We start from the raw sequence: 57,098 nt of genomic DNA, 5'->3' as shown, positions 1-57,098 counted from the left end.
CACCTAAACCTGGTAATATAAAACCTCTATTATCTATTTCGGGATCAACAGAAATGGTGAAAATGTCAACAAAAGGAAATTCTTCCATTAGTCTTTTAAGACCATATTCAGATATTATTACTGATGCGATGTAAATTCTTTTAGGCTGGCTGTTTACTATAGATTTGATAGCTTTTCTCATCGTACTTCCAGTTGCTATCATAGGATCTGCAATTATTACTGTATCCTTATGAGATACCTGAGGTATTTTCATATAATACACGTCGACTGGAATATCTTCCGGATAACTTGCTTGAACTTCTTTTTCCTTTCTACTTGCGGCAATAACTCCTAGTCTAGCTGTAGGTAATGCCTTTAGTAAGCCTTCAACGAAGGGCGTTGCGGCTCTTAATATACTTATTATTAGAATATTTTCAAAATCGTATATGTATATACCTTTAGCTTTTGTTCCAAGAGGGGTTTCTACATCTATAGATTCATAATCTAATGTATTTACTATCTCATATCCAATTATTCTACCTAGTTTAACTAAGTTCTTTCTAAAGCTTATTTGATCTATATTTTTTGATCTAAGTTGTGTTAAAAAATGTAAAAGTATTGGCTTAGATAACACATATAATGTCATATATTTACCTCTTCGTACTTAACTTTCTTGCCTCTCTTTCAGTCTCTCTGAGAATTAGTATATCTCCAAGCCTTACAGGTCCTTTGACGTTTCTGGTCAAAATTCTTCCTTTGTCTCTTCCTTCAAGGACTCTTACTCTTACTTGTGTAACCTCGCCTGTAACTCCTGTTCTATCTAATATCTGTATTACTTCAGCTGGAAAACCAAATTCGTCTATCACTGAGGATGTGGTTGTTGAGGACTTTTCCTTTTCACTCATTTTAAACCATTTATATTTTCAGAGCCAATTCATTTAAATACTTCACTATTATAACTTCATAACATGGTCTCAACAAGGCAATGTAGTTTTTGCGGAAAAGATATCCTTCCTGGTACTGGTTTAATGTACGTTAGAAATGATGGAAGCTTACTTTGGTTCTGTTCAAGTAAATGTAGAAAATCTATGTTAAAATTACATAGAGATCCTAAAAAATTAAAATGGACTAAGTCATATTTGGGTGCTAAACCATGACGTTACAAAAAACATTTGTTATGATAAAACCAGACGGTGTAAGAAGAAGATTAGTAGGGGAAATAATTAGCAGATTCGAGAAAAGAGGATTTAATATCCTTGCATTAAAAATGGTCCATATGGACAGAGCCACTGCAGAAAGATTATATCAAGAGCATAAGGGAAAAGGATTCTTCAATGAATTAATTAATTATATCGTATCAGGTCCTGTAGTATGTATGATAATAGAAGGTGATGATGCTGTTAGTGTTGTGAGGAAAATGATAGGAGCTACAGACCCTAAGGAGGCTTCTCCTGGCACAATAAGAGGAGATTATGCATTAAGTAAGTCAGAAAATGTAATTCATGCTTCTGACAGTGAAGAAAAGGCTAAAACTGAGATGGGCATATTTTTCCAAGATGTTACTGAAATTGGAGCCCAAGCCCGTATGTAGCATCTTGAGTTCTTTTTATTTTTATAATCTCCTTTATTACTTCTATCATATCATCAGTGACTATATCCTTGTATTTTTCTATGAGTATCTGTAAATCTTCTTTAGGGACATCTGTGTATAATACCTCACCTTCTTCTACTTGTCTTCCGACCATGATATTTCCTTTTATAGATACGGCAACTTCCATACCTTTACTAGCTCTATCAACACTCTTCTTGTTATCTTGTATTTGTAAGACTTCTCCCACTCTTCTCCCATCTTTTTTAATTAATCCGTACTTAGGTCTAATTATACCACCTAAAACCTCTACTCCGACAATTACTGGGTCACTTCTTCTAAAAACATATCCAGGAATTATTTTGATCTTTCCAGGTAAAACAATAGTCTCTAACGTCTTTCTCTTCTCACTTTCCTTTATGTCTTCAATGTATTTTTCTATATTGTCCATCAGCTGGTAGATTATATCATCAGAAATTAATTTTATTTTTTCTGGAATCTCTATACCTGATAATGGTTTAACTCTAAAAGCTGCAATTATTCCATATTCTTTAGCTTTTTCAGCAACTATTTCTGCTTCTGTTATGTCCCTCTTACTTATTGGACCTATATCTGCAAGTCTTATTGGTATATTTCTTCGTTCCAGAGACGAGACTATCGCCTCTAAACTTCCTAAACTATCAGCCTTTACAATTATGCCATATACACTCGAATTGTAGTAACGTACAGCTGATACTTCTTCTTGAATTATTTTCTTATATTTTTCTACTTCCTCATTATTTTCAGCTACATAAACAGGAGATCCTGCAAGTGCGGTTTCAAGATTCTGTGCATATACTTTTACACCTGAGGCAGCATAAACTTCATCAATTTGGGCTAAATCAGACTTTGCTAGCTTTATATCTTGTAACGGCCTAGGCACTAAAATAGCTCTGACCTTAGTTACGATAGGACCATCAATGCCAGCTAACACTATAATATCATTTTTTCTCAATATTCCTTCATATATTACAACATCAGCTGTATATCCTAAACCTTGGAGTTCTTTAACTTCAAGAATTACTCCTTTTGCAGGTCCCTCAGCAAATTTTAGCTTATTTTTCATATAATTTTGAGTCAATCCTGCTAAAATTGCCAGAACCTCAGCTATACCTTCCCCTGTTTTTGCAGACACAGGAATAATCGCAACAGTCTTTGTGAAATCTCTAATTCTATCAAACCTTTCTGCATTGAATCCTTGCTCAGCTAATTGTATTACTAAATTGTATACTTGTTTATCTAAATTATCACGTACTCTCTGCTCTTGTTTGTTTATACTTTCAAGGAAGGAATATGTGTCTTGTGGTTTCCATCCATTTATCCTGTCGATTTTGTTAGCTGCTACTATGAAAGGAACTTTCCTTGATTTCAAAATTTCTATAGACTCTAAAGTTTGCTTTTGGATTCCTTCTACAATATCCACAACTAGTATTGCAATATCTGCAACACTACCTCCCCTCTTTCTCAGGTTACTAAATAATTCATGACCAGGTGTATCGATAAATAAGAGTCCTGGAATTTCCAGCTTTATAGGGAATGATTTTTTTAGTTGCTCTGAGATCTTCTCTATCACGCTTGTCGGTACAAAGCTTGCCCCTACTTCCTGCGTCATTTCACCTGGCTCTTTTTTAACCACTGCAGTGCCTCTAATTTTATCAAGTAATGTTGTTTTTCCATGATCTACATGTCCCAATACGACAACAATAGGCTGTCTTAGTCTTTTTGGTACTTGAGTCGTCATTTTTATTTACCTAAAACCTGTATTTGATAGCATGAATTAAATTTCTGACGGACTTGATTATTCTCGTTATATAATTGATATTCTTGCTATAAATCTAATCTTTTTCTATGTGTGTTAACGAAAAATAGAAATTCATGTATGTAACATAATTTTATTAAGCTTAAATGAGTAGGATGATATTACTGTACGCTACATGGGGAAAATTATGCGTTCATCCTCAAAGAAAAAGATCGATATATCAAATCATGAATTAGTGCCTAAACATGAAATTTTACAACTTGAAGAAGCATATAAATTGGTTAAAGAATTAGGAATTAAGCCTGAGCAATTACCGTGGATAAGAGCATCTGACCCTGTAGCTAAAAGTATAGGTGCAAAGCCTGGCGACATAATTAAGATAACCAGGAAAAGTCCTTTTACAGGCGAAAGTGTAACTTATAGGTATGTTATAACAGGGTGAGTTTATGTTAGATACAGAGTCTAGGTGGGCAATAGCTGAATCATTCTTTAAAACAAGAGGATTAGTTAGGCAGCATTTAGACTCATTCAATGATTTTCTAAGAAATAAACTTCAGCAAGTAATATACGAACAAGGAGAAATAGTAACTGAAGTTCCTGGATTGAAGATTAAGTTAGGTAAAATAAGATATGAAAAACCTAGTATAAGAGAAACTGACAAAGGACCTATGAGAGAAATAACACCTATGGAGGCAAGACTTAGGAATCTGACTTACTCATCTCCTATATTTTTGAGTATGATTCCAGTTGAGAATAATATAGAAGGCGAACCAATAGAAATATACATTGGAGATCTCCCTATAATGCTGAAATCAGTAGCAGATCCAACTTCAAATCTACCCATTGATAAGCTAATTGAAATAGGCGAAGACCCTAAAGATCCTGGTGGATATTTTATAGTAAATGGTAGTGAGAAGGTTATTATAGCTCAAGAAGATCTAGCAACAAATAGAGTATTAGTAGATTATGGAAAGAGCGGATCTAATATAACACATGTTGCCAAAGTAACATCCTCCGCAGCCGGATATAGAGTTCAGGTTATGATAGAGAGACTGAAGGATAGTACAATTCAAATTTCCTTTGCAACCGTTCCAGGAAGAATACCATTTGCAATAATAATGAGAGCATTAGGTTTTGTAACAGATCGCGATATAGTATATGCAGTATCTTTAGACCCTCAAATTCAGAATGAATTACTACCATCATTAGAGCAGGCAAGCTCTATTACAAGTGCAGAAGAAGCATTAGATTTCATAGGTAATAGAGTTGCAATAGGACAGAAAAGAGAAAATAGAATTCAAAAAGCGGAGCAAGTAATAGATAAATATTTCCTACCTCATCTTGGTACATCACCCGAAGATAGGAAAAAGAAAGGATACTATTTAGCTAGTGCTGTAAATAAGATACTAGAATTATATTTAGGCAGGAGAGAGCCAGATGATAAAGATCATTATGCAAATAAGAGAGTTAGATTAGCAGGAGATTTGTTCACAAGTTTATTTAGAGTAGCTTTCAAAGCCTTTGTCAAAGATCTAGTTTATCAGCTTGAAAAATCAAAAGTGAGGGGAAGAAGGCTTTCTTTAACTGCCTTAGTTAGGGCTGATATAATAACGGAAAGAATACGACATGCATTAGCAACAGGAAACTGGGTTGGTGGTAGAACTGGAGTAAGTCAATTACTAGACAGAACAAATTGGCTATCCATGTTAAGTCATCTTAGGAGAGTAGTTTCATCTTTAGCTAGGGGACAGCCTAATTTTGAGGCAAGAGACCTTCATGGAACTCAATGGGGAAGAATGTGCCCGTTTGAAACACCTGAAGGTCCTAACAGTGGACTTGTGAAAAATCTAGCCTTATTAGCACAGGTTTCTGTTGGTATTAATGAGTCAGTAGTCGAGAGGGTAGCTTATGAATTAGGAGTCGTGAGTGTAGAAGATGTAATAAGGAGAATCAGTGAGCAAAACGAAGACGTGGAAAAATATATGAGTTGGAGTAAGGTTTACCTTAATGGTAGATTATTAGGATATTACGAGGATGGTAAAGAGTTAGCTAAGAAGATTAGGGAATCAAGAAGGCAGGGAAAGCTAAGTGATGAAGTAAATGTAGCATATATAGCCACAGACTATTTGAATGAAGTGCACATAAACTGTGATGCGGGAAGAGTTAGAAGACCTTTAATTATTGTAAATAATGGTACTCCTTTAGTGGATACTGAAGACATTAAGAAATTGAAGAATGGAGAAATAACTTTCGATGACTTAGTCAAACAAGGTAAAATAGAATTTATAGATGCTGAAGAGGAGGAAAATGCGTATGTTGCTTTAAATCCACAAGATCTAACACCAGATCATACTCATTTGGAAATATGGCCGTCTGCTATATTGGGTATTATCGCATCCATCATACCCTACCCTGAACATAACCAGTCTCCCAGAAATACTTACCAATCAGCTATGGCTAAACAGTCTTTGGGTCTTTATGCGTCGAACTATCAAATAAGAACTGATACAAGAGCCCATTTATTACATTATCCGCAAATGCCCCTAGTGCAAACAAGAATGTTAGGAGTTATAGGCTATAATGATAGACCAGCAGGTGCTAATGCAATTCTAGCTATCATGTCTTATACAGGATATAATATGGAGGACTCAATAATTATGAATAAGTCCTCCATAGAGAGAGGAATGTATAGGTCAACATTCTTCAGGCTTTATTCCACGGAAGAAGTAAAATATCCAGGAGGACAAGAAGATAAAATAGTTACACCAGAAGCTGGTGTAAAAGGCTATAAAGGAAAAGATTATTATAGACTCCTAGAAGATAATGGAGTGGTTTCTCCAGAAGTTGAGGTAAAAGGAGGAGATGTCTTAATAGGTAAAGTTAGCCCTCCCAGATTCCTTCAGGAATTCAAGGAGTTAAGTCCTGAGCAGGCTAAAAGAGATACATCAATAGTCACGAGACACGGAGAAAATGGTATTGTGGATTTAGTGTTGATAACGGAAACACTTGAAGGTAATAAATTAGTAAAAGTAAGGGTAAGGGATCTTAGGATTCCTGAAATAGGGGATAAGTTCGCTACAAGACATGGTCAAAAAGGAGTAGTTGGTATATTAATTGATCAAGTTGATATGCCATATACCGCGAAAGGTATAGTTCCAGATATAATTCTAAATCCACACGCTTTGCCCTCAAGAATGACTATAGGACAAATAATGGAGGCGATAGGTGGTAAATATGCAGCTTTATCAGGTAAACCTGTAGACGCAACTCCATTCTTGGAGACACCAAAACTACAAGAGATGCAAAAGGAAATACTTAAATTAGGACACTTACCAGATTCGACAGAAGTAGTATATGATGGAAGAACAGGTCAAAAATTGAAAAGCAGAATATTGTTTGGGATAGTATACTATCAAAAGTTACATCACATGGTCGCAGATAAAATGCATGCAAGAGCAAGAGGACCAGTTCAAATTTTAACCAGACAACCTACTGAAGGCAGAGCTAGGGAAGGTGGATTAAGATTTGGAGAAATGGAGAGAGACTGTTTAATTGGGTTTGGTACTGCGATGTTAATCAAAGATAGATTACTAGATAATTCAGACAAAGCTGTAGTATATATCTGTGATCAATGTGGATATGTGGGCTGGTACGATAGAAGTAAGAATAGATACGTATGCCCAGTGCATGGCGACAAATCTGTCTTACATCCAGTTACTGTTTCATATGCGTTTAAACTTTTAATTCAAGAATTAATGAGTATGGTAATTTCACCGAGATTAATTTTAGGTGAAAAAGTAAACTTAGGAGGTGCTTCAAATGAGTGAGAAGATCATACGAGGCGTAAAATTTGGTGTGTTATCACCTAATGAAATAAGGCAAATGTCAGTTACGGCAATAATAACTTCAGAGGTATATGATGAAGACGGTACTCCAATCGAAGGAGGAGTAATGGATCCGAAACTAGGTGTAATAGAGCCCGGTCAAAAATGTCCCGTATGTGGTAACACGTTAGCAGGTTGTCCTGGTCATTTCGGTCATATAGAACTTATTAAACCAGTCATTCACATAGGTTATGTTAAACACATTTATGATTTCCTTAGGACCACTTGTTGGAGATGTGGTAGAATAAAGATAAAAGAGCAAGATTTAGAGAGATATAAGAGAATATATAATGCTATAAAGCTCAGATGGCCATCTGCTGCAAGAAGGTTAGTAGAGTATATAAAGAAAATATCTATTAAGAACCTAGAATGTCCTCATTGTGGAGAGAAACAATTTAAGATAAAACTAGAAAAACCATACAATTTTAATGAAGAAAGAAATGGCTCAATAGTGAAATTATCTCCATCAGAGATAAGGGATAGATTAGAGAGAATACCTGATAGTGATGTCGAGCTTTTGGGATATGATCCCAAATCCTCTAGACCTGAGTGGATGATTTTAACTGTTTTACCAGTTCCTCCGATAACCATTAGGCCATCTATAACTATTGAAAGCGGAATAAGAGCTGAAGACGATCTTACTCATAAGCTTGTTGATATAATAAGACTTAATGAGAGATTAAAAGAAAGCATTGAGGCAGGCGCCCCACAATTAATAATAGAGGATTTATGGGACTTATTGCAGTATCATGTAGCTACCTATTTTGATAACGAAATACCAGGTTTACCTCCAGCTAAGCATAGATCTGGAAGACCTTTAAGGACACTTGCTCAAAGATTGAAAGGTAAAGAGGGTAGATTTAGGGGGAACTTATCAGGCAAGAGGGTTGATTTCTCCGCAAGAACCGTAATATCTCCAGACCCCAATTTAAGCATAGATGAAGTAGGAATTCCATATACTATAGCTAGAATGTTAACCGTACCTGAAAGAGTAACCAATATAAACATAGAAAGAATAAGGCAATACATTATAAACGGCCCCGATAAATGGCCTGGAGCGAATTATGTAATAAAACCTGATGGTAGAAGAATTGATTTGAGATATGTTAAAGATAGAAAAGAATTAGCTTCTAGTATAACCGCAGGATATGTTGTTGAGAGACACTTAGTTGATGGAGACGTGGTACTCTTTAACAGACAGCCTTCGTTGCACAGGATCTCAATGATGGCTCATAAAGTTAGAGTGTTACCAGGTAGAACATTTAGATTAAATCTGTTAGATTGTCCTCCATATAACGCTGACTTTGATGGAGATGAAATGAATCTACATGTGCCACAATCTGAGGAAGCTATAGCAGAGGCAAGGGAATTAATGTTAGTGCATAAAAACATAATTACTCCTAGATATGGCGGACCCATCATAGGAGGAGGACAGGATTATATAAGTGGTGCGTATTTGTTATCAGTAAAAACTACCCTATTAACAGTTGAGGAAGTTGCTACTATATTGGGAGTAACAGACTTTGTAGGAGAGCTGGGAGAACCAGCTATACTTGCTCCAAAGCCATATTACACTGGAAAGCAGGTAATCAGTCTATTTTTGCCTAAAGATTTTAACTTCCATGGTCCTGCTAATATATCAAAAGGACCTAGAGCATGTAAGGATGAGATCTGTCCTCATGACTCATTTATCGTTATTAAAAATGGACTATTGTTAGAAGGTGTATTTGATAAGAAAGCAATAGGAAATCAACAGCCAGAAAGTATGTTGCATTGGTCCATTAGAGAATATGGTACTGAATATGGTAAATGGTTAATGGATAATGTGTTTAAGATGTTCATTAGGTTTTTAGAGATGAGAGGTTTCACTATGACTCTAGACGATATAACTATACCAGAGGAAGCTCAAAATGAAATAACCACTAAAATTAAGGAGGGATATAGTCAGGTTGATGAATATATAAGGAAATTTAATGAAGGTCAGCTTGAACCTATACCCGGAAGAACAATTGAAGAAAGCCTAGAAAGTTATATATTAGATACACTAGATAAGCTGAGAAAAGTAGCAGGAGAGATAGCTACGAAATACTTAGATCCGTTTAACAATGTGTACATTATGGCTATAACCGGTGCTAGAGGAAGCGAGTTGAATATAACCCAGATGACCGCTTTATTAGGACAGCAATCAGTGAGAGGAGAGAGAATTAGAAGAGGATATAGAGAAAGAACACTATCTTTATTTAAATATGGTGATATAGCACCTGAAGCAAGAGGTTTCGTTAAGAACTCCTTCATGAGAGGTCTAAGCCCATACGAAATGTTCTTCCACGCAGCAGGAGGTAGAGAGGGATTAGTTGATACTGCTGTAAAAACATCACAAAGCGGTTACATGCAGAGGAGGTTAATTAATGCTTTATCAGATCTAAGGATAGAATATGATGGAACTGTGAGAAGCTTATATGGAGATATTGTTCAAGTAGTATATGGAGATGATGCCGTGCATCCCATGTATAGCGCTCACAGTAAAAGTGTAAATGTTAACAGAGTTATAGAAAGAGTTATTGGTTGGAAGAGGTGAAAGAAATGATAGACGAAAAGTTAAAGGGTTATATTGATAAGAGATTAGACGAAATAAAGGATAAGATTCCTGATAAGTTACTTGAGGATCTTAGAGCTGCAATTATGGACATTAATGGGGTAGAGCTAACAGAAGAAGATATTGATAAAATTATAGACTTAACCATTAGAGAATATCAACAATCATTAATTGAGCCAGGCGAGGCTATAGGTGTTGTTACTGCACAATCTGTAGGAGAACCAGGTACTCAAATGACCCTAAGAACTTTCCACTTTGCAGGAATTAGAGAGCTAAACGTTACCCTAGGTTTACCAAGACTAATAGAAATAGTTGATGCGAGAAAAGTACCATCTACTCCCATGATGACAATATATCTTACCGATGAATATAAGACTGATAAGGATAAGGCATTAGAGATAGCGAGAAGAATAGAATATACAAGAGTAGAAAATGTCGTATCTTCTGTTAGTGTTGATATATCTAATATGTCCATAACTCTTCAATTCGATCAGGAAATGTTAAGAGACAAGGGAGTATCGATAGAAGAGATTAAGAAAATTATAACTAAGTTAAAATTAGGAGAAATAAGATTAGAGGATAATGATGAATATAGTTTTACAATTTACTTTGAAAAGATTGACAGTATAATGGCATTATTCAAAATGAGAGAGAAGATACTAAATACAAAGATAAAGGGAGTTAAGGGTATAAAAAGAGCCATAGTCCAGAAGAAAGGAGACGAATATGTTATTATAACTGATGGTTCTAACCTAGAGGGTATTATGAATGTAACTGGTGTCGATATTAATAAGATACAGACTAATAATATTCATGAAGTAGAAGAAGTATTAGGAATAGAGGCAGCAAGGGAACTTATTTCTAGAGAGATAAAGAAAGTTCTTGAGGAGCAGGGATTAGATGTTGATATGAGACATATTGTACTTGTTTCCGATATTATGACAAGAACTGGGGATATAAGACAAATAGGAAGACATGGTGTAACTGGCGAGAAAAGTAGTGTATTGGCTAGAGCTGCATTTGAAGTTACTGTGAAACACTTATTAGATGCAGCAGCTAGAGGAGAGAGAGAAGAGTTTAAAGGAGTGATAGAAAACATTATAATTGGACAGCCTATAAGATTAGGTACCGGAATAGTTGAATTAACGATGAAGCCTAATATGAGGTGAAATATGAATGTCTCAAAGTTTTGAAGGAGAATTAAAAACACTTCTCAGAAGTGGTAAGGTAATTTTAGGAACAAGGAAGACATTGAAATTGCTGAAGACAGGTAAGGTGAAGGGAGTAATAGTTTCTTCTACACTAAGGCAGGATCTAAAAGACGATATTATGACATTTTCAAAATTTTCTGCTATTCCAATTTATCTCTATAAAGGTAGCGGATATGAATTAGGGACATTATGCGGTAAACCTTTTATGGTATCTGTTATAGGTATAGTTGATGAAGGGGAATCAAAAATTTTAGAGTTTATTAAAGAGGTGAAGCAATGAGTGCCAGAAATTAAATTAACTTCAGAAGAGTTAAAATACATGTCTTTATTCCAAGATATAACCGGAGTTACCGCAAGGGACTGCATAATAGATGACAGAAATAACAGAGTTATATTGCTAATAAATCCAGAGAGTATGGGAGTAGCTATAGGTAAGAATGGTCTTAATGTAAGAAAGCTAGAAAAATTGATAAATAAATCTGTTGAGATTGTAGGATACCAAGAAAACCTTGAAGATTTAGTGAAGAATCTAATGTCCCCTGCAAGAGTCAAAACAATAAAAGTGGTTCAATCTAACTCGAAAAAGACTGTGTATATAACAGTAGAACCGCAGGATAAAGGAATAGCTATAGGTAAGAATGGAAGAAATGTTGAAAGGGCTAAGTTAATATTAAAAAGGTATTTGGATATTGATTCTGTTGTTGTAGTATAATTAGGTGATCAGGTTGGCAGGTAGTAAATCTCCAAAAGGTTTGTTTGCAGCAAGGAAATTGAGATTAAAAAGGCTAAAGTTTAGCTGGAGCCAGAGGTCCTTTAAGAGAAGAATGTTGGCACTAAAGGAGAAATTTGATCCACTAGAAGGCGCACCAATGGCTAGAGGTATAGTTTTAGAAAAAGTTGGTATAGAGTCTAGGCAACCAAATTCTGCAGTGAGAAAAGCAGTTAGAGTACAGCTAGTTAAAAATGGAAGAATAGTTACAGCATTTGTTCCTGGGGACGGTGGTGTTAACTTCATAGATGAGCACGATGAAGTCGTTATAGCAGGTATAGGTGGTACATTAGGTAGGTCAATGGGTGATCTACCTGGTGTTAGATATAAAGTAGTAATGGTTAACGGGGTTTCCTTAGACGCTTTGTATAAGGGAAAGAAGCAGAAACCAGTAAGGTAAATTTCGAGGTAAGCCTATATATTTTAATGCTTTTTAAATTTGAACTTACTTTCATTAAATAATCCTACACACTATTGTCTAAGTTCCTTCTCCTTCCTTATTCTCTTCTTTTTCCTGCTCATCAACTAACTTTCTTCTTATGAATATAGGTCTATCGAAAAGCAGAGCTAATGCAACTGCGTGACTAGGTATTAGTTTCTTTTCAATTATTATACCATCAAATTTGAACTCTACAGTTGCAACATATACTCCGTATTCTCTTATTACATCATCAATTATTATACGATTGATTACATTTTTTATGCTATCTTTTATGTTTGTGGAAAACGACATTACATCATATAGTACATCATAAATACTCTCCCTTCTATCAAAACCCAGTACCTGTTCATATTCTTCTTTTCCCTGCAATTTATTCACTATTAATACTATTTCTTGCGGTATATGAAACATTTTGAATTCTCTGTCATCTTCAAGATAAAGAACCATAGTAGGTATTCCTCTCAAAGGATAGAAGAATGCATCAACTTTCTTAACTCTTAATAACTCCTCATCTTTTGCAGGTTGCATTAATAAATTATTACTACACAAACTCTATTAAACCCTTCATAATATATTTAAGGTAGCAGTAAAGTAAATGAGGAGAAAGAGATGGTTGAGAATATTGAAGTTTCAAATTTGAACGTTAAGGTATTTGGAAAGTGGGACACTAAGGTTGAAGTTAGAGATCCGAGTTTAAAGAAATATATAGATTTAATGTCTATATACCTACCACATACTGGAGGTAGACATGAGCATAGGAGATTTGGAAAATCAAGAATACCTATAGTAGAAAGATTGATAAATAACTTAATGAGACCAGGTAGGAATAAAGGTAAAAAAATGCTTGCGTATAACATAGTAAAAACAACATTTGATATTATAGCAGTAAAGACTGGTCAGAATCCAATCCAAGTTTTAGTGAGAGCAATTGAGAATGCTGCTCCAAGAGAGGAAGTAACCCGTATAATGTACGGTGGAATAGTTTACTATGTAGCTGTAGACGTAGCGCCCCAGAGAAGAGTAGACTTAGCATTAAGACATTTAGTTACTGGAGCTAGCGAAGCTTCATTTAACAATCCCAAACCCATAGAAGAAGCGTTGGCTGAAGAAATAATTGCAGCAGCAAATAATGATAATAAGAGTGTAGCAATAAGGAAGAAAGAAGAGATAGAGAGAATAGCGTTAAGCTCTAGGTAAAATTGTAGCTAAACTTTTAATGCTAGTCTAGTTATAAAAATGTAAGAGGTAATTAGTATGTCACAGAAGCCCCACCTTAATTTAATCGTCATAGGACACGTAGATCATGGAAAGAGTACTTTAATTGGAAGACTACTAATGGACAGAGGTTTCATAGACGAGAAGACTGTGAAAGAGGCTGAGGAAGCAGCAAAGAAACTAGGTAAGGACTCCGAGAAGTATGCATTCTTAATGGATAGACTTAAGGAAGAGAGAGAAAGAGGAGTTACTATAAATCTATCTTTCATGAGATTCGAAACTAGAAAATACTTCTTTACTGTTATAGATGCGCCTGGTCATAGAGACTTTGTCAAAAACATGATCACTGGTGCAAGCCAGGCGGACGCTGCAATTTTGGTAGTATCTGCAAAGAAAGGAGAGTATGAGGCAGGAATGAGTGCTGAAGGACAGACTAGAGAACATATAATATTATCAAAGACTATGGGTATAAATCAGGTTATAGTAGCTATTAATAAAATGGACTTAGCCGATACACCATACGATGAAAAAAGGTTTAAAGAAATTGTAGATACAGTATCTAAGTTTATGAAGAGCTTTGGATTCGATATGAATAAAGTTAAGTTTGTTCCTGTAGTCGCACCAGACGGTGAAAATGTAACTCATAAATCTACAAAAATGCCTTGGTACAACGGTCCTACATTAGAGGAACTTTTAGATCAGTTAGAAATTCCACCAAAGCCAGTGGACAAACCATTAAGGATTCCAATTCAGGAAGTATACTCGATCTCTGGAGTTGGTGTAGTACCAGTTGGAAGAATAGAGTCTGGTGTACTTAAAGTAGGTGATAAGATTGTCTTTATGCCAGTAGGCAAGATAGGAGAAGTAAGATCTATTGAGACTCATCATACAAAAATAGATAAAGCTGAGCCAGGTGATAATATAGGATTTAACGTAAGAGGCGTTGAGAAGAAAGATGTTAAAAGAGGTGACGTTGCTGGTAGTGTGCAAAACCCACCAACTGTTGCAGATGAGTTTACTGCGCAAGTGATCGTAATTTGGCATCCTACAGCAGTAGGAGTGGGCTACACTCCAGTTTTACATGTTCATACTGCCAGTATAGCATGCAGAGTATCCGAAATTACATCTAGAATTGACCCAAAGACCGGTAAAGAGGCAGAGAAGAATCCACAATTCATTAAAGCTGGAGACTCAGCTATTGTTAAGTTCAAACCTATAAAGGAGTTAGTGGCAGAGAAGTTTAGAGAGTTCCCTGCACTAGGCAGGTTCGCAATGAGAGATATGGGTAAGACGATCGGTGTTGGAGTTATTATAGATGTTAAACCAAGAAAAGTAGAGGTAAAGTAATAATATTTTTAAATTAGGTGTTTTTATGCCTACTAAAGCCCGAATAAGATTATGGAGCAGTAATATTGACAGTTTGAACTTCGTGGTTAATCAGATAAGAAATATGGCACAAAAAACTGGTATTCAAGTTAGTGGTCCCATTCCTTTGCCGACAACTAGGATGGAAGTACCGGTAATGAGGCTTCCTCATGGCGAGGGAAAGAAAAAGTGGGAACATTGGGAAATGAAAGTACATAAGAGAATAATAGATATAGCAGCGGACGAAAGAGTTATGAGACAATTAATGAGAGTCAGAGTACCTGACGATGTATACATAGAAATTGAGCTAATTTGATTTGATTATTTTTATAGGTATCTCGTATAATCTTAATAATGCCGGGGTGCCCGAGCGGACTAAGGGGCTGGCCTGGAGAGCCAGTGTGGGTCTTCCACGCGCGGGTTCAAATCCCGCCCCCGGCGTAGTGAACTCATAGGATGTTCAAGTCGTTTTCTTTTAATTGTCATATGTGTAATAATCACCTGTGAAAGAATTTATGAAAAATAGTTTTTATATCATAGTTTAACTTTAAACTAGTAAACATAGAATGCTATAAATAAGGGAAATTATTTTTAAATTAAAAAAGAACCAACTTGGTTTAAGAATTCTTATTAGCACTCTGATTATCATTCTCTTTTTCTAAATAATACTCCTACTAAAATATTTATTAATCTCTTACGAACTTAACGGCATTTTAGATATATCGATATACAGAGCTTAAATACTGTTTCTTAGCTAATAAAACTATATTTTGCTAAAACTTTTATCTTTAATCTTTTAAAAGTTATTCTAGGAACTTATATAATGTTAAAATAGTAATATTAATTAAGATTTATAAAGAGTCAAAACGTTTAGTATTATGTGGAGGGGTACACTAGATCAGATATAATAAAAGTGGCTACTTTAAGTACTATAGGTACAACAATAGAATGGTATGATTTTTTCATATCTGCGACTGCTGCCTCAACAGTTTGGCCTTATATTTATTTTAATTCTCAAAATGTTGGTGTAGCTCTTTTATACTCTTTATTAATATTTAGTACAGGTTTTTTAGATAGGCCAATTGGTGCAATAATTTTTGGAAATATAGGTGATAAAAGAGGTAGAAAAGAAACTCTTGTATATACTTTGCTTTTGATGGGTCTAGGTACTCTAGGTATAGGTCTAACTCCACCTTATTTGTCAACAGGTTCGTGGCCAGGAATAGGTATCTTTGCACCAATCTTATTGATAATATTTAGATTATTGCAGGGCTTAGCTGTTGGTGGAGAATGGGGCGGAGCTTCAACAATAGTAACTGAATATGCTGCAAAAAGTAAATATAGGGCTTTCTGGGCTAGCTGGGTTCAGCAAGGTGTTCCATTAGGAATTATAGCTGCTAGCGTCGCATTTATAGGATTACAAGTCAGTTTTCCCGGTAAAGCATTTTTTGATTGGGGATGGAGAGTTGCCTATTATATAGGCGCAGCGATCTTACTAATTGGTGCATTGATTAGATATAGAGTGTTAGAGAGTCCTGTGTTCAAAAAAATTATTCAAAAAAGAGCTATTTTAAATATTCCTTTTGCAAGGCTTATAAAGAACGAATGGAGAACTGTTCTACTACTAGCATTAGGCTGGGCGTATAATAATGCTCTATTTTACGTAATTATAAGTTTCGTTCAATATTATATTATTGCCTTAGGATTTCCTCAATCTTTTCCGCAGGAATTAATATTAATTGCGAGTATAGTGGGAATGTTCCTGATTATTGTCGGTGCTATCCTTGCTGATAGAGTAGGAAGGAAACCAGTTATTATTATCTCGACAGTAGTATCGAGTATATTAATCTTTGTATTTTTTATGTTACTGAATACTAAAGATATCGGATTAATGGTTTTAGGATCTGTATTGATATCAACCGGATACTTAGGTTATGCAGTATACTCTGCATTCTTTTCGGAGCAATTTCCTACAAGATACAGGTACTCTGGTTCGTCATTTAGCTACCATTTATCTACTCCTATTTCTGGGGGATTAGCACCAGTGATAGCAAGTTACATTTACGCATTATTTAACAATAATTATCTACTCGCATGGCCTTACATAGCACTGATGGTATTTATTTATGGAGTAATCTCTGCTATAGTTATTTCATTAACTAAAGAAACAGTAAGAATCGAACTTGAAGAAGAATAGTATATTTTAGAACTTTTATTTTTCATAATCTATTTTTTAATTCATTTCACAAAGGTTTTAGAGATACAGTTTTTTGATGGAACATTTTACGCTTCTTATGGTTTCTCAATAAATTTCTAAAAATTTTCATGATTCATAGTGATAATAAGTGTGAAATCAAAACTTATAGTTAAAGTGCAAACTTTAGAGTATAACATTAGCTTATTTGTTCCTTATAAATACGAGGAAAGTTAAAGGTTTGTGTATATATAATATGAGTGGTGAGGAAAAGGAAATTTATATTGATTATTTAATCTGGACAGTTGAAATTTATATTAAATTCATATAGATGAAAATGGGGGTATGGGTACCCTATAGCGGACCCGCCGGGATTTGAACCCGGGACCACCAGTTCCGGAGACTGGCACTCTGTCCTGGCTAAGCTACGGGTCCATCTAAATTCATCTAATTATATGTATGAATATATAACCTTGGTCTAAAAATTGCTTATAATCATGATAAATAATAAAGTGTCAAGAGAACCTCAATACTATTATATGGTTTCTTATCAAATATCAGTTTACAACTTGAATGCTTTAATTTTATTAGTATGAACATACATCTATATATTAGCATTATATTCGTAATTGGTTTTTAGCAGGTTAATTTTATAAGTAATATAATAGTGTCTTGATGTGGTGGATGTTTTGGTATTTGAGGAGGATTGGGAAGAGGAATTTGAGGAGTTCGAGGAAGAGGAAGATTGGGAAGAAGAGGAAGATTGGGAAGAAGAATGGTAATTTAAGATTTTTTAAGCTATAAATATTTTTACTAAAGCGTGATGAACCTGTGAGAGTTGCTGTAATAAATTATGATTATTGTAAACCTGATAAATGTAGACTAGAATGTATAGCTTTTTGCCCTATTAATAAATCAGGTAGCAAAGCCATTGAGTTATCAGAGATAGTGAAAGGAAAACCAATTATTTATGAGGAGACATGTATTGGTTGCGGAATATGTATTAAGAAATGTCCTTTTGATGCGATAGATATTGTAAACCTACCAGATGAATATGGGAAAGATGAAACGCATAGATACAAGGTAAATGGATTTAAGTTATTTGGTATGATAACGCCGAAGAAAGGAAGTATAATTGGAATATTAGGTAAAAATAGTACAGGTAAATCTACTATTTTAAGGATATTAAGCGGGGAGTTAATACCTAACTTTGGAAATCCACAAGAGGTATTAACTAAAGATCAAGTATTGGATAGGTTTAAGGGAAAGGAAATTTATAATTATTTTCAATCATTGTATAATAATAAACTGAAAGTAGTGCATAAAATACAATACGTGGAATATGCTAGCAAGTATCTAAAGGGAAGTGTGAAAGATCTGTTGACTAAAGTTGATCAAAGAGGAAAAATTGATGAAGTAAAGTCAATGTTAAACTTAACACCTTTTTGGGAAAAGGACGTAAGTGTCCTAAGTGGCGGAGAACTTCAAAAACTTTTGGTTTCAGCTTCATTATTAAGAGATGCTGACGTATATCTGTTTGATGAACCTTCCTCATATTTGGATATTAGAGAGAGAATAAATTTAGCTATAGCAATAAGAGAGTTAACTAAAGGAAGATACACTATAGTTGTTGAGCACGATTTAATAGTCCTAGATTATTTGGCGGATGTCATTCATATAATATATGGTAAAAGCTCAGTATATGGTAGAGTATCAAAAAGCTATAGTTCCAGGGTTGGGATAAATAATTTTTTGCATGGTTATTTACCTGCAGAAAATATTCAAATTAGATCAGACGCAATTAAATTTAATTTACGTGAGTTAACTGAATTAGATCTTAACCCACATGCAGTTACAAAAGTTATTTGGACGGCAATGGAAAAACAACTAAATGGATTCTCTTTAAGTATTGAGGAAGGAAATGCAAGAGAGGGAGAGATTATAGGTATAGTAGGACCTAATGGAATAGGTAAAACGACTTTTATGAGAATATTAGTTTCTGAAATAACTCCTGATTATGGTAATGTACTAACTGAAGGTTTAACGTTATCTTATAAGCCTCAGAGACTAGCTCCTAATTATGAAGGTACTGTTCAGGAATACCTAGAAAATGTAAGAAAGGATATTTTGTCCTCATCATCTTGGTTCTTTGAAGAGGTCATAAAGAGGTTAAATTTACACAGAATATTAGAGTCAAATGTAAGGGATCTAAGTGGAGGGGAGTTGCAAAAATTATATGTAGCAGGAGCTTTGGCAAAAGAGGCTGACATATATGTTATTGATGAACCGTCTTCATATTTGGATGTGGAGGAAAGGTATATAGTTGCTAAAGCAATAAAACGAGTTAGTAGAGAGAGGAAAAGTGTTACATTTGTTGTAGATCATGATTTAGCAATTCATGACTATATAGCTGATAGAATTATGGTATTTTCTGGTGTTCCTGGATCTAAGGGAATATCTAGATCTCCTCAAAGCTTAGCAACGGGAATGAACCAATTCCTAAAAGAATTGGGCATTACATTCAGGAGGGATTCAGATAGTGGAAGACCCAGAGTTAACAAATTTGGAAGCTATCTCGATAGGTTGCAAAAGGAGACCGGAGAATATTATTCTATGAAAATCTCTAGGGAAGAGGAATCTACATAAAACTTATATTATTTTAAGGTAAAAAATGGGTAATGAAAACAACAATTAGTGTAATAAAAGCAGATATAGGCAGTTTAGCTGGACATCATGTTGTACATCCAGATACTATGGCAGCAGCAAGTAAAGTTCTAGCTGAAGCCAAGAGTCAAGGTCTACTTATAGATTATTACATAACTCACGTGGGTGATGACCTAGAGCTCATAATGACTCATACTAGAGGAGAACTGGATACTAAGGTTCATGAAACTGCTTGGAACGCTTTTAAAGAGGCAGCAAAGGTTGCAAAGGAGTTAGGTTTATACGCAGCTGGTCAGGATCTTTTATCAGACTCCTTCTCAGGAAATGTTAGAGGGCTAGGACCAGGTGTAGCTGAGATAGAAGTAGAGGAAAGACCGTCAGAGCCTATAGCTATATTTATGGCAGATAAGACAGAACCTGGAGCCTTTAACTTGCCTCTCTATAAAATGTTTGCAGACCCATTTAATACGCCAGGTCTTGTAATAGATCCGACTATGCATAACGGATTCAAATTTGAAGTTCTAGATGTATACCAGGGAGAAGCAGTTGTGTTAAACGCTCCTCTAGAGCTTTATGATCTACTAGCCTTAATCGGAACTCCGTCAAGATATGTAATTAGAAGAATATATAGAAGTGAGGATAACCTTTTAGGAGCTGTAGTATCTATAGAAAGATTAAATTTGATTGCAGGAAAGTATGTAGGAAAAGACGATCCAGTAACCATAGTTAGATTGCAACATGGTTTGCCTGCATTAGGTGAAGCTCTAGAGGCATTTACGCTACCTCATCTTGTTCCTGGTTGGATGAGAGGTAGTCACTATGGTCCTCTTATTCCAGTATCTCAGAGAGATGCTAGGGCTACTAGATTTGATGGTCCCCCAAGGCTTATAGGGTTAGGTTTTAACGTTAAAAATGGAAAGTTAGTAGGTCCATCAGATTTATTTGATGATCCTGCTTTTGATGAAGTTAGAAGATTAGCAAATACCATTACAGATTATATGAGAAGGCACGGTCCATTTATGCCTCATAGATTGGAGCCTACTGAAATGGAATATACGACTCTGCCAATTATACTTGAAAAATTGAGGTCTAGGTTTAAAAAAGAGAGCGATGTGTATAAGGTGAAAGAAAGTATCTATTCAAAAGAAAAAAGCGGACCATCAGGAGATTAAATTTTTAGCTGTTTTTATTTATCTATTATATATAAGGTGTTATTGATGGGCAATGTATACACGAAAGATATAAAAAGAGTTGCAAGAGAGCTTTATGATAAATTTAAGGATCAAGCGTCAGATAAATATGACGATAACAAAAAGCTAGTAAATGAATACGTAAATGTAAGCTCTAAAAAAGTTAAGAATAGAATAGCAGGATATCTAACACGATATGTTAAAATTTCTAAGAATAAAGTGGAAGCTCAAGAAGCAAGTGAAGAATTAGAGGAAGATTTAGAGAGTGAAACATAAGAATGAGTGTGAAGATAAGGCTAAAAGGTCCTCTGGCAACAAGGTTAGGAAGAGATGAATTTGTTGTTTCCCTGAAAACCGATAATTTATTAGATATATTAAAAGAGTTGGATAAGGAAGAGAAGTTATTAATTAATGGTAATAAGATAAGATCTGGATATATTTTATTAATAAATGGTGTAGACTATAGATTATTAAATAGTAAGTTAAAGGACGGAGATATAGTAGATATTTTACCAATAAATCATGGTGGCTAAGACGTATAAAATAATTAGTATAGATATGAAAGATCAATCGGATTTGAAGAAATTCATATATGTAGATGAAAGCTGTGTTTCACAAGTTTTACTCGAATTACCAGATGAAGTATTTATTTCTCATGCCTGTGAATTATATAAATATTTAATTCAATATAAAAATATTAGAATAAAATCTAGAACTGTATTATTTTTACTTTTATTACTAGGTACAGATAATATTTCAAAAGCACTTAACATTATGAGAGAGAAACCATCTGAAACCATGTACCAAATAATTTGTTGCAACACGGAAAAAGGTCATGTAAATAAAAGCTTTAAATTAAACAAAAAATTAAGGGAGCTACTTTCGGAGAATACTATACATTCATTAGAGTGGCTCTCATAAATAAGTAGTTCCTCTTTAGCATGAAAAATAGACTACCTGCTGTAATTTTGCTATTTGCAGGTATTTTCGTTCTGTTAAACTCATTGAATATTATAACATTCTCTAAATTATTTCTCGTTTTTATCTCTGTATTTCTTATTCTATTCATTCTAGCCTTATTTCTTTTTAGTAAATATAAGTTATTTACTAAAACTAAAAATATAATTTTGAATTTTGAGATTAAAAATTCAATAAATAAAATAAGCATAAATGGGAAAACCATCGCATATATAGGATTTAAGTTAGTAGGTAAAAAGAATGTAAACGATCAACAGTTAGACTACTCTGAAGAGTTAAAACAGTTGGTTGAAACAATAAGTAGACATAAGGATAGAAGGCTAAAGATAGTTATACTCACGTCTTTTGATCCACTTCCTGGTAGCGGTATTACTTTTTATACAGAGGTCGATAGTTCATATAAAGATGAGGACTTCATCAAAGAAGTGAATACTTTAAAGAACATGTTGGAAAGTGTCGCACCACATATATCACTTGAAATTTCTCAAGTTAATCTGAATATGTTTGTTCCACTCATGAAAGTCACTGGAGCGTTGATTTATAACGGTTATGTATTTGAGAAAAGATACACTATACCTGATTCGGAAATATTATTACAAAATCATGACATAGAATTAGGTGAAGTTATAAATAATTATGGAATACAAATAGGCTTTAACTCTAAAGATGTTCTTAGACATATAAGTATCTTTGGGTCAACTGGTAGTGGTAAGACAAATAGTGCAGCTCTTATTAGCAAAGAGTTATTAAAAAAGGGTTTCGATGTAGTAATTCTAGATTGGCATGGCGAATACAAGCATCTATTACCAGAATTTAAGGTTTATTCTAGAAGAAATATTTTAACACTGAATCCCATACCTTTGGATGAGCAAGATACTGAAGATATTATTGATATATTTAAGGATACCTTAGAGTTAACTGAACCTCAATCATTTATATTGTATTTAGTAATAGAACAACTGAAAAGATACAGGAAGTTAGATACAGATACTCTAAAGATAATTTTAGAAAGTATACAAACTGAATCTTATATGATAAGAGATATAAAATTTGCATTAGGTAGAAAGCTATATCTTTTAACTACTCCACTTGCAAGAAAGCTATTTTCACTTGATACAGGATATACTTATTATGATATAGGAGAGAAGCTATCAGGAGGTAATATAATAGATTTAAGCTTCATATATAATCTGAAACTTAGAAGATTGTATTCATTATTCATGATGAAATTTTTGTTTACGTTTTATGAGAGATCAAATAATTCAGATAGGAAAATATTATTAGTAATAGAGGAAGCTCATAATTACTTTAACAACAAGAATGAGATGCTAAAGAGAGCGTTGCAGGAAATAAGGAAGTATAATGTAAGTCTTTGCATAATAACACAGTCTCCTTCTAGTATAGATGAGGAGGTAATAAAGAACACTAATATTAAAATAATACACACAATTAAGTCTAATATAGATAAACGTGTCATTTCAGACTCATTAAGCTTAGATAAGGATCAACTACAACTTTTGGATAAACTTGATGTAGGAGAAGCTATTCTAGTTTCTCCTAATATTAGATCGCACAGTATAATAAAGGTAAAAAAAGTTACTTAGTCTTCTTCTTTACCTTTTTCAGACTCTTTCTTTTCTCCCGTCTTTCCTTCGCTCTTCTTACCAGCTGAGATCAAATCATCTATTCTTAAGATTAATGTGGATGCCTCAGTCGCTGCCTTTATTGCGTTCATTTTGACTACTGCAGGCTCAATGACACCTAATGACCACATGTCTTGAATCTGTCCTGTATATACATTTATTCCGTGCCACTTGTTTGTCTCATTCTCATGAGCACTCCTGAGTTTTACTAGTAATTCAATTGGATCGAATCCGCCATTCTCTATCAATATCATAACTAAACTCTCTAAAGCATTTGCATAGGCTTCTATTGCTAATTGTTCTTTTCCTCCTACTTGTGGAGCATATTTCCTCAGCCTTTTAGCTATCTCGGTTTCTACTGCTCCACCACCTGCTATAGCTCTTCCGTCTCTAACTACATCTGCAACTGTTCCTAAGGCATCTCTTAATGCTCTTTCTGTCTCATCTACAACTCTCTCTAAGCCACCTCTGATTAAGATACTAACAGCCTTTGGATTCTTAGCTCCTTCTATGAAGACCATTTTATCTTCTCCAATTTTCCTCTCTTCAACAAGTGTTGCGTATCCTAGATCTTGCGATGTTAATTCGTCAATGTTAGATACAACTCTACCTCCTGTAGCTCTTGCCAATTTCTCTAGGTCACTCTTCTTTGCTCTTCTCACTGCTAGAATTCCCTTCTTAGCTAAATAATGCTGCGCTACTTCATCTATACCTTTCTGGCAAATAACTACATTAGCACCTGTCTGCGCTATTTTATCTACTTTTTCTTTTAATATGTTCTCCTCTTCATCAAGGAATTTCTTCATTTGTGTAGGATCATTGATCCTTATTTCTGCATCAAGTTCTGGTTTTTCAACTTCCAAAGAAGCATCTAATAATGCTATTTTTGCGTTTTCAACTCTCTTTGGCATACCAGGATGAACCACTTCTTTATCAACGATAATTCCATACACTATCTGTGTATCATTTATACTTCCGCCATGCTTCTTAACAATCTGAACGTTGTCTAAGTCAACATACCATTTATCTCCTCTTAATTCTGCTACCTGTGTTATGGCTTTTACAACTATATCAGCTAAATGTTCTCTTGCTCCCGCTACTGCTTTACTGCTTAGAGACGTAAGAGCAACTTTTCTTAGAATTTCAGTATCATTAACTGAGACTTTCGTTGAAATTTCTTCTATTGTCTTTATAGCCATCTCCTCTGCTTTTTTATAACCACTGACTATTATCGTTGGATGAATTTCCTTGTAAAGTAATTCTTCTGCTTTCTTAACTAATTCTCCTGAAAATATTACAGCAGTTTTAGTACCGTCAGCAGTTTCTTCATCTTGGCCCTTGGCTATCTGAACAAGCAGTTTAGCTGCTGGATGCTGTAAATCCATCTTGTCTAATATAGTTGCACCATCATTTGTAATTGTTATATCACCGAGGCTGTCCACAAGCATTTTATCCATTCCTCTAGGTCCGTATGTTGTTTTTAGTGCCTCTTCTACTGCTTTTACCGCGGCTATGTTTATCCTGAGTGCCTCCTTACCATAAGTTCTACTTGATCCTTCTTTTAATATAATTACAGGAATACCCTCAGGTGTTGTAGCCACTGTAGCTGTAGCTGACATATGTTTCACCCGTCTGTGGTCTCATAAGAAGAGGTTATATAAAAATTTTTCCATCTATAAAAATCATTTTTACATCGTTTTTAACGTTTGACTAATTAATCTTTGTTCTAGTAAATTAATGACTTTTTCCATTATTATCATCTTTTCCTTACTATTAAGTCTTCTTAGTATCTTGTTAAAATACTTGTTGCTTATCTCTAAATTATTCATAATTTTGTTAAAAGTTTTCTTATCGTAGAAATACATCGCTAATGCAACTTTATACTTAATTGAAATATTGTTCAACATTTGAATAGAATCAATAATGTCATATACAAGTAATAGCTTTTCATTAAAATCCAAGTATTTTATAATTGTAGCACTAGAGGATCTAATTATTGCGTTATTATAATTTAATAATTTTCTACTTTTAGGAAGTTGTTTTTTTGATAATTTACTATTAAATTTTATAATTTTATTAAATTTTTCAATTTTATCTTTATAAGTTAAAATTGTGACGTTAGCAAAAGTGGATTGTATTTTTATCATAATTTCATTGTCGACATAGTTATAATCGTCGTAGATCTTATCTAGAACTAATCCGCAATTACTACACACCAAATTTCCGCACTTGTAATCCCATACTATTTCTTTACTCTTACACTCGGGACATTCCATAGGACAAAAATCTCCTGAAAAATATTTTTACGTTGTTTGACAAATGTAGATACTCAGAGATAGATGACTGAAAGTACAAATATTGACAAATTTATAGTAATATCTGACCTTAAGAGTAGAGGTAAGAAACCTGTAGAATTAAATAACTATATTCTTGTTAAAGATAACGAATATGTGATAATGGTTCTTAATGAGAATAATAAAATAAACGCTAAAGAGTTAGAAAGATTTCTAAGCTTTTCATCAAAAATTAATAAAAATAGTGTTATAGCTGTTGTTGATAAATATGGTGATGTAACATATTATTTTTTATCCGAGGTAAGGCTAAATAAGAAATGAACTAGATTGAGCGAATTTGAACCAATTAGAGGTATGAAAGATTATTATGGAGAAGAGTTAAATAAAATAAAGTTTATTGAAGAGACGTTCAGGAGTGTTGTACTAAACTCAGGATATCAAGAAGTATATACACCTATCGTTGAGGATTTTAAATTATTTTCACTTAAAAGTGGAGAAGAAATAAGAAAAACTATGTATGTATTCAAAGATAAAGCAGATAGAGAAGTCGCCTTAAGACCTGAGATCACTCCTAGTATAGTTAGAGTTTATCTCAACTCAATGCAGCATCTGCCTAAGCCATTGAGACTATTTTATGTGGGTCAAGTATATAGATATGATGAACCACAATTCGGTCGTTACAGGGAATTTAGACAAGCTGGAGTAGAATTATTAGCTTCATCGTCCTCTTTTGCAGACATCGAGGTTATCAGTTTATTAAATGAAATATATGATTCACTAGGGCTTAAGGACAAAATCATAATAAAAATTAATAATATAGGAATTTATAGGGAAATATTCAATAAGGCTGGAATAAGCGAGGAACAGCAGGAACATTTACTTCATCTTATAGATAAAGGAAAAGTAGATGATGCGCTTAAAGAATTTACTGATAATAATTACAAAGATCTGATAACATATTTAATATCATTAAAATTTGATAAAATAGAGCCTGATAAACTAGAAAGTTTAAGAAAAGAGATTTCAAAATATAACTTTAATTTGGAGGGAGAAATAAATAAGCTTTCGTTTATATGCGAAGTGCTTGAAGATCTTGGAGTTAAAATAAAAATAGATTTAGGTTTTGTGAGAGGTCTAGCCTATTATACTGGAGTAATATTTGAGGTAGTTCACCCTGATGTAAGTTTTAGTATAGCTGGCGGAGGAAGGTATGATAATCTAGTGAGATTGTACGGTGGAACTGATACTCCGGCAATCGGATTTGCTATAGGTGTAGAGAGGACAGCATTAGTTATAAACAAAATTAAATCTGATCTACAAAGGAAAAAGATTGCCGTAATTCCCTTAATATCAACGAAGGATAGCTTAAGTTTAGCGATAAGGTTACTGAATATATTAAGGAAAAATAATATTATAGGTGTCTTAAACTTAAAAGACGTACCTCTTTCCAAATTAATGATATATTATGTGGAGGAAGGATATGACGCAATTGCATTGATAGGTAAGAAGGAATTGGAAGAAAATAGTATTACCATTAAGTTCCTTAAAAAAAGAGAGCAAAAAACTGTAAAGTTAGAGAAAATAGAGGATGTATTAATAAATAATTTAAGTTAATGCGAGGTTTGAATTAATAGGGGTCAAATTTGGAGGAATTACCCGCTACTGCTATAGGAATAAAGACCAAGGATGGTGTAGTATTAGCAGCAGAGAGAAGATTGAGTTATGGGGATTTTGTTTTAAGCAAATCAGCAAGAAAAGTATTCAAGCTTGGAAGATTTGGAATCGCAGGTGCAGGAATAGTAGGAGATATTCAAACTTTGACTAGGATAATGAATGTTGAAATTAAGTATTATGAGATGTATAATTCCAGAAAAATATCCGCAAGAGCTGCAGCTAAACTACTTTCAGTAATATTATACCAAAATAAAGTTCTTCCATATATATCAGAGTTATTGTTTGGAGGTGTTGATGAGGACGGTCCAAAACTATTCATACTAGATCCAATTGGCTCATTAATAGAAGATTCCTATGCTGCTGTAGGTTCTGGAGCACGTGTAGCTATAGGTGTACTTGAAGCCGAATACAAGGAATCGCTTACTTCTGAGGCTGCAAAAGAATTAGCCATAAAATCTATGAAATCAGCATTGGAAAGAGATGTAATGTCTGGTGACGGTATAGATATATTAATCATAAACAAAAACAATATCTACGAAGATTTCATAAAAATTTAAGCCTTTTTCTTTACGCAATAATATATATGATCCATCATTTTAAATAACTTACTATTAATTAATCCATTTTTGCTTAAAATTTTAACAATTAAACCATATAGGGAGATCTCATCTATGAAACTTCCATCGTCTTGTTGCCTCTCAAGGAATAGGTAGCCGTGAGCACAGAAATCCTTTTCACTATATTCAGGCTTTTCGCGTGATATTATAAATGTGACCTCTTCATCCTTAGAAAATATACTAAGTTCTTTTGTTATATCAAACTCTATCTTCAGGTCATTATTACAATACATCTTAACTACATATAAATTCTTTAATGCCCCCTTTTCGATGGAAGATATTTTACAGGTTCCTTGCATCATTTCCTTCACAACTCTCTATCATAAAATACCACATCCACTGAATAATATTATTAACCATGTTAGTCATATCATAATATGTATGAGTGTAAGTAGAAGAATTTCGGGGGATCTAGGATCCTTACTGGATAAGACTATCATAGTCAAGCTAAACAATAACAAAGTATATTCAGGAGTTTTAAGCTCTTTTGAGGTCTCTCCATTCATGATATCTCTACTCAACGCAAAAGATAATGACAACAACATATACTATAAGGTGATAATTAATGGAAATATGATAACTGAAATTCTAGTTAAATCTGCACCTCTATTTGATCCCAGAGAGTTTGCAGATGTAATTACAAAAGAACTAAATTTAAGAACCACTGACATCAAAGTCTATGAAGAGGCTGGAGTAGTAACAATATTAGATAGGGTTAAGGTTACTGAAAATGGTGTTGAAGGTAGCGGTCCATTAGCTCAGAAGGTTTACGATATATTTAACTCCTATATCGATAAAAAGAAAAAAGGATCATGAAATGATAGGAGATTTCGAAATTAAAGATGAAGATCTTGCAGGAAGAATAGGAATCTTAGAGACTAAGCACGGAAAATTAGAAACACCAGCATTTTTTCCTGTCATAAATCCAGTAAAGAATGAAATAACCATTCAGGATATCTTATCTGTAGGCTTTGAAAGTATAATTACTAATGCATTTTTAATCAAAAAGTATATAGGCAAAGATGAAGACCTTCATTCCATCCTTAATTATAACAAGATACTTATGACGGATTCAGGTGCATACCAGATCTTACAGTATGGAGATATCGATGTCAGTAATGTAGATATAGTAAATTATGAGACCAAACTAAAGCCAGACATAGCAGTTATATTAGATATACCGACAGGTCTCACGGAGGATAAAAAGGAAGCTGAGAAAAGTGTCGAAAGTACTATAAGTAGAGCTAAAGAAGCTTCTAAATTTGTTGAGATATCTAAAGACGAAATAATATGGGTTCATCCTATACAAGGTGGTATGTATTTAGATCTCATAGAATATTCTGCTAAAATTGCTGACATGAACCAAGACTATAAAATGTTAGCTTTAGGTAGTCCAACTGTTTTGATGCAGAGATACGAATATGCTCCGCTTATAGATATGATTTATAAATCAAAAAGTAATGTTAGTAGAGGAAAACCATTCCATTTATTTGGGGGAGGTCATCCACATATATTCGCTTTTGCTGTAGCGTTGGGTGTAGATACATTTGATTCAGCGTCTTACATACTCTATGCTAGGGATCATAGGTATATGACAAGAGAACGCGTTTATAGGCTTGAAGAGCTTGATTATTTCCCTTGCTCATGCCCTATATGCTCTAGATACAGCCCAAAAGATGTAATGGAAATGCCAGAGGAGCAAAAAGTACGTTTAATAGCATTGCATAACCTTTATGTTATAAAAGAAGAAATAAATTATATAAAACAAAGCCTAAAAGAAGGACGATTATTTGAATATATACAACAGAAAGCATATTCGCATCCATCAACCTTTGAGGCATTTAAAAGAATTCTAAACTATTCGAAATATCTTGAAAAGTATGATCCGAGGGTTAAGGGAGAAGTTAAAGGAGTATTCTTATTTGATAACTCCTCTCTTCATAGACCAGAAGTAATTAGACATACATATACACTAAGCAAGATTAAACAAAGAAGCAAAGCCCTTGTTCTATATTGCGGTGATAGTAAAAATAACCCCTTAAAAAATATTGAAGATATGAAAAATGCAGATGTGTATATTGTTCTACCATTTTATGGATGTGTGCCTTATAATGTCTTTTTCACATATCCATATTTCCAATCAGAAATGCCCTCGACTATAGACAAGGATGTAATTTATGATCTTAAGAATAAACTGAAGGAGTTTCTATCACAAAGATCATATGAAATAGTTAGTATAATTGGATGTGAAAAAATTCTACATATAGACTCTATCAGAGGCGCCCCTGTTAATCTCCTTTTGAATAAGCTCTAATTGTTTTTGTAATTCTTCCTCTATTTTCTTAGCATCTTCATATAATTCTGTCACATCTATGTTTACGCCTATTAACTTAGCTAATTCTTCAACGACTGTAGCTGCTGCTCCAGGATCTATTCTGTCCCTATCAGCATATGGTAGTAGTACAGTTGCAGGTAAGTCCTCTATTTCGGAGTATATCGTTAATAGGGCAAGTGGTCCTATCATTAGTAGTTGTTTCTCCATAAGTGGAAAATTCAGATTTATAGTACTATTAGAGGTTTTTATCCATCTCAATTTCTCGTTATTAGTTCTATATCTTTTATCTAATCCTCCTATATAGAAGGCATTGCTGATATTTATTCTCTTTAACCATTTAATTATTTTTTCAGAAAACATATTTGCCTCTCGAGGTAGCGGTAAAAGATGATTTAATAAAACTAGAATTTTATTATCATTATCATAAAATAATTCAAAAGGCGTTGCGATACCGTACTCGTCAAGGAAAGTTACATCTCTAAGATATTTTGTCGTTATAAAGCCAATTCTCTTCATCTTCATTTTTAGAGCAATATATCTAGTAGCTATATACCCTACCTCTCCTATTGTTCGAAATCCAGTTATGAACTTAGCATTTTGCAGTTCACTCTCATTTATTCCCTTCAAGGTTATCTTTATATTCATTATTTTACCACCCTCTTTACAATTACAGCTAGACCCTTTTTATATTGTTTTATTTCTTCTCCTGATACTTTAGCTCTACCAATTGCTAATAATCTATCATCTTCATCCACAACTAAAACTTCATCCCCGTACCTTATCATTGGGTCTGCATCTACTACAAATTTACAAAATACGTTTTTACCCTGTAATATGAATTCAGAGATTTCTTTTTGTATCATCACTCTAAAGCTTGGGGGTTGTGAACACTCTTTTATATCATTACCACTTGCCTCAGTGATTGAGAAAAGATTATCTTGTGCCCTTAATACTAAAAAGAGTTTTCTATCAAGGGTAAGAATATCTCTTATCTTGTCTGTATTTATAGATCTTTGAATTAAAAACTTATTGTGCTTAGTAAATATACAATCAGATAAAGAAGGGGAAAACTGATATGATAAAACATCGTATATATATCGCATCTCTTCATCATTAGCTTCATAAGGAGCCTTGAGAAATTTAAATATCATAAATATTTCTCGGTTCTTGTATTAATCGCTTTCCTTAAATTCTTTTTCTTTATTTTATCTATGGCTCTAATAATATCTTGGAATTTAATTGACTCTCTTCCTTCTCTTATTGCCATATATCCAGCTTCAGTGCAAACGTTCTTAATGTCTGCACCACTGAAACCATCTGTGAGTTGAGCAATTAGATCATAGTTTAATTTATCGTTTTCGTTTATCCTCATTCTCTGAAGGTAGATTTTGAAAATCTCCTTTCTACCTTTCTCATCTGGTAATGGAACCTCTATTAATCTATCAAACCTACCAGGTCTTAGTATAGCAGGATCTAATATGTCGATTCTGTTTGTAGCTGCTATTATCTTAACGTTATCTAGTGCCTTAAATCCATCAATTTCAGCCAATAACTGCATCAATGTTCTTTGAATTTCCCTTTCACCGCTTGTACCAATATCTATCCTTCTTGCAGCAATCGCATCAAGCTCATCTATGAATATAATTGATGGAGCCTTCTTTCTAGCTAATTCGAAGACCTCTCTAACTATTCTAGCTCCTTCTCCTACAAATTTCTGGGCAAATTCTGATGCTACAACATGAATAAATGTGGCGTTACTTTCAGCTGCTACAGCTTTAGCAAGCATAGTTTTTCCAGTGCCAGGGGGTCCATATAATAGTACTCCTTTAGGGGGCTCTATTCCTAGCTCTTCAAATAACTTCTTATTTTTTAATGGTAATTCGACTACCTCTCTTAGTTCGTTTATCTGGTCTTCTAGACCTCCTATATCAGAATAATGAATATTTGGTTTCTCTATTAATTCAAAAGATTTTACTATTATATCCTCTCTGTTTGGTAATATATCTATAATTGTTGATCCTCTTTGACTTAATGCAACAGACATGCCTGGTTTTAACTTGGATACATCAACGTTCGTGGCTACATTTACAACTAGGTTTGGTCCCGAAGAGCTCCTTACAATCACCTTACCATCTGGTAATATATCTAATATTGTAGCTTCAATATATGGAGGTGCCAGTAGTTTCTCTAGTTCAGTTTTATACCAATTTAAATCCTGTCTTAATTTATCTATTTCTTTGGTGAGAGCTTCTATTTTTTCTTCAAGAAGTTTTACCAGCGTTTCGTCATAATTATTATTATTTTCACGATTCTTATAACTATCAACATCCCCGAACAACTTTACCCAATAATATTACTTGTACGAAAACCAATAAAAGTGTTTAATATACAAAGTCGTGTATATATTATATGCAAAACCAAAATGTAAAATACTGTGAGTTATGTGGTTCTCCCATAAAGGGTAAGGGTTTTACAGTCTCTTATGAGGGAAGTATTATTACTGTTTGTAGTAATTGTTTCAATAAAATTAAAAACTATGCTAAAATTGTTAATTTAAAGAAAGAGGAGGATAAGAAGAGAATAAAAACTAGCCCTAACAAAAAATATACTGAAGTGGAATTAGATATAGTTGAGGAATATTATAAAATCATCAAAGAAGCAAGAGAAAGATTAAAGATGTCACAGCAGCAATTAGCACAAGCGTTGAAAGTATCCGAGAATATAATCAAGAGATTTGAAAGTGGTAAACTAAAGCCTACTATCCAACAGGCTAAACAGTTAGAGAGAATATTAGGTATTAAGTTGTTGGTTCCAATAGAAGGGGAAGAGGAATCTAATCCCCAAAAAGATTTAGGTCTGACATTAGGGGACATCGTAAATATTAGAGAGGGGAAGAAGTGAACTTTGCAGTACTTTTTACCGCTGAGGAATATGAGGATGAGGCTAAAGCTTTAGCTGAAGCAGCGTTATATAATGTTCTTAAAGTTATCAAATTACCTAAGAAGCCAAATCCCAATTTTTATATCTCTCAAACTAAGCTTCTTGAACTGAAAAACAACAGCGATGTTGATACGATTATAATTTTCGAAACGCTTAAGTCTAGGCATTTTATTAATTTAATCAGAGAATTAAAAAACAAAAAAATACTAGATAAAATTCTCTTACTTTTAGAGATATTTGCACTACATGCAGGTTCTAAAGAGGCGAAATTACAAATTGAGCTTGCAAGATTAAAACATCAACTGCCAGTTCTAAAAGACATGTATAAAAGGATGAAAGTTTCTGAACAACAGGGTCCTTTAGGAGCAGGTGTTTATGGTATTGAGTCAACAGTGAGACTCTATCAGAGAAGAATAGTAAAAATTAAGGAAGAACTAAATAATATAAAGAAGATAAAAGAGGATCAGATAAGAAAAACAGAGTTAAAAACTACTGCTATAGTCGGTTATACTAACGCGGGAAAAACTACTTTATTCAATGCACTAACAGGATTAAAGCAGAAAACAGATTCATCAATGTTTACAACAACGCTACCAAAAAGGTACGGAATCTCAGTAAATGGTGATAAACTACTTCTTGTTGATACTGTGGGTTTTATAAGAGGAATTCCTCCTCAAATAATTGAGGCTTTTTACGTTACTTTATCAGAAGCAAAATATGCGGATTCCTTACTCTTGGTTGTGGACTCCTCTGTGGAGGATACTTTATTCATAGACATGATATTAAGTTCATTTAAGATACTTAGAGACATAGGAATATCTGGTAAGCCCATGATTATCGTATTAAATAAAGCTGATCTTGTCAATAATAGTTATATTAATCAAAAAATTGATATTACGTGGAAAATAGCCAAAGATTTATATACACCTATTTATGATATTATTCCAATTTCAGCGTTAAAAGGTTATAATATAAATACTGTTAGGGATAGACTATTAGAACTAGTCCTCAAATAAAAGATATCTATATTTTAAGACTAGGACATAGACCAGAGAGAGATAAGAGAATAACCACCCATGTTACTTTGGTAGCGAGAGCCTTTGGAGCTAAAGGCATATTTATAGACGTAAAGGATATTAATCTCAAAAGTAAGGTCGATAGAGTACTGGAAGTATGGGGAGGTAAATCTTATTTTAAGGTAGAGTTCGTGGATAATCCTAAAAAAATAGTTAAGTCTTGGAGGGAGAAAGGAGGTTTAGTAGTTCATCTAACTATGTATGGTAAAATGATAGATGATATGATAGATGAGATAACTAAGGCTAGTAAGAATTTTACGTTACCACTTCTAGTTGTCATAGGTTCAGAAAAGGTGGAGGGATGGTATTATTACAACTCAGATTATAATATAGGTATAGGAAATCAGCCACACTCTGAGGTTTCAGCACTAGCTATCTTTCTAGACAGGATTTATAAGGGTGAAGAACTATATATACATTTTAGTGATGCCAAATTCTACATTATTCCTCAACTAAAGGGGAAACGGGTGGTGAAAACTGACAAGTGATATAGAAAATATAGTGCTTAATTTGGCTAAAGAGCTAGTTGGGGATGAAGCTTTAGGCTTACTTAAATACTTAATCGGAAAGAAATCAGAAATAACTGATGAGGAGATCGCTAAGGAGTTGAACACAAAACCTAATGAAGTAAGAAAATATCTTTATTTATTATCTGACCATGGTTTAGTCACTTATCGTAAGACCAAAGATAAAGACTCAAACCTATACATATATTACTGGAAGGTAAACGTAAATCAGATAAATGAAATTCTTCTGTCCAGGAAGAGGCTTATTTTAGAGAAACTTAGAAATAGATATGAGCAAGAGAAGGATGGACTATTTTATTTCTGTCCACAGGATAACATAAAATATTCTTTCGATGAAGCAATAGAAAATGAATTCAAGTGCCTGAAGTGTGGAACTTCTTTATCACAGTACGATTCTGAGAAAGCTAGGAGCTTTCTTGAGCAAAAAATTAAACAGATAGAGGAGGAAATAAACAAAGAGATTAGACGTGAGTCCAGTAAAAGTTATTGATTTATTTAGTGGGGCTGGAGGTTTTTCTTTAGGATTTAACCGTGAACCTTTTGAAATAAAGTTATCAGTAGATATAAATCATGCAGCAGCAAGAACTTATTCAATTAATTTTCCAAATACGATAGTTATAGAGGATGATATAAGAAGTATAATAGGTCGAGATATTAAGTATCTAATAGGAGGGGAACCAGATATAATAATTGGTAGCCCTCCCTGTGAGCCATTTACAGGGGCAAACCCATCAAGAAGGTCTGATCCATTAGAGAGACTCTTTGTGGATGAGAGAGGTCAGCTAACATTAGAATTTATAAGAATAGTAGGGGAGTTGAAACCTAAAATTTTCGTAATGGAAAATGTTCCATCTATTGCAAACATTGATGTTATCAGGTCTTCAATTGAGGGAGAGTTTTTAAGAATAGGTTACCCTAAAGTTTATTTTAACATACTGCGAGCAGAAGATTTAGGAAATCCATCTAGGCGAACTAGAGTTTTTGTATCTAATGTTAAGTTTAAACAGCAAAAGAGTGCTAGGCTAAACACAGTATGGAACGCTATAGGGGATCTAGCTGAAAAACCAAATCTTTTGCCTAACCATGAAATAACTGAAGTTAGCGAGGAGAAAATAAGAAAGTTTGCTAGGCTAGATTTTGGAGACTATTTAAGTATGTTTAAAGGTTCCTCAGGCAGGAATATACCGTTATATATAAGACTAAATCCGTATAGAATAGCTCCCACGGTGATGGGAAATTCTAGGTTCATTCATCCATTTGAAAATAGGTTCCTTACTGTCAGAGAACAAGCAAGGTTAATGAGCTATCCTGATGACCATGTATTTGTAGGTAATAGAGACGAACAATATAATCAGGTAGGCGAATCAGTTCCAGTAGTCTTTTCTACCACAATTGCCCGAGAAATAATGGGTATATTATATGCCTAAGTTGATCCCAGTTTTACATAATGTTACGAGTGCACAAAAGCTAATCGACTTTGCTAAGCTAGTATTTAGTTTAAATATAAACTATTTAGTTGCAACTAAAGTAGGTGGAGTAGCCTCAAATGTAGGTGTACCTGAAGTCAATAAGTTGGCCTTCAAATTAGGTAAAACGTTTATATCATTACCAGATTTAAAAGACGCAATAGAACTTTTATCACCAGATCTAGTTGTTCTTCTAACCAGCCAGGCTCAAAAAATTTTAGAGCCTCAGGTTTTTAATGACAAAAATAAGATTATGTTAGTATTTTCTGGTATAGAAAATGGTTTCTCTAAGATAGACCTAAGTCTGGGTGAAAATTATAAACTTAGAAATATAGATGTGGAGATTTCCCCAATTGCATCTATAGCCGTTATTCATTCATGTATTTTACACGAAGAGTTTAAAAACGGGTAAAGATTAAACTATTAGAGAGGGCCCGTCGTCTAGCCTGGTTAGGACGCTGCCCTGACGCGGCAGAAATCCTGGGTTCAAGTCCCAGCGGGCCCATATGGGGGACACCTTCACACCCCCGTTGCTATTTTTCAATTTTAGGTAAGTCTCAACTACGTCAATTAAGGAACCAACGTAAGTTTCCCTTATCTCACAGTTTACATTCTCTATCTTATATACATAATCCGCCCTTTCCTCTCGCGTATAATATAGTCATCGTATTTACAACGCGTCTTATTTTTCGCTATTCTGACGCCTCGTATTATGGTTACCAATTCGTGTTTAGAAGTAGATGATAAGTATTCGGTTCTATTGTTCAAAGTCGTTAACGGAAGACCTTATATATCTGAAAATCTTGGCATTCTACATATGGTAGCAGTATTAGTATATCCTAAAAAGGTGTGATATTTGCAGTTACGGGAGACCCTAAGTATCTAAATGGAGCTCTTAGGTTATATAAAATGGTACCTAAATCAAGTGATAAACGATGAGGTAGGTAAAATGAATGTGCACCAGAAAATATAGAGTGCGATCATGTTCCAAAAAGTAACTTATGTTATTCAGTAAAGAAAAGTTTAGAGTAATAAGAATGAAAGATTTAATAAAAAGACAATCTCTAATTTCCTATTTTTTACTTCTTCTTGTAAATGCAATAGTCAATACTTTTACTTAACTTGCGTACTTCGAATATTATTTAAACAATGCGGAGTACGCGTTCTTGTTCTCGATGGTAAGTGTAACACTTGGGCGATAATTTCTCCTTTTATAGCTGAGGTACTAAAGAATAAGGCTAAATCGATACTTGTTCTAGCTTTTGCTTACCAAGTAGTCTTCTCGTGTATCCTTTCCTACAAATTGCTTCCTCCTCCTAATTCTTTTCTGTACTTAGAATATCCTGCACAATCACTCCTAGACTATGCACTATTTTTTACTATCCTTAAGTTTAGTTTTATTACAGATCTCATGGCAAGCTCAAAAAAGTTGAATATTTTAATATTTTATAAAATATTTTTCCCACTTACGTATGACGCTCTATGTATCTAAAACTTTAAGGGTTAAAATCTGGTAATTTGAAGAATCTTTAGCGGAGACCATGGGCCCGCGGGGACTTGAACCCCGGACCACCCGGTCTCTCCACGTATATAGTTTATGAGCCGGGCGCTCTACCGGGCTAAGCTACGGGCCCACTATAACATAATAAAATAGTTACCTTTTAAAAAGTTATGCCGTGATAAGGTTATGATATTTTCCCTAGAAAGGAATTGGAAAGTTAAATTATAGCTTATACGCATAAAAACATTCATTTACTACGAGTTACTTCTTTTGAGTATTATTCTTTATCACATATATTTTACTTCCTATAAGCGTATTGTTAGGGATTAGTACTAGTTGGTCACCCTTATTAATTATGGTAAAGAGCGTTGTAATATCCTCAACAACTCCAATGTCGCCTCCAACGTTTACCTGGTCACCGATCTTAAATGGTCTAGCTATTAAGACAAATAGTCCTGCTACCGCTTGTCCTAATACTTATTGTGTTGCAAATCCTATTACTACTCCAATAAATCCCCCAAGGGCGACTCCTGCAACTCCTCCTGCAATAGTTGCACCTAAAACTCCTACTCCTAAAATTCTTATAACGTTTCTTACACTATGCGCAACTGGATGATCGTATTTTATTCTTAGATTCCAGTATATTACGTTAGAGATCTCAGTGATTATCAGATAACCAAATAATAAACTCAATAGTATATTTATGTAAGGTAAATACGGTTTAATATTTACATAGCCTTGGACTAATGGAGGAAAATTTAGACTTATTTGACTAAGTAAAGATGGAAGAAAATTATTCACAATAGCTTCTATTATAACAAATATAATAACAAATATTATTGTTTTAGTTATTGAAGAAAGAATTTTCGAACTAATGTTTACTCTATCTTCAGCCACAGCTATGTCTAGAGTATGAAGGATTATAGTTACTCTTAAAGTTTTTGTAATAGATAAATTTTATCTATTTTAAGTAGAGTTAATTTAGAATTAAAATGAAAAAATTATGTTCCATACTTCCATTGTTTTATATACTCTTTTTGCTCCGTAGTTAGTTCTTCTATCTCTATTCCTAACGCTTTAAGTTTTAGTCTGGCTACTTGTTCATCTATCTCTATGGGAACGTTGTAGACCTTATTTTCTAATCTTCCCTTATTTTTAACTAAATGCTCTACTGACAAAGCCTGGTTACAGAAACTCAAATCCATGACCTCACTAGGATGTCCTTCTGCTGCCACAAGATTTACAAGTCTACCATCTGCAAGTAAGTATATTCTTTTTCCATTTCTAAGTTTATATTCTTCTAAGTTTTGTCTAACTTCTCTAGTTTCCACGCTAATCTCTTTCAATCCTTTAATATCAATCTCAACGTTAAAGTGTCCAGAATTTGCTAGAATTGCACCATCCTTCATTCTTAGTATATGATCTCTACTAACTACATTGAGGTTACCAGTTGCTGTTACAAATATATCTCCGATTTCAGAAGCTTTATTCATGGTCATTACGTCAAATCCGTCCATTAACGCCTCCAACGCTCTAAATGGAGATGATTCTACTACAATTACTCTAGCACCCATTCCCTTAAATCTGCTTGCTATACCTCTTCCCACCCATCCATAACCTATCACTACTGCAACTTTTCCGGCAATCAGAATATTTGTAGCTCGTAGGATTCCATCGATAGTACTTTGTCCTGTTCCTATTCTATTATCAAAAAGATATTTTGTAAAAGCGTTGTTTACTGCAATAACAGCGTATTTTAAAACCTTTTCTTCTTCCATTGCTTTTAGTCTAATTACTCCTGTGGTTGTCTCTTCAGTACCTCCAACAATTTTAGACGTTAAATTATTCTCATGAACATATGCATGAAGATCTCCTCCGTCATCCATAATAACATGTGGTTCATATTTCAAGATCTCTCTTATGTTATCATAATAATCCTTTTCTGTCTCCCCTCTCCATGCGTAAACATGAATTCCGTTCTTAGCTAATCCTGCAGCTACATCGTCTTGTGTAGACAATGGATTACTACCAGCTAGAGCTATTTCAGCGCCTCCAGCTTTAAGTGTTTCAACTAATACTGCTGTCTCTTTGGTTACATGAAGCACCGCACCTATTCTTATTCCATCTAGGGGCTTTTCAGCTTTGAATCTTTTTCTAATTTCCATTAGGGCTGGCATATGCAATTCAGCCCATTCTATCTGCTTTCTTCCCTGCTCAGCTAAACTTAGGTCTTTAACTCTATAGTTCATAAAGGCTTAATGAAATAATATGTAAAAAAGTTTGTTTATCTGAGACATTCATAGGAGCTTCATCAAATTAATATGAAGTCCTAATCTACACACCCTTGTTATTCTCATCAACATTTAATTAGAGGCATATTATATCTTGAGCTATGTATAGAAAATCTGAACAAAATAGATTATGAAACATGTCATATCTAAAATTGCGGGGGGTGGGATTTGAACCCACGCAGGCCTACACCATCGGGGGTCTCACCATATGGTCCTGAGCCCGACCCCTTTGACCTTGCTCGGGCACCCCCGCAATCAATATATGATATAAATTGGAGAATTTTAAACTAACGCCGGGGGCGGGATTTGAACCCGCGTGCCTCGGAGAGGCAGTAGGTCGCCCGCCTTAACGCTGGAAATGGTCTCGAGCCTACCCCCTTAGTCCGCTCGGGCACCCCGGCACTATTTACCTATACGTTGAAACTAAAAATAAACTTATGCTGGTGTAGCTACTGGATTCTCACGAGTTGAAACTCTTTTTTCGTTTTCTATTTTTTCTCTTATATACTTAGGTACTCTAAATAACATTTCATGTGTTTCTCCGTCGTAGAAACGTAAAGAACCTGTAACTCTCTCTTTAATTCTGTCATTTATCTGGTTCCTATTTAGATGAGCTGGATTTGTCACATCAGAAGCATATATAAATCCCCATAGTCCGTCAAAAGAGGGTACATAAGTTATACCTGCACTCACATTTTTGAATACAGTTTTTAGTGTACTATATATAATGGAAAAGGTGTCTAAACTAAAGGATGGAGAGGTAGCTTGTGTTACTAGACCACCGTTGGGGCTAATTATACTCTTCAAATCTCTGTAAAATTCGCTTGTATAGAGTAATTGTGAAGGTGAATCCTGTATAGGGTCTGTCAAATCTAGTATAATCGCATTATATCTTTCATTAGTTTCCTTAACAAATTTATATCCGTCTCCTATTACCAGATTAGTTCTACTATCATCAAAGCTTCCCATATGCCATTCTTGTAGGTTTTGCTTTGCAAATTTTATCACAACGGGATCTATATCTACCATTGTAACTTTTCTCACACTTTTGTATCTAAGTGCTTCCCTAAGTGTGGCTCCCTCTCCGCCACCTAGTATAAGAATATTTTCAGGATCTTCTAGGGATATAAGAAGAGGATGAACTAACGATTCATGATATATGAACTCATCAGCTAATGTGGATTGAATCTTACCATCTATAATTAGTGCTTTTCCAAATCTAAACAGTTCAGCTAATATGACTCGCTGAAATTCACTTCTCTCCTCTATTAATATCCTCTTAATTGCATGTGCATGAAATTCTTGTGGCGTCTGCCATTCTAGATGCCAAGTCCATTCGAACATTATACTAATCTCACTCCATTTACTTTTTTGTTCTGCCAACTGTACCTTCTTATTTTCTTACTTCTTCCAAATCCACAAGCCGCACAATAACCTTTTCTGGCATTAAAGCTATTTCTTCCACAACGTCTACATCTTACATGAGTTGGTGTTTTATTCATCTTACCAAATGACGGCGTTCCTTTCATTCTTGTTCATAATCTAAGTTACTCAGTGATTTTTAACTTTATCCTCAGTATAGGTATAGCTTTAAAAACTGTTACTGCTATGAATTTTGAGATACAAATGTTTAAGGATAAAGATTTTGTCTATATTGATTATGTTGCTAAGGTAAAAGATACCGGAGAGATTTTCGATACTACAATAGAAGAGGAAGCTAAGAAGGCTAACATTTATAGTAACAATGTAAAGTACGAACCAAAACTTGTGATACTAGGCGAACATTCATTAATTTCTGGATTGGAAGAGGCTATATATCAAATGAATGCAGGAGAAGAAAAGGAGGTTGAAATACCACCAGAAAAAGCATATGGAAAGAAAGATCCTACTAAGGTAAGAATTGTATCCCTAGGCGATCTTAAGAAGAGGGGAGTAAACCCCTATCCAAATATGATGGTAAGATTTACAGACGGTTCTGTTGCGACAGTGAAAAGTGTCACAGGGGGAAGGGTAGTTTTAGACTTCAATCATCCGTTGGCAGACAAAACAGTCGTCTATAAGGTTAAAGTAGTTAAGGTTTTGCAAGACGAGAAGGACAAGGTTAAGGCTGTTTTAGAGAAGTGGCTTGGGAAAAACAATGCGGATAAGTTCGGTATAGAATTGGGAGAGGATAAAAAGAATTTGAAAATTACTGTCCCTAAGGACTATTATAAGGTTGAAGATTTTCAATTAGTTATTTACATGCTAGCGAGGGATATCATAACCTATGTGTTACCAGAGTCTGTAGTATCCTTTATTGAGAATTTCCAAAAAGATACTTTTAGTTAACTTATAACTCCCGTCTCTCTGGCTATTTTCTCTGCAGACTCCCACGTTAAACCTCTGTCACCTAAAATTGTATATCTCTCAGGTCTTATACTATGTGCAATTGTTAATGCTTTTACTATTCCTTCATCCGGTATTCCTATCTGTTTTGACGTTACCGGTAGACCAATTTTTTTCATAGCTCTTCTAATTCTCCTCCAATTTATTCCATGTATATATGCCATCATAATAGTTCCTAGAGCCACCAATTCCCCATGAAGACCAATATTAGGATAAAGCAATTCGATTGCATGAGCAAAAAGGTGCTCAGACCCACTAGCTGGTCTAGTGCTACCAGCCATACCCATTGCAACTCCACTACTAATTAATGCTTCTGTTAAGATCCTTACCCCTGCCCTTATATCCTTATTAATAATCTTAGTACATGATAATGCATGCCTTGCCGACATTAAAGCCAGAGAGGCAGTATAGTCTCCATAATATTCACCCCTCAACTTATGAGCCAATCTCCAATCCCTAACTGCAGTGATCTTACCTAACGTATCACCTATGCCTGCGTTTATTAATCTTCTTGGGGCTGAGGCTAAGATCTCCACATCAGAGATTATAGCTAGAGGTTCCTTTGCTTTAATCGAGATAGGTTTCCCAAGCCCTTTTATTGCAGCAAAGGGTGATGTAATACCATCGTGAGATGGCGAAGTAGGAATGCTAATAAATTCTCTATCTATCTTATATGCTGTAAACTTCGCAATATCAATTACTGTACCTCCTCCCACTCCTAATATGGTTTTTATGCCTTTTTGTCTTGCAATATCCTCAACTTTTTCCGCTTCAGATAAATCAGATTTGTTTATTATTATTACTTCATATTTGAAATCCTTGATATGCTCTTCTATTCTCTTTGAAAATATCTCTTGGTGTATTACAGGTCCTGTAATCACAAGAAAGGGTTGAGGTAAATTTAATGTCTGTAAGTAATTTCTAAAATTGTCTAAAATGCCGTATCCAGTGTAGATATGTTTAGGTAAATTAATGATATGTTCCTTGATTTCCACAGTCTTATATAACAAGAATTTAAATATTAAAAATTACCAATCATACGTGTAAGTAACTACTTCTAGGTCTGGTGGAATCTGTGTCAATCAGATTAAACATAGTCAATGCAATATACAACGGTATGCCTAAAGAGGCAGGTATTTCAAAAATAGATTTTGAAGGACCAGAAATAGCAGTCTACATTAAGAATCCTGCTGTTGTAGATGGTGAAACAGTAAAGAAAATAGCGAAGGAAATAAAGAAACGCGTCGTTGTGAAAGCAGATCCAAAGTCAAGGAAAGATAAAGAGGAAACAAAAGAAATAATAAAAAACATAGTACCGCAAGAGGCTCAAATAATAGACATTAAGTTTGACGATGAACTGGGGGAAGTGCTGATAAAGGCTAAAAAACCAGGACTTGTTATAGGCAAAGGCGGTTCTATACAACAGAAGATATTTGCTGAAACTTACTGGAGACCAATAATAGTAAGAGAACCACCTTTGAAGTCAAGGACTTATGATGGAGTATTAACTCACATATACAATGAGACAGAGTATAGGGCAAAGGCACTAAGAGTATTTGGAGAGAGAATACACAGAGATATACTATTTAAGGATAAGTTTGTAAGGATAACAGGATTAGGAGGATTTAATGAAGTTGGTAGGTCAGCAGTACTTGTAGAAACCCCAGAAAGTAAGATCTTACTTGATGTGGGCTTAAACCCAAGTGTTTCCTATGGCGAAAAATTATTCCCAAGGATAGACATTGACCAAGTTAAACTTGAGGATATTGACGCTGTAGTAATAACACATGCACACTTAGACCACTGTGGTATGGTTCCGCTGTTATTTAAATATGGTTATGAAGGGCCTGTATACATGACACCACCAACAAGGGATATAATGGCATTAGCACAACTTGATGCACTCGATGTGGCTGAGAAGGAAGGAAGACCAATACCTTACACAGCTAAGGAGGTTAGAAGGGAACTACTACACACTATAATACTTGATTATGGTGAAGTCACTGACATAGCCCCTGACGTCAAGTTGACGTTTTACAATGCTGGACATATATTAGGTTCAGCAATGGCACATCTACACATTGGGGAAGGATTACACAATGTAGTATACACTGGTGATTTCAAATACGCTAGGACAAAGCTTCTAGACAAGGCTAACGATGAGTTCATAAGAGTCGACACAATGATTATGGAGACAACTTATGGAGCACATGAACAGGAAAACAGAGAGGAGGCAGAGGCAAAGCTAATTGACATAATAAACAAGACAATAAGTAAAGGAGGAAAAGTACTGATCCCAGTGTTGTCAGTAGGGAGAGGACAGGAAATAATGCTTGTCATAAACGACGCAATGAAAAATAAGAAAATACCAGAAGTCCCCGTCTATATAACAGGAATGGTAGACGAGATAACTGCCATACATACTGCATACCCAGAGTGGTTGAGTAGGGAGTTGAGGGAGGCAATACTTTATAGGGACGAAAACCCATTTATGTCAGAGTTCTTTAAGAGAATCGAAGGATATAAGGAAGATATTGCCCAAGGTGAGCCAAGTATTATAATAGCGACTTCAGGAATGCTAAACGGCGGCCCAGCAGTAGAGTTCTTCAAAAATATGGCTCATGACACAAGGAACTCGATAGTCTTTGTTAGTTACCAAGCAGAGGGCACACTAGGAAGAAAAGTCAGAGATGGAGCTAAAGACATACAGATACTTGACAGGGACGGAAGGGTTGAAAACATAAAAGTAAGTATGGAAATAGGAGTTGTAGAGGGATTTTCAGGACACAGTGACAGGAGGCAACTACTAGCGTTTTTAAGGAATTTAAACGTAAAGCCAAAAAACCTAATATTAAATCATGGAGAGCCTTCTGCAATAAGTTCGTTCAAGAGATTAGTAGAAGGTAAAATAAAGGGCATAGATAACGTATACGCACCAAAAATTCTGGAGAGCATTAGAACAATATAAGTTACAAGCATCGCATATCCTATCAAATGTCGTAATTAAACTTTTAAAATCCCGCTAAGTAATTAATAGCTTGAGGGCCCGTCGTCTAGCCTGGTTAGGACGTCGCCCTTACAAGGCGGAGGTCCTGGGTTCAAATCCCAGCGGGCCCATACTTTTACATGAAATGAAACTGTTTTCTCTCCATATAGACATTTACGTGGGTAATGGCTGAGGGAAAAATTGATAACCAACTATATACCAGATGTTAGTAACAGATAGTTGTGGAACAGACTAAGGGTACAGAAGAGGGCAGTTGAACTCCTAGGTTACCCAAAGCTCACGGAAATTGCACACAAGAGCAAGGAACAGCTGTACCTATACGTCAGGGGTTATAATGAGAGTCCTAAAAAGATTAAGCACACTAATGAGATTATTAATGAGGTAATGAAGGCATTACCAGTTGACGAAGTGGTAAAGATAGTCAAAGGTGTTGACTACACAGACGTCACACCTTCAGACATCCCAAGGGTTTATGGTGAAAGCTAGTAAAGACCCCAGCTTCAAGAACATCTTACAATATAGTAGAGTTTTACATTAGCAATGAAGATGTGGGGAGCACTACCCCACAGTGCGGGGGGTGGGATTTGAACCCACGCAGGCCTACGCCAGCGGATCTTAAGTCCGCCCCCTTTGACCTGCTCGGGCACCCCCGCAACTAAGATTAGTAAACGCCTCTATTATTTAAAATATTTTCGCTCTCTTATAACAAGGTCTTCATATAAAATTGAATTATGTAAACCTATTCGTCAAAATGTACTTCTATATGTATGAAAGTTGCCCTAAGCTGATAATCAAAAATCTTAATTTGGTTAAAGTAGTAGTTTTTACGGGTTAATTAGATTGGTAGCAAGGTCAAAGGGTTACAGATCGAAAACTAGAAAATTATTAGAAAAAAAAGTGAGAGAAAAGGGCGCTATACCGAAACTAAGCTTATTAATGCATGATTATTCACAGGGAGAATATGTGGTTGTTAAAATAAATCCTTCTATACATAAAGGCATGCCTCATAGAAGGTATCATGGTAAAGTTGGTCTAGTTGTTGGAAAGAGAGGGAAAGCATACGAGGTAAAAGTAAATACAGGTGATAAGGAAAGAGTTCTTATAGTTAGGCCAGAGCATTTAATTCCATTTAATGGAATACAAAAAAGATAATATTTTAAGGTGAAATTATTTTGTCATATTCACTTAAAACTATTGAAGAGCGTTTTGTCCCTTATTCTATAGCTAAGAAATACATTAAGGAGCTTATAGATACGGGTAGTTCTTCTAATTTAATTCAAAAAACATTTGATTATTTGAATTCCATATCACGATGTGATGAGGATTCCGCATCTAAAATTATGAAGGAACTAGAAGAGATTGTAAAGAGGGAGGACGTAAGAGCAGTGTTGGCAAGTATTTGTCCAACTACTGTAGAAGAAGTGAGATCAGTTCTTGTGATTGACCCATCTACAATCTATAGTACTGAGCAGATTCAGAAAATTATTGAGATTATTAAAAAGTACGTGGAGAGCTGAGATATTTTTTTACTTTAAAAATATTATTATATCTTGTATGCAGAGGAGAAAACAAGTCAAAGAAAAGTTGGAGAACTATGGATATATTTTAGATTATTTGAGACAGGGAAATCCATTAGACAAGCATCAATATCATAGGAATAAGCCTGTTGTACAATTAATTGGCGAAGATTATTTTATGCTCATGGAGGCATCACCATTAGATTCCAAATTTGAGTTTCAACTAGAACAGAGAGTTAAGTTAGGCTCATCTCCATTAAAGATAGATAATTTAGTAATATATGAGGATTTAACCACAGTAGCCAGAGAGGAGTTAGTTAAAATTTTAAGAAGCATAATTTTGCAAAAGGAAGAAATTTTCGTTAAATTCTTTAATACTGCCGAGCCATTAACTCTTAAACTTCATGCATTAGAGTTACTACCTAATATTGGTAAGAAAACTCTTAGAATAATTCTTGAAGAGAGAAGGAAACAGTTGTTCACTTCCTATAAGGATATCGAATCAAGGATTGGTGTGAAGGACGTGGTCAACATATTAGAGGAGAGAATAATAAAGGAATTACAAGGAGGGGAAAAATACTATCTGTTCGTCTATCCTGTTGAAGAAATAAAGAAAGTAGTAGAAAAACCAATATATGTAGGATACCTTGAGAGACTACGATGAAGAATAAGTTAGGACAGCACTTTTTAAATGACATTAGTGTTATAAAGAAACTTATTTCTCTTGTAGATCATTCTACAAGACCCGTAATAGAAGTTGGATCTGGCAACGGTGTTATTACAAAATTTCTTAAACCCGATATTGCGATTGAAATAGACGTTTCTCTTATCAATCACTTACGAAATTATCAACTTATAATAGGGGATGGAAGATATCTTCCAACCACTAGAGGCCAAGTAGTATCCTCTTTGCCCTATTACATAACAACAGACTTTTTTCATGAGGTAATAAAGCTAGATAATATTATGAAACTAGTTCTTATAGTACAGAAAGATTTTATAGATAAAATTACTTCAAAGTCCACATTAATATCTTACCTTTTAAATTATTACTACAAAATATCACTGTTTGATATTGTACCACCAAGCGCATTCTCACCCAATCCTAAAGTTTTTTCTCAATTAGTCGTATTTGATAGGGCAAGAAAATATAATAAAAATATAAGTGAAATAATAGAGTGCGTTAGTAAATATAGAAACAAGAGTGTTAAAAACGCATTATCGTTATGTGGTTACAATTTTGAATTACAAAATAATAAGAAGGTAAGGGAGTTTAAGCCATGGGAGATAACAGATTTATTGCATTCCGTGGGTATAAACTTTGTCTGAACAATGATGTATATATTCCGGCTGAAGATACAGAATTAATAATGGATATGATAAAGATTAAAGATGGAGAAACCGTTTTAGATATGGGTAGTGGAACCGGTATTCTATCTTTGCATGCCTTAAAATTAGGTGCAAAGAGAGTTCTATCTATAGACGTTAATCCTAATGCTGCAGACGCTACTCTATGTACACTTAAATCAAACGGATTCAGTGGAAATGTACTTAATTGTTATTTATTAGATTGTATAAGAAATACGAAGTTTGATGTAGCTATATTTAATCCTCCTTACCTTCCATTTGAAGAATATGATAATTGGTTAGGTTATAGTTGGTCTGGAGGAAAGAGTGGTATTGATATTTTATTATCCTTCTTAAGCGAGGTTATGGCTGAGAGAGTCTACATAGTTTATTCATCTTTATCGGATGAAGATAAATTAATGTCTTTTTTGGAGGAAAGGTTCATAATATCTAGCAGAAAGGAAATAAAGATAGGTCTGGAAAGGTTAATTGGTTTGGAGCTGATAAAAAATGACGATCAGGCTAGTAATAGTTGAACCCGAGGGTGCATATAATTTAGGATTCATAGCTCGTTTAGTCAAAAATTTCCTGATAGATGAATTTTATGTAGTAAATCCAAAATGTGATATCAATGAAGCCATTAAGTTTTCAGCGAAGGGTAGTGAAGTAATAGAAAAAATGATGAAAATAACTAACAATTTTGATGACGCTATACGTGACGTGGACCTAAAAATTGCTACTTCAAGTATAGCCGATATTAAAGGAGATTTATTACGTAAGTCAATAAGACCTATAGATTTGGAGCGCCTCATTAAGGATAAAAAGGTTGCATTTATTTTTGGTAGAGAGAGTGTAGGTTTAACTAGAGAAGAAATAGCTAAATCAGATTTTCTATTATTTATACCAGCAAATCCGGAATATCCTGTTCTAAATCTTTCACATGCAGTAGGGATAGTATTATATGAGCTGTGGAGAAACAGAAATAACAAAATCCCCAGTGTATCGTCTGAACCTATTAAACTAATTGATGATTACTCTAAGAAGATCATGGATATTCTAGTTAACAAAGATGCAACAAGAAGTATGTACCTAATATTAAAGAGAGTTCTAATTAAAGGCATAGAAGATAATGAAGAAGCTATGACCATAGTTAGGATACTTCGAAAAATCTACGTTAGGTTAGCAAAGAAGGAAAATGAGAGTGATAAACTTTTATAAATAATGCTTGAATAACATTTAGTCATGTCTTCGAAATCAAGCTCAACGATCAGGGACAAATGGAAACTTAAGAAGTGGTATGTAATTACTGCTCCTAAGGTTTTCGGCGAAGCTTTGTTAGGTAGCACTCCAGCATATGATATTAACAAGGCTTTAAGTAGAAAAATAGAGGTTACTTTATATGATCTTACGGGGGATTATAACCTAGTATATATACATCTATATTTCAAGATTTTAGGTAATATAAGTGGAGATAAACTCAGCACTATATTTTATGGACATGAATTATCTAGAGATTACATAAGATCTTTGGTTAGAAGGAAGAGCTCAAAGATAAATGCAGTAGTTGATGTAACCACAAAAGACGGTTATATGTTAAGGGTAAAGGGCTTGGTGTTAACAACTTATAGAGCTCATATATCACAAAAGACTGCAATTAGAAAAGTCATTTCAGATATTACTAGAAAGAAAGCAGAGGAAGCCGATTTTGATCAATTTGTTCAAGACGTAATATTTGGCAAGCTATCCAATGACATATTCCAAGAAGCTAAGAAGATATACCCACTGAGAAAAGTTGAAATTGAGAAGACTAAATTACTTAAAGCTCCTAAAGTATAAGTATAGATTAAATGAAAGCAGTAATTCTTGCGGCAGGTTCAGGAGAAAGGCTGGAACCGGTAACTCAAACTAGACCTAAACAATTTATTCCTATTCTTGGTAAACCGCTTATTTCTTATGTAATTGAGGAATTACGAAAGTTAAACTTGGATATAATCATAGTAGTAAATAATGCATATAAGGAGTACTTTGAAAGCAGGATAGGAAGTTTAGTTAAATTGGTGATTCAAAATGAAGGTAAAGGTACAGCAGCAGCCTTGAATGCTGTAAGAAATAGTGTATCCGGAAACGAAAATATACTACTAATGTATGGGGACGTATTTTTAGGGGATTTAGGAATTATAGAAAAAGTAATAAGAGAAGAGTCTGAAAATGTTATCTTAGGAGTTAGAGTTCAAAATCCTAAGGACTATGGTGTTCTTGTTGCAGATTACAATAACGAGTTAAAGGAAATAATTGAAAAGCCTGAAAATCCTCCTAGTAATCTGATTAATGGTGGTATATATAAATTAGGACCAGATATATTTCATTATTTAGATAAGATTTCTAAATCACCTAGGGGAGAGTTAGAGCTTACTGACGCAGTTAGCTTGATGTCTAAAAGTTCTAAAGTGAAGGTTTTAAAATACGAGGGATTTTGGATAGATATCGGCAGACCTTGGGACATTTTAAGTGTTAATAAATGGGCATTAGATAATCTGCTTTACAGTAAAAATGTAGGTAATGTAGAGGATTTTGTTAAAATAAAGGGTAAGGTGATAATTGAAGAAGGAGCAGAGATTAGGTCATTCTCTTACATTGAAGGACCTACGTATATAGGTAAAGGTTGCCATATAGGTCCTCATTCATACATTAGACCATATACAGTGCTTCTAAATGATGTTAAAATCGGCACACATACTGAAATCAAGGAATCTGTAGTCATGGAAAATTCTAAGATCCCTCATCTCAGTTACGTGGGTGATTCTGTAATTGGCGAAGATGTAAATTTTGGAGCAGGGACAGTTATAGCGAATTTAAGATTCGACGAAAAAGACATCAAGATGAACGTGAAGGGTCAAAGAGTAAGTAGTGGAAGGAAGAAATTAGGAGCTATAATAGGGGATCATGTAAGAACAGGAATTAATGTTACTATTCTTCCAGGAATTAAGATAGGTGCATATGCAAAAATTTATCCTGGATCTGTCGTAAATAGAGACGTGAATCAAGGAGAGTTTTTTAAGGCTTAGCAGTAGACGAAACAATTTTAATAATATCCCTGTGTTGTAACTTATAATCTTCTCCAACCCTTATTTTCTTTTTTGCATCTATAGCATAAAGAAATCCTTTAGCCAATTCAGTATGTATGACTGAAGCTAGATCTTTTGGGGTTGAATTTCTTTTTATTAGTATAGCATCTGGTAGTACATTTCCGTCATGGTCTGTATATCTTTTTTCGTCTTCCACCGGGTATACGACTATCATCTGTAATGCATCTAATACTGCAATGTTTATAGCTTGCTGAACACCAGTACCTCCATATACATCAATGACATTTGTCTGTATATAGTCTAATGCTTCTCTCTGTTTCTGATTAAGTTCTTTAAGGATTTTTATTTGATTATCGCCTGGGAGATATTTAATTAGACCTGCTTTTGAAGCTCTGCGTAGGGCGAGTTCTGATTCTGCACTTACCGGTACTATCCACTGATACTTTTGTTTTAGTTTTTCTATGAATTTTCTCGACTCTTTTATATCTGCCTTGTTTGCTGCTATAACAATAGGTTTTGAAATTTCTCTCAGTTTTCGTGTAAAGTTACGTAGATCATCTTCGCTCCACTGCATTAATTTCAGGTTCTCCAATTTAGTTTCCTTTAATGCACTAATTATATGAAATTTGTTAATTGATAAACCGGAGAGCTTTGATAATAACTCCTCCTCAGGATCTTTGTTCGCAAGATCCACAGTTCTCGCAAATTTCTGCCAATCTTTTGTTACTATAGAGTAAAACCACTCCTCAATTTCATTAATAACAAATTTTATGTCCTCTTCTGGGTCTCTACTTCCAGTAGGGATAGGTAATCCCTCCTCATTAGTGGATCCACTAGCATCAATCACATGTATCAAAACATCAGCTTTTCGTAGATCATCGAGGAACTTATTACCTAGACCACGCCCTTGGTGAGCACCAGGAATTAGCCCAGCTACATCGATTAGTTTTATCGGTATATATCTGTAATTATCCATATCTACGGAATTTCTAGGATTACACTTTACGTTTACTTCGGTATGTACACAAGTATCTCTCACATATGCTATTCCTATGTTTGGATTTATAGTGACGAATGGTCTGTTCGCTATTTCTACATCTATAAGTGTAGCAGCGGAAAAGAATGTACTCTTGCCTACATTTGTCTTGCCTATTAAACCTACAGTTATCATCTAATATTTTTGGGCAATCACATTTATTAATATGTATTTATGAATTAGTTCAGTAGGTAAGAAATGACGTTATCTATGTATCATTATATAGAACAAACATGGCAAAACAAAGATTGGAGGAGATCAATTTTAAGAAAAAGGTTAATAGAATGGAGAAGACAACCTGCAATTACTAGAATAGATATACCAACTAGGCTGAACAGAGCAAGAGCCTTAGGATATAAGGCTAAGCAGGGATTCGTGATGGTTAGAGTAAGAGTGAGGAGAGGTGGACTAAACAAGCCAAGGCCGAATAGTGGCAGAAGACCTAAGAGAATGGGTGTTTATGGATACGGTCCATCAAAAGGATACAGGTGGATAGCTGAGGAAAGAGCTGCCAGAAAATTTCCAAACCTAGAAGTGCTTGGAAGTTATTATGTGGCAGAAGATGGGATGTATAAGTATTACGAGGTAGTTATGGTTGATTATTCTCATCCAGTTATTAGATCTGACCCTGAATTAAGATGGCTTCAAGACTCTGTAAATAGAAAGAGAGTATTTAGAGGACTCACTAGTGCTGGACAGAAGTCTAGAGGGCTAATTAAATCTAGAGGTCTCAAGGGTACAGTACAAAGAAAATGGAAAAAGAAGCAGAAAGAAAGAAAGCTAAAGAGGAGGCATGAAGCTACAAGATACTACAGGTTACAACATAGTGGAAGGAAGATTCCTGGGAAATGAAGATATCTGAAATTTCTATCTCGGTATTTTGTCACGAGACAGAAAACAAAGATAGAATATTATCCTCAATCTCCTCTTTCTTTAATATTCAAAGTAATGATTTTGTGAGTAGGGTAGTGCAAGGTTATTACGGAAATCGTATTATTGTAACAGAAATTAAAATTAAAGGTAAATTAGCAATTGAAGCCTTTAATAAGCTAATTAACGCCTTGGATAAGGCCGATCTAGTTATTCTTATATCCACTCTTAATACGAGATTAGATGGTACAAAGCTTCATATAAGAGTGGATAAGCAGAGATTAATTTATGATAATAAGATCTATCTGAAAGAAGGCGATGATGTAATAAAAATTATCATTAGTTTTAAAGAAAGATATGAAAATATATCTGAAGAGTTGAGAAATTTTGCTAGTAGAGCCATGCGTTCTTAATTCTGATTTATTTCCATTTCTTAAAAGGCTTGGTTATGATTATTTTTTATCTGAGGATGGTAAGCAAAGCCTAAGAAGATATACTATAGTATGTAATAACACAAAAGCCCTTTATAACGCTCTAAAATCCACTCCTAAGGCTACTATTTTTGTAAAGCCATTGTCTTTAGACGCGCTGAAATCGGCAATAATTGATCATAGAGTGAATGCAATTATATTGGGCAGAGACAATTTATCTCTCTTTAAAAAGACCATGTTAAGTCTCATATCACAGTATAATAAATTCGTAGAGGTAAGACTTAATGAAGTGACGTTTGACGTGATATATAGACTGATTACATGGTCTAGTAGATGGATAAGATTTCCATTAATTTCATCATGTGCTACTAAGTTCAATGAAGTGTGGAGCCCTTACTCTAAAATTTCACTACTAACATCACTAGGGGCTTCTGAGTCTGACGCATTGGATTGGGTTTGCAATACTCCTTTAGAACTTATATCTCAATTTAAGGTGAACCAAGTTTGAACTTTTTATTCTTAGTAATATTTATTTGGCTGATCATTTTATCTATTTTATTTGTTGTTATTGCTAGAAATAAAGTTATATATTTTAAGAAATTAAAGAGTTCTAATAATCTTAGAGTTAAACGATATATAATCATTGAAATTATAGGTAATGTCGAGAATTTAGGAGAAAAAATATTAGAGGAGAATATACGGAACGCGGTTAAAGAATTAGGTGGTAAAGTGTGGCTTGAAATCGCTAATCCTAGGGTTGTATTTATTCACGAGAACTTTGGTATTATATCAAGTACTAGAGCTGGCTATAAGTTAGTTTTAGCTAGCTTACCTTATGTCAAGTCTATCAATGGAGTGGAAGTCCTACTTGCTCCAAAAAGGACAACAGGAAGTTTAAAAAGGGCAAAGAAACTAATAGGTATTTGATGATGACGCCGCTCCAGTCTGCAGAATGATGTCAACGCGACGAGCTGAATAACACTTTTTACCAACAGTTTGTAATCCATATTTGGGGTTACAAAAGTTGGCTTTAGGTCCAGCTGCGATGGGATATGATCGAGCAATAACAATATTTTCACCAGACGGATCTCTTTATCAGGTAGACTATGCGTTTGAAGCTGTAAAAAGAGGATGGACTACCTTAGGTGTAAAAACAAAGTCAGGAGTTGTTTTATTAGCTGAAAAAAGAAAGGCAACACAACTACTTGACGTTGATGGAATAGAGAAGATATTTATGCTAGATGATCACGTTGGATGCACCTTTGCTGGTTTAGCGTCAGATGGTAGAATACTAATAGATTATGCTAGATCGCAAGCTCTTCAACATAGATTAATATATGACGAACCTATCAGTATTGAATACCTTACAAAAGTGATCTCTGATGTTAAACAAGCTTATACTCAACATGGCGGTGTAAGACCATTTGGAGTTGCATTGATAGTCGGTGGTATAGATAAGGGTAAACAGCCGAAACTTTTAATGACAGAACCAAGTGGTCAGTTCATGCCTTACTATGCTGTCGCAATAGGTCAAGGAGGTTATACTGCAACAGAGTACTTAGAGAAGAATTATAAGGAGGATTTAGATATTCAGTCAACTATATTATTAGCTCTGAGGGCTTTAATGGCTACCTTGAAACCAGGAGAAAAGCTAAACTATTCTAGCGTTGAAATAGGTTATGCTGATGTAGATTCAGGCACATTTAAGAAATTAACTACTGAAGAAAGATCGGATCTTTTGCAAAAGATATAAGAGGTGGTTCTACATTTATGACCAAAAAAGACGAAATGGTGATAGCAAGGTATGAGCATAGCGGAGAGAGATTTGAGATATTAGTTAAGCCTAAGGAGGCTATGGATTTAAGGAACGGAAAAAGTGTGAGTATTTCCGACGCAGTGGTTTCTGATACAATTTACAAAGACATAAAAAAGGGTTTAAAGGCATCTCCTTCTTCTTTAAAAAAAGTTTTTGGTACATTAGATTTTGAAGAGATAGCAAAGCAAATTATACTTAAAGGAGAAATACCTTTAACGGCTGAGCAAAGACGAGAAATATTAGAAAATAAGAGGAAACAAATTATTGACTATATCTCTAGGAATTCAATAGATCCTAAGACAAATTTACCTATTCCCAGGACGAGAATAGAATTAGCTATGGAGCAAGCGAGAATTCAAATTGATCCTAACAAAGATGTAGAAGCACAGGCATTACAGATAGTTAGAGAGTTAGCAAAACTAATTCCTATAAGAATAGCCAGAGCCCTAATGGAAATTAAGGTAGGTCCAAAATTCAGTAGTAAGATAAAATCTCAATTGGCTAACCTCGGAGAAGTAAAAAGAAGTAATTGGCTAAATGACGGTACATTGATTGCAGAGCTGGAAATACCCGCAGGTGCTCAACAAGATGTTATAGATAAGTTAAATTCTTTAACTAAAGGAGAAGTAGAAGTTAAAATTTTGCAGGTTAAGTAATATGAGTCAGGCAAATAAAATATATTTTGAAGATCGTAGCATAGTGACCCCAGGAGATCTGATAGCTGAGGGAGAATTTCAAGTACCATGGTCGCCATATTACTATAAAGTTAATGGTAAGTATTATTCTGGTATTACTGGACTGATAACAGTAAAGGACGGAAGTATGTTTGAGGTAATACCTCTAGAATCATCAAGATATTATCCAAAAGTTGGAGATACAATAATAGGATTAGTTGAAGATATAGAAATATATGGGTGGGTAATTGATATTAAATCTTTTTACAGCGCATATTTACCTGCTTCATCTCTACTAGGAAGACCAATTTCTCCTGGAGAAGATGTGAGAAGATATTTGGATGTAGGAGATTACGTGATAGCCAAGATAGAAGCTTTTGATAGAACAATAAGCCCAGTTTTGACAGTTAAGGGTAAAGGTCTAGGTAGAATACCTTTAGGAACTGTGATGGATATTATGCCGGTAAAGGTTCCCAGAGTTATTGGTAAAAACAGAAGTATGATAGAAGTACTGACAAGTGAAAGTGGTTGCGAAATATTCGTTGCCCAGAATGGTAGGATACATATTAAATGCGCAAATAATTTAATAGAGGAAGCTTTAATAGAAGCAATTAATATCATACAAAGTGAGTCTCACACTAAAGGTCTAACAGAAAGAATTAGAAACTTTTTGAAACAAAAATTAGGCGTGA

At 34.5% G+C, this 57,098-nt stretch carries 65 protein-coding genes, 8 tRNA genes and 1 pseudogene (2 of these 74 running past the window's edge); 53 read left to right on the top strand and 21 right to left on the bottom strand.

Annotated elements, in window-relative coordinates:
- On the bottom strand, positions 1–625 hold the 5' portion of the coding sequence (locus SUSAZ_03140; protein ID AHC51077.1) for a uracil phosphoribosyltransferase. Its footprint begins 26 nt before the window's first position; the window shows 625 of its 651 coding nt (coding positions 1–625); it begins with the start codon at positions 623–625; its stop codon lies off the left edge, out of view.
- Between the two features lie 4 nt (positions 626–629).
- Complete coding sequence (locus SUSAZ_03135) at positions 630–884, bottom strand: 30S ribosomal protein S28 (protein ID AHC51076.1); 255 nt, start codon at positions 882–884, stop codon at positions 630–632.
- A 63-nt stretch (positions 885–947) separates the two neighbouring features.
- Between SUSAZ_03135 and SUSAZ_03130 the strand changes: the two genes are divergently transcribed.
- Both SUSAZ_03130 and SUSAZ_03125 read left to right on the top strand, forming a co-directional pair.
- Positions 948–1,136: a 50S ribosomal protein L24 gene (locus SUSAZ_03130; protein ID AHC51075.1), complete on the top strand. Its 189-nt coding sequence runs from the start codon at positions 948–950 to the stop codon at positions 1,134–1,136.
- The gene (locus SUSAZ_03125; GenBank protein AHC51074.1) at positions 1,133–1,570 is read left to right on the top strand and encodes a nucleoside diphosphate kinase; all 438 of its coding nucleotides are present in this window, start codon (positions 1,133–1,135) and stop codon (positions 1,568–1,570) included. Before SUSAZ_03130 ends, SUSAZ_03125 begins: the two co-directional genes overlap by 4 nt.
- On the opposite strand, the gene SUSAZ_03120 is transcribed toward SUSAZ_03125, so the two are convergent.
- Entirely contained in the window at positions 1,539–3,347 is a 1,809-nt protein-coding gene (locus tag SUSAZ_03120) for a translation initiation factor IF-2 (protein ID AHC51073.1), read from the bottom strand. The two genes, SUSAZ_03125 and SUSAZ_03120, sit on opposite strands and share 32 nt — an antisense overlap.
- 205 nt (positions 3,348–3,552) lie before the next feature.
- On the opposite strand from SUSAZ_03120, the gene SUSAZ_03115 reads away from it, so the two are divergent.
- From SUSAZ_03115 to SUSAZ_03085, 7 genes are read left to right on the top strand one after another with little or no spacing between them, the layout of a single operon-like run.
- A complete protein-coding gene (locus tag SUSAZ_03115) occupies positions 3,553–3,807 on the top strand; it encodes a DNA-directed RNA polymerase subunit H (GenBank protein ID AHC51072.1) in 255 nt (84 codons plus the stop codon).
- Positions 3,808–3,811: 4 nt separating this feature from the next.
- Positions 3,812–7,192, top strand: coding sequence for a DNA-directed RNA polymerase subunit B (locus SUSAZ_03110; protein AHC51071.1), 3,381 nt, complete (start codon positions 3,812–3,814; stop codon positions 7,190–7,192).
- Positions 7,185–9,827: a DNA-directed RNA polymerase subunit A' gene (locus tag SUSAZ_03105; GenBank protein AHC51070.1), complete on the top strand. Its 2,643-nt coding sequence runs from the start codon at positions 7,185–7,187 to the stop codon at positions 9,825–9,827. Before SUSAZ_03110 ends, SUSAZ_03105 begins: the two co-directional genes overlap by 8 nt.
- A gap of 5 nt (positions 9,828–9,832) precedes the next feature.
- Positions 9,833–11,014, top strand: coding sequence for a DNA-directed RNA polymerase subunit A'' (locus SUSAZ_03100; protein AHC51069.1), 1,182 nt, complete (start codon positions 9,833–9,835; stop codon positions 11,012–11,014).
- A gap of 7 nt (positions 11,015–11,021) precedes the next feature.
- Positions 11,022–11,336, top strand: coding sequence for a 50S ribosomal protein L30 (locus tag SUSAZ_03095; GenBank protein AHC51068.1), 315 nt, complete (start codon positions 11,022–11,024; stop codon positions 11,334–11,336).
- The gene (locus SUSAZ_03090; GenBank protein ID AHC51067.1) at positions 11,337–11,768 is read left to right on the top strand and encodes a transcription elongation factor NusA; all 432 of its coding nucleotides are present in this window, start codon (positions 11,337–11,339) and stop codon (positions 11,766–11,768) included.
- 13 nt (positions 11,769–11,781) lie between these two features.
- A complete protein-coding gene (locus SUSAZ_03085) occupies positions 11,782–12,225 on the top strand; it encodes a 30S ribosomal protein S12 (protein AHC51066.1) in 444 nt (147 codons plus the stop codon).
- A gap of 78 nt (positions 12,226–12,303) precedes the next feature.
- Here SUSAZ_03085 and SUSAZ_03080 read toward each other — a convergent pair whose 3' ends face one another.
- Entirely contained in the window at positions 12,304–12,795 is a 492-nt protein-coding gene (locus SUSAZ_03080; protein ID AHC51065.1) for a hypothetical protein, read from the bottom strand.
- Positions 12,796–12,876: 81 nt separating this feature from the next.
- On the opposite strand from SUSAZ_03080, the gene SUSAZ_03075 reads away from it, so the two are divergent.
- The 5 genes from SUSAZ_03075 (at position 12,877) to SUSAZ_03055 (ending at position 17,044) form a co-directional block, all read left to right on the top strand.
- Positions 12,877–13,464 (top strand): 30S ribosomal protein S7, encoded by a 588-nt coding sequence (locus SUSAZ_03075; protein ID AHC51064.1) that lies wholly within the window; start codon positions 12,877–12,879, stop codon positions 13,462–13,464.
- 57 nt (positions 13,465–13,521) lie between these two features.
- Complete coding sequence (gene tuf, locus SUSAZ_03070; protein ID AHC51063.1) at positions 13,522–14,829, top strand: elongation factor 1-alpha; 1,308 nt, start codon at positions 13,522–13,524, stop codon at positions 14,827–14,829.
- A gap of 25 nt (positions 14,830–14,854) precedes the next feature.
- Positions 14,855–15,163 (top strand): 30S ribosomal protein S10, encoded by a 309-nt coding sequence (gene rps10p / locus SUSAZ_03065; protein ID AHC51062.1) that lies wholly within the window; start codon positions 14,855–14,857, stop codon positions 15,161–15,163.
- Positions 15,164–15,203: 40 nt separating this feature from the next.
- A tRNA-Ser gene (locus SUSAZ_03060) sits at positions 15,204–15,288 on the top strand.
- 463 nt (positions 15,289–15,751) lie between these two features.
- Positions 15,752–17,044 carry an MFS transporter gene (locus tag SUSAZ_03055; GenBank protein AHC51061.1) on the top strand — a complete coding sequence of 431 codons (1,293 nt, stop codon included), beginning with the start codon at positions 15,752–15,754 and terminating at the stop codon, positions 17,042–17,044.
- Between the two features lie 357 nt (positions 17,045–17,401).
- Here the strand turns inward: SUSAZ_03055 and SUSAZ_03050 are convergent.
- Positions 17,402–17,476: transfer RNA gene (locus SUSAZ_03050), tRNA-Arg, on the bottom strand.
- A 245-nt stretch (positions 17,477–17,721) separates the two neighbouring features.
- Between SUSAZ_03050 and SUSAZ_03045 the strand changes: the two genes are divergently transcribed.
- From SUSAZ_03045 to SUSAZ_03015, 7 genes are read left to right on the top strand one after another with little or no spacing between them, the layout of a single operon-like run.
- Positions 17,722–17,823, top strand: coding sequence for a hypothetical protein (locus SUSAZ_03045; protein AHC51060.1), 102 nt, complete (start codon positions 17,722–17,724; stop codon positions 17,821–17,823).
- A gap of 49 nt (positions 17,824–17,872) precedes the next feature.
- A complete protein-coding gene (locus SUSAZ_03040) occupies positions 17,873–19,687 on the top strand; it encodes an ATPase (protein ID AHC51059.1) in 1,815 nt (604 codons plus the stop codon).
- Between the two features lie 32 nt (positions 19,688–19,719).
- Complete coding sequence (locus SUSAZ_03035; protein ID AHC51058.1) at positions 19,720–20,877, top strand: fructose-1 6-bisphosphatase; 1,158 nt, start codon at positions 19,720–19,722, stop codon at positions 20,875–20,877.
- 45 nt (positions 20,878–20,922) lie between these two features.
- A complete protein-coding gene (locus SUSAZ_03030; GenBank protein ID AHC51057.1) occupies positions 20,923–21,171 on the top strand; it encodes a 30S ribosomal protein S17 in 249 nt (82 codons plus the stop codon).
- Positions 21,172–21,173: 2 nt separating this feature from the next.
- A complete protein-coding gene (locus SUSAZ_03025; protein ID AHC51056.1) occupies positions 21,174–21,428 on the top strand; it encodes a hypothetical protein in 255 nt (84 codons plus the stop codon).
- On the top strand, positions 21,418–21,816 hold the full coding sequence (locus SUSAZ_03020; protein AHC52437.1) for a hypothetical protein: 399 nt from the start codon (positions 21,418–21,420) through the stop codon (positions 21,814–21,816). Before SUSAZ_03025 ends, SUSAZ_03020 begins: the two co-directional genes overlap by 11 nt.
- A 20-nt stretch (positions 21,817–21,836) precedes the next feature.
- Positions 21,837–23,477 (top strand): hypothetical protein, encoded by a 1,641-nt coding sequence (locus SUSAZ_03015; protein ID AHC51055.1) that lies wholly within the window; start codon positions 21,837–21,839, stop codon positions 23,475–23,477.
- Here SUSAZ_03015 and SUSAZ_03010 read toward each other — a convergent pair.
- Positions 23,474–25,135, bottom strand: coding sequence for a thermosome subunit (locus tag SUSAZ_03010; GenBank protein ID AHC51054.1), 1,662 nt, complete (start codon positions 25,133–25,135; stop codon positions 23,474–23,476). The two genes, SUSAZ_03015 and SUSAZ_03010, sit on opposite strands and share 4 nt — an antisense overlap.
- A gap of 69 nt (positions 25,136–25,204) precedes the next feature.
- Complete coding sequence (locus SUSAZ_03005) at positions 25,205–25,792, bottom strand: hypothetical protein (GenBank protein AHC52436.1); 588 nt, start codon at positions 25,790–25,792, stop codon at positions 25,205–25,207.
- A gap of 63 nt (positions 25,793–25,855) precedes the next feature.
- On the opposite strand from SUSAZ_03005, the gene SUSAZ_03000 reads away from it, so the two are divergent.
- The 3 genes from SUSAZ_03000 to SUSAZ_02990 are packed head-to-tail and all read left to right on the top strand — an operon-like array spanning position 25,856 to position 28,041.
- Positions 25,856–26,131: a tRNA-splicing endonuclease subunit beta gene (locus SUSAZ_03000; protein AHC51053.1), complete on the top strand. Its 276-nt coding sequence runs from the start codon at positions 25,856–25,858 to the stop codon at positions 26,129–26,131.
- A 6-nt stretch (positions 26,132–26,137) separates the two neighbouring features.
- Positions 26,138–27,424, top strand: a complete 1,287-nt coding sequence (locus SUSAZ_02995) for a histidyl-tRNA synthase (protein AHC51052.1) — start codon at positions 26,138–26,140, stop codon at positions 27,422–27,424.
- A 29-nt stretch (positions 27,425–27,453) separates the two neighbouring features.
- Positions 27,454–28,041 carry a proteasome subunit beta gene (locus tag SUSAZ_02990; GenBank protein ID AHC51051.1) on the top strand — a complete coding sequence of 196 codons (588 nt, stop codon included), beginning with the start codon at positions 27,454–27,456 and terminating at the stop codon, positions 28,039–28,041.
- Here SUSAZ_02990 and SUSAZ_02985 read toward each other — a convergent pair.
- On the bottom strand, positions 28,038–28,412 hold the full coding sequence (locus SUSAZ_02985) for a DNA-directed RNA polymerase subunit G (protein ID AHC51050.1): 375 nt from the start codon (positions 28,410–28,412) through the stop codon (positions 28,038–28,040). The genes SUSAZ_02990 and SUSAZ_02985 overlap by 4 nt on opposite strands.
- Positions 28,413–28,482: 70 nt before the next feature.
- Here SUSAZ_02985 and SUSAZ_02980 point away from each other — a divergent pair, with 70 nt between their 5' ends.
- Positions 28,483–28,917: a Sm ribonucleo gene (locus tag SUSAZ_02980; protein ID AHC51049.1), complete on the top strand. Its 435-nt coding sequence runs from the start codon at positions 28,483–28,485 to the stop codon at positions 28,915–28,917.
- Position 28,918: 1 nt separating this feature from the next.
- Positions 28,919–30,415: a 7-cyano-7-deazaguanine tRNA-ribosyltransferase gene (locus SUSAZ_02975; GenBank protein AHC51048.1), complete on the top strand. Its 1,497-nt coding sequence runs from the start codon at positions 28,919–28,921 to the stop codon at positions 30,413–30,415.
- On the opposite strand, the gene SUSAZ_02970 is transcribed toward SUSAZ_02975, so the two are convergent.
- From SUSAZ_02970 to SUSAZ_02960, 3 genes are read right to left on the bottom strand one after another with little or no spacing between them, the layout of a single operon-like run.
- Positions 30,359–31,081: a carboxylate-amine ligase gene (locus SUSAZ_02970; protein AHC51047.1), complete on the bottom strand. Its 723-nt coding sequence runs from the start codon at positions 31,079–31,081 to the stop codon at positions 30,359–30,361. The genes SUSAZ_02975 and SUSAZ_02970 overlap by 57 nt on opposite strands.
- Positions 31,081–31,587 (bottom strand): PUA domain-containing protein, encoded by a 507-nt coding sequence (locus tag SUSAZ_02965; GenBank protein AHC51046.1) that lies wholly within the window; start codon positions 31,585–31,587, stop codon positions 31,081–31,083. The genes SUSAZ_02970 and SUSAZ_02965 overlap by 1 nt, the downstream gene beginning before the upstream one ends.
- Positions 31,584–32,774, bottom strand: coding sequence for an ATPase AAA (locus SUSAZ_02960; GenBank protein AHC51045.1), 1,191 nt, complete (start codon positions 32,772–32,774; stop codon positions 31,584–31,586). The genes SUSAZ_02965 and SUSAZ_02960 overlap by 4 nt, the downstream gene beginning before the upstream one ends.
- Before the next feature lie 71 nt (positions 32,775–32,845).
- On the opposite strand from SUSAZ_02960, the gene SUSAZ_02955 reads away from it, so the two are divergent.
- From SUSAZ_02955 to SUSAZ_02920, 8 genes are all read left to right on the top strand, one after another.
- Positions 32,846–33,337 carry an XRE family transcriptional regulator gene (locus SUSAZ_02955; protein AHC51044.1) on the top strand — a complete coding sequence of 164 codons (492 nt, stop codon included), beginning with the start codon at positions 32,846–32,848 and terminating at the stop codon, positions 33,335–33,337.
- On the top strand, positions 33,334–34,392 hold the full coding sequence (locus SUSAZ_02950) for a GTPase HflX (GenBank protein ID AHC51043.1): 1,059 nt from the start codon (positions 33,334–33,336) through the stop codon (positions 34,390–34,392). The genes SUSAZ_02955 and SUSAZ_02950 overlap by 4 nt, the downstream gene beginning before the upstream one ends.
- Before the next feature lie 5 nt (positions 34,393–34,397).
- The gene (locus SUSAZ_02945; GenBank protein AHC51042.1) at positions 34,398–34,940 is read left to right on the top strand and encodes a tRNA methyltransferase; all 543 of its coding nucleotides are present in this window, start codon (positions 34,398–34,400) and stop codon (positions 34,938–34,940) included.
- Positions 34,930–35,469 carry a transcription factor gene (locus SUSAZ_02940; protein ID AHC51041.1) on the top strand — a complete coding sequence of 180 codons (540 nt, stop codon included), beginning with the start codon at positions 34,930–34,932 and terminating at the stop codon, positions 35,467–35,469. Before SUSAZ_02945 ends, SUSAZ_02940 begins: the two co-directional genes overlap by 11 nt.
- Positions 35,447–36,406, top strand: a complete 960-nt coding sequence (locus SUSAZ_02935; protein AHC51040.1) for a modification methylase — start codon at positions 35,447–35,449, stop codon at positions 36,404–36,406. The genes SUSAZ_02940 and SUSAZ_02935 overlap by 23 nt, the downstream gene beginning before the upstream one ends.
- On the top strand, positions 36,399–36,857 hold the full coding sequence (locus tag SUSAZ_02930; protein AHC51039.1) for an exonuclease: 459 nt from the start codon (positions 36,399–36,401) through the stop codon (positions 36,855–36,857). Before SUSAZ_02935 ends, SUSAZ_02930 begins: the two co-directional genes overlap by 8 nt.
- 18 nt (positions 36,858–36,875) lie before the next feature.
- Positions 36,876–36,950, top strand: a tRNA-Val gene (locus tag SUSAZ_02925).
- A 207-nt stretch (positions 36,951–37,157) separates the two neighbouring features.
- Positions 37,158–37,298: a hypothetical protein gene (locus SUSAZ_02920; protein ID AHC52435.1), complete on the top strand. Its 141-nt coding sequence runs from the start codon at positions 37,158–37,160 to the stop codon at positions 37,296–37,298.
- 689 nt (positions 37,299–37,987) lie between these two features.
- Here the strand turns inward: SUSAZ_02920 and SUSAZ_02915 are convergent.
- The 7 genes and pseudogenes from SUSAZ_02915 to rpl37e all read right to left on the bottom strand — a co-directional run bounded on the left by SUSAZ_02915 (position 37,988) and on the right by rpl37e (position 41,766).
- Positions 37,988–38,079, bottom strand: a tRNA-Met gene (locus SUSAZ_02915).
- 128 nt (positions 38,080–38,207) lie between these two features.
- A pseudogene (locus SUSAZ_02910) lies at positions 38,208–38,843 on the bottom strand (Small-conductance mechanosensitive channel-like protein).
- A gap of 104 nt (positions 38,844–38,947) precedes the next feature.
- Positions 38,948–40,195, bottom strand: a complete 1,248-nt coding sequence (locus SUSAZ_02905; GenBank protein AHC51038.1) for an S-adenosyl-L-homocysteine hydrolase — start codon at positions 40,193–40,195, stop codon at positions 38,948–38,950.
- A 195-nt stretch (positions 40,196–40,390) separates the two neighbouring features.
- Positions 40,391–40,490: transfer RNA gene (locus SUSAZ_02900), tRNA-Leu, on the bottom strand.
- A 38-nt stretch (positions 40,491–40,528) separates the two neighbouring features.
- A tRNA-Ser gene (locus tag SUSAZ_02895) sits at positions 40,529–40,638 on the bottom strand.
- A gap of 34 nt (positions 40,639–40,672) precedes the next feature.
- A complete protein-coding gene (locus SUSAZ_02890) occupies positions 40,673–41,581 on the bottom strand; it encodes a spermidine synthase (protein AHC51037.1) in 909 nt (302 codons plus the stop codon).
- Positions 41,581–41,766 (bottom strand): 50S ribosomal protein L37, encoded by a 186-nt coding sequence (gene rpl37e, locus SUSAZ_02885; GenBank protein AHC51036.1) that lies wholly within the window; start codon positions 41,764–41,766, stop codon positions 41,581–41,583. Before rpl37e ends, SUSAZ_02890 begins: the two co-directional genes overlap by 1 nt.
- 97 nt (positions 41,767–41,863) lie before the next feature.
- Between rpl37e and SUSAZ_02880 the strand changes: the two genes are divergently transcribed.
- Entirely contained in the window at positions 41,864–42,565 is a 702-nt protein-coding gene (locus tag SUSAZ_02880; protein ID AHC51035.1) for a peptidylprolyl isomerase, read from the top strand.
- Here SUSAZ_02880 and egsA read toward each other — a convergent pair.
- On the bottom strand, positions 42,562–43,617 hold the full coding sequence (egsA, locus tag SUSAZ_02875) for a glycerol-1-phosphate dehydrogenase (protein ID AHC51034.1): 1,056 nt from the start codon (positions 43,615–43,617) through the stop codon (positions 42,562–42,564). The two genes, SUSAZ_02880 and egsA, sit on opposite strands and share 4 nt — an antisense overlap.
- 80 nt (positions 43,618–43,697) lie before the next feature.
- Here egsA and SUSAZ_02870 point away from each other — a divergent pair, with 80 nt between their 5' ends.
- The 3 genes from SUSAZ_02870 to SUSAZ_02860 all read left to right on the top strand — a co-directional run bounded on the left by SUSAZ_02870 (position 43,698) and on the right by SUSAZ_02860 (position 46,115).
- Positions 43,698–45,590, top strand: coding sequence for a hypothetical protein (locus SUSAZ_02870; GenBank protein ID AHC51033.1), 1,893 nt, complete (start codon positions 43,698–43,700; stop codon positions 45,588–45,590).
- 74 nt (positions 45,591–45,664) lie between these two features.
- Positions 45,665–45,739: transfer RNA gene (locus SUSAZ_02865), tRNA-Val, on the top strand.
- Between the two features lie 109 nt (positions 45,740–45,848).
- Positions 45,849–46,115, top strand: a complete 267-nt coding sequence (locus tag SUSAZ_02860) for a hypothetical protein (protein ID AHC52434.1) — start codon at positions 45,849–45,851, stop codon at positions 46,113–46,115.
- 83 nt (positions 46,116–46,198) lie between these two features.
- Here SUSAZ_02860 and SUSAZ_02855 read toward each other — a convergent pair.
- Positions 46,199–46,282 (bottom strand) — tRNA-Leu (locus SUSAZ_02855).
- A gap of 187 nt (positions 46,283–46,469) precedes the next feature.
- Between SUSAZ_02855 and SUSAZ_02850 the strand changes: the two genes are divergently transcribed.
- The 8 genes from SUSAZ_02850 to SUSAZ_02815 are packed head-to-tail and all read left to right on the top strand — an operon-like array spanning position 46,470 to position 51,558.
- Complete coding sequence (locus tag SUSAZ_02850; GenBank protein ID AHC51032.1) at positions 46,470–46,781, top strand: 50S ribosomal protein L21; 312 nt, start codon at positions 46,470–46,472, stop codon at positions 46,779–46,781.
- Between the two features lie 20 nt (positions 46,782–46,801).
- Positions 46,802–47,146, top strand: coding sequence for a DNA-directed RNA polymerase subunit F (locus SUSAZ_02845; protein AHC51031.1), 345 nt, complete (start codon positions 46,802–46,804; stop codon positions 47,144–47,146).
- 37 nt (positions 47,147–47,183) lie between these two features.
- Entirely contained in the window at positions 47,184–47,810 is a 627-nt protein-coding gene (locus tag SUSAZ_02840; GenBank protein AHC51030.1) for an RNA-binding protein, read from the top strand.
- A complete protein-coding gene (locus tag SUSAZ_02835; GenBank protein ID AHC51029.1) occupies positions 47,807–48,475 on the top strand; it encodes a 16S rRNA methyltransferase in 669 nt (222 codons plus the stop codon). The genes SUSAZ_02840 and SUSAZ_02835 overlap by 4 nt, the downstream gene beginning before the upstream one ends.
- Entirely contained in the window at positions 48,472–49,029 is a 558-nt protein-coding gene (locus SUSAZ_02830) for a methyltransferase (protein ID AHC51028.1), read from the top strand. Before SUSAZ_02835 ends, SUSAZ_02830 begins: the two co-directional genes overlap by 4 nt.
- Complete coding sequence (locus tag SUSAZ_02825; protein AHC51027.1) at positions 49,010–49,711, top strand: RNA methyltransferase; 702 nt, start codon at positions 49,010–49,012, stop codon at positions 49,709–49,711. The genes SUSAZ_02830 and SUSAZ_02825 overlap by 20 nt, the downstream gene beginning before the upstream one ends.
- Before the next feature lie 24 nt (positions 49,712–49,735).
- Complete coding sequence (locus tag SUSAZ_02820) at positions 49,736–50,329, top strand: 30S ribosomal protein S3 (GenBank protein AHC51026.1); 594 nt, start codon at positions 49,736–49,738, stop codon at positions 50,327–50,329.
- Between the two features lie 11 nt (positions 50,330–50,340).
- On the top strand, positions 50,341–51,558 hold the full coding sequence (locus SUSAZ_02815; protein AHC51025.1) for a nucleotidyltransferase: 1,218 nt from the start codon (positions 50,341–50,343) through the stop codon (positions 51,556–51,558).
- Here the strand turns inward: SUSAZ_02815 and ychF are convergent.
- On the bottom strand, positions 51,548–52,750 hold the full coding sequence (gene ychF, locus SUSAZ_02810) for a translation-associated GTPase (protein AHC51024.1): 1,203 nt from the start codon (positions 52,748–52,750) through the stop codon (positions 51,548–51,550). The two genes, SUSAZ_02815 and ychF, sit on opposite strands and share 11 nt — an antisense overlap.
- Positions 52,751–52,813: 63 nt before the next feature.
- On the opposite strand from ychF, the gene SUSAZ_02805 reads away from it, so the two are divergent.
- The 7 genes from SUSAZ_02805 to SUSAZ_02775 form a co-directional block, all read left to right on the top strand.
- Positions 52,814–53,467 carry a 50S ribosomal protein L15 gene (locus SUSAZ_02805; GenBank protein ID AHC51023.1) on the top strand — a complete coding sequence of 218 codons (654 nt, stop codon included), beginning with the start codon at positions 52,814–52,816 and terminating at the stop codon, positions 53,465–53,467.
- Positions 53,464–53,898 carry a hypothetical protein gene (locus tag SUSAZ_02800; GenBank protein AHC51022.1) on the top strand — a complete coding sequence of 145 codons (435 nt, stop codon included), beginning with the start codon at positions 53,464–53,466 and terminating at the stop codon, positions 53,896–53,898. The genes SUSAZ_02805 and SUSAZ_02800 overlap by 4 nt, the downstream gene beginning before the upstream one ends.
- Complete coding sequence (locus SUSAZ_02795; protein AHC51021.1) at positions 53,870–54,424, top strand: RNase P subunit p30; 555 nt, start codon at positions 53,870–53,872, stop codon at positions 54,422–54,424. Before SUSAZ_02800 ends, SUSAZ_02795 begins: the two co-directional genes overlap by 29 nt.
- On the top strand, positions 54,421–54,843 hold the full coding sequence (locus SUSAZ_02790; GenBank protein ID AHC51020.1) for a ribonuclease P: 423 nt from the start codon (positions 54,421–54,423) through the stop codon (positions 54,841–54,843). The genes SUSAZ_02795 and SUSAZ_02790 overlap by 4 nt, the downstream gene beginning before the upstream one ends.
- A gap of 97 nt (positions 54,844–54,940) precedes the next feature.
- Entirely contained in the window at positions 54,941–55,669 is a 729-nt protein-coding gene (locus SUSAZ_02785) for a proteasome subunit alpha (protein AHC51019.1), read from the top strand.
- 17 nt (positions 55,670–55,686) lie between these two features.
- Positions 55,687–56,388, top strand: coding sequence for an RNA-associated protein (locus SUSAZ_02780; protein AHC51018.1), 702 nt, complete (start codon positions 55,687–55,689; stop codon positions 56,386–56,388).
- A gap of 1 nt (position 56,389) precedes the next feature.
- A protein-coding gene (locus SUSAZ_02775) for an RNA-binding protein (GenBank protein AHC51017.1) crosses the window boundary here: on the top strand, positions 56,390–57,098 show its 5' portion. The gene runs 41 nt beyond the window's last position; only the first 709 of its 750 coding nucleotides appear in the window; the start codon lies at positions 56,390–56,392; the stop codon falls past the right edge of the window.

Origin of the sequence: Sulfolobus acidocaldarius SUSAZ (assembly GCA_000508305.1) — an archaeon.
GTDB classification, from domain to species: domain Archaea; phylum Thermoproteota; class Thermoprotei_A; order Sulfolobales; family Sulfolobaceae; genus Sulfolobus; species Sulfolobus acidocaldarius_A.
This window is presented reverse-complemented; position numbering and strand designations above follow the sequence as displayed.

Excerpts from the sequence above, each read along its gene's own strand:
- SUSAZ_03135 (AHC51076.1), bottom strand. The coding sequence starts at position 884 with ATGAGTGAAAAGGAAAAGTCCTCAACAACCACATCCTCAGTGATAGAC.
- SUSAZ_03130 (AHC51075.1), top strand. The coding sequence starts at position 948 with ATGGTCTCAACAAGGCAATGTAGTTTTTGCGGAAAAGATATCCTTCCT.
- SUSAZ_03125 (AHC51074.1), top strand. The coding sequence starts at position 1,133 with ATGACGTTACAAAAAACATTTGTTATGATAAAACCAGACGGTGTAAGA.
- SUSAZ_03120 (AHC51073.1), bottom strand. The coding sequence starts at position 3,347 with ATGACGACTCAAGTACCAAAAAGACTAAGACAGCCTATTGTTGTCGTA.
- SUSAZ_03115 (AHC51072.1), top strand. The coding sequence starts at position 3,553 with ATGCGTTCATCCTCAAAGAAAAAGATCGATATATCAAATCATGAATTA.
- SUSAZ_03110 (AHC51071.1), top strand. The coding sequence starts at position 3,812 with ATGTTAGATACAGAGTCTAGGTGGGCAATAGCTGAATCATTCTTTAAA.
- SUSAZ_03105 (AHC51070.1), top strand. The coding sequence starts at position 7,185 with ATGAGTGAGAAGATCATACGAGGCGTAAAATTTGGTGTGTTATCACCT.
- SUSAZ_03100 (AHC51069.1), top strand. The coding sequence starts at position 9,833 with ATGATAGACGAAAAGTTAAAGGGTTATATTGATAAGAGATTAGACGAA.
- SUSAZ_03095 (AHC51068.1), top strand. The coding sequence starts at position 11,022 with ATGTCTCAAAGTTTTGAAGGAGAATTAAAAACACTTCTCAGAAGTGGT.
- SUSAZ_03080 (AHC51065.1), bottom strand. The coding sequence starts at position 12,795 with ATGCAACCTGCAAAAGATGAGGAGTTATTAAGAGTTAAGAAAGTTGAT.
- SUSAZ_03075 (AHC51064.1), top strand. The coding sequence starts at position 12,877 with ATGGTTGAGAATATTGAAGTTTCAAATTTGAACGTTAAGGTATTTGGA.
- tuf (AHC51063.1), top strand. The coding sequence starts at position 13,522 with ATGTCACAGAAGCCCCACCTTAATTTAATCGTCATAGGACACGTAGAT.
- rps10p (AHC51062.1), top strand. The coding sequence starts at position 14,855 with ATGCCTACTAAAGCCCGAATAAGATTATGGAGCAGTAATATTGACAGT.
- SUSAZ_03035 (AHC51058.1), top strand. The coding sequence starts at position 19,720 with ATGAAAACAACAATTAGTGTAATAAAAGCAGATATAGGCAGTTTAGCT.
- SUSAZ_03030 (AHC51057.1), top strand. The coding sequence starts at position 20,923 with ATGGGCAATGTATACACGAAAGATATAAAAAGAGTTGCAAGAGAGCTT.
- SUSAZ_03025 (AHC51056.1), top strand. The coding sequence starts at position 21,174 with ATGAGTGTGAAGATAAGGCTAAAAGGTCCTCTGGCAACAAGGTTAGGA.
- SUSAZ_03020 (AHC52437.1), top strand. The coding sequence starts at position 21,418 with ATGGTGGCTAAGACGTATAAAATAATTAGTATAGATATGAAAGATCAA.
- SUSAZ_03015 (AHC51055.1), top strand. The coding sequence starts at position 21,837 with ATGAAAAATAGACTACCTGCTGTAATTTTGCTATTTGCAGGTATTTTC.
- SUSAZ_03010 (AHC51054.1), bottom strand. The coding sequence starts at position 25,135 with ATGTCAGCTACAGCTACAGTGGCTACAACACCTGAGGGTATTCCTGTA.
- SUSAZ_03005 (AHC52436.1), bottom strand. The coding sequence starts at position 25,792 with ATGGAATGTCCCGAGTGTAAGAGTAAAGAAATAGTATGGGATTACAAG.
- SUSAZ_03000 (AHC51053.1), top strand. The coding sequence starts at position 25,856 with ATGACTGAAAGTACAAATATTGACAAATTTATAGTAATATCTGACCTT.
- SUSAZ_02980 (AHC51049.1), top strand. The coding sequence starts at position 28,483 with ATGAGTGTAAGTAGAAGAATTTCGGGGGATCTAGGATCCTTACTGGAT.
- SUSAZ_02975 (AHC51048.1), top strand. The coding sequence starts at position 28,919 with ATGATAGGAGATTTCGAAATTAAAGATGAAGATCTTGCAGGAAGAATA.
- SUSAZ_02970 (AHC51047.1), bottom strand. The coding sequence starts at position 31,081 with ATGAATATAAAGATAACCTTGAAGGGAATAAATGAGAGTGAACTGCAA.
- SUSAZ_02965 (AHC51046.1), bottom strand. The coding sequence starts at position 31,587 with ATGATATTTAAATTTCTCAAGGCTCCTTATGAAGCTAATGATGAAGAG.
- SUSAZ_02955 (AHC51044.1), top strand. The coding sequence starts at position 32,846 with ATGCAAAACCAAAATGTAAAATACTGTGAGTTATGTGGTTCTCCCATA.
- SUSAZ_02930 (AHC51039.1), top strand. The coding sequence starts at position 36,399 with ATGCCTAAGTTGATCCCAGTTTTACATAATGTTACGAGTGCACAAAAG.
- SUSAZ_02920 (AHC52435.1), top strand. The coding sequence starts at position 37,158 with ATGGTTACCAATTCGTGTTTAGAAGTAGATGATAAGTATTCGGTTCTA.
- SUSAZ_02905 (AHC51038.1), bottom strand. The coding sequence starts at position 40,195 with ATGAACTATAGAGTTAAAGACCTAAGTTTAGCTGAGCAGGGAAGAAAG.
- SUSAZ_02890 (AHC51037.1), bottom strand. The coding sequence starts at position 41,581 with ATGTTCGAATGGACTTGGCATCTAGAATGGCAGACGCCACAAGAATTT.
- rpl37e (AHC51036.1), bottom strand. The coding sequence starts at position 41,766 with ATGAAAGGAACGCCGTCATTTGGTAAGATGAATAAAACACCAACTCAT.
- SUSAZ_02880 (AHC51035.1), top strand. The coding sequence starts at position 41,864 with ATGTTTAAGGATAAAGATTTTGTCTATATTGATTATGTTGCTAAGGTA.
- SUSAZ_02840 (AHC51030.1), top strand. The coding sequence starts at position 47,184 with ATGCAGAGGAGAAAACAAGTCAAAGAAAAGTTGGAGAACTATGGATAT.
- SUSAZ_02835 (AHC51029.1), top strand. The coding sequence starts at position 47,807 with ATGAAGAATAAGTTAGGACAGCACTTTTTAAATGACATTAGTGTTATA.
- SUSAZ_02820 (AHC51026.1), top strand. The coding sequence starts at position 49,736 with ATGTCTTCGAAATCAAGCTCAACGATCAGGGACAAATGGAAACTTAAG.
- SUSAZ_02815 (AHC51025.1), top strand. The coding sequence starts at position 50,341 with ATGAAAGCAGTAATTCTTGCGGCAGGTTCAGGAGAAAGGCTGGAACCG.
- ychF (AHC51024.1), bottom strand. The coding sequence starts at position 52,750 with ATGATAACTGTAGGTTTAATAGGCAAGACAAATGTAGGCAAGAGTACA.
- SUSAZ_02805 (AHC51023.1), top strand. The coding sequence starts at position 52,814 with ATGACGTTATCTATGTATCATTATATAGAACAAACATGGCAAAACAAA.
- SUSAZ_02800 (AHC51022.1), top strand. The coding sequence starts at position 53,464 with ATGAAGATATCTGAAATTTCTATCTCGGTATTTTGTCACGAGACAGAA.
- SUSAZ_02780 (AHC51018.1), top strand. The coding sequence starts at position 55,687 with ATGACCAAAAAAGACGAAATGGTGATAGCAAGGTATGAGCATAGCGGA.